The sequence below is a fragment of the Gluconobacter cerevisiae genome (assembly GCF_015244675.1).
GTDB lineage: Bacteria > Pseudomonadota > Alphaproteobacteria > Acetobacterales > Acetobacteraceae > Gluconobacter > Gluconobacter cerevisiae.
Map to the genome: position 1 here is coordinate 1 of NZ_JABCQO010000003.1, position 57,671 is coordinate 57,671.

At 57.8% G+C, this 57,671-nt stretch carries 53 protein-coding genes and 2 tRNA genes (1 of these 55 running past the window's edge); 26 read left to right on the forward strand and 29 right to left on the reverse strand.

The annotated features are described in order from the left end of the window. Window positions 1-89: 89 nt before the first annotated feature. From HKD21_RS04830 to gatC, 5 genes are all read right to left on the reverse strand, one after another. Window positions 90-656, reverse strand: coding sequence for an SDR family NAD(P)-dependent oxidoreductase (locus HKD21_RS04830; protein WP_194254495.1), 567 nt, complete (start codon window positions 654-656; stop codon window positions 90-92). 389 nt (window positions 657-1,045) lie between these two features. Beyond that, a tRNA-Ser gene (locus HKD21_RS04835) sits at window positions 1,046-1,137 on the reverse strand. Between the two features lie 90 nt (window positions 1,138-1,227). After that, a complete protein-coding gene (gene gatB / locus HKD21_RS04840) occupies window positions 1,228-2,685 on the reverse strand; it encodes an Asp-tRNA(Asn)/Glu-tRNA(Gln) amidotransferase subunit GatB (protein ID WP_194254496.1) in 1,458 nt (485 codons plus the stop codon). After that, window positions 2,682-4,169 carry an Asp-tRNA(Asn)/Glu-tRNA(Gln) amidotransferase subunit GatA gene (gene gatA / locus HKD21_RS04845; RefSeq protein ID WP_194254497.1) on the reverse strand — a complete coding sequence of 496 codons (1,488 nt, stop codon included), beginning with the start codon at window positions 4,167-4,169 and terminating at the stop codon, window positions 2,682-2,684. The genes gatB and gatA overlap by 4 nt, the downstream gene beginning before the upstream one ends. Then, entirely contained in the window at window positions 4,169-4,456 is a 288-nt protein-coding gene (gene gatC, locus HKD21_RS04850; protein ID WP_099286596.1) for an Asp-tRNA(Asn)/Glu-tRNA(Gln) amidotransferase subunit GatC, read from the reverse strand. Before gatC ends, gatA begins: the two co-directional genes overlap by 1 nt. Before the next feature lie 69 nt (window positions 4,457-4,525). Between gatC and ruvX the strand changes: the two genes are divergently transcribed. Beyond that, the gene (gene ruvX / locus HKD21_RS04855; protein ID WP_194254498.1) at window positions 4,526-5,008 is read left to right on the forward strand and encodes a Holliday junction resolvase RuvX; all 483 of its coding nucleotides are present in this window, start codon (window positions 4,526-4,528) and stop codon (window positions 5,006-5,008) included. A gap of 368 nt (window positions 5,009-5,376) precedes the next feature. On the opposite strand, the gene HKD21_RS04860 is transcribed toward ruvX, so the two are convergent. Genes HKD21_RS04860 through HKD21_RS04880 form a run of 5 tightly spaced genes read right to left on the reverse strand, consistent with a single transcriptional unit; the run spans window position 5,377 to window position 11,713 of the window. Further along, entirely contained in the window at window positions 5,377-6,213 is an 837-nt protein-coding gene (locus HKD21_RS04860) for a lytic transglycosylase domain-containing protein (RefSeq protein ID WP_194254499.1), read from the reverse strand. Window positions 6,214-6,262: 49 nt separating this feature from the next. After that, window positions 6,263-8,044, reverse strand: coding sequence for an aminopeptidase P family protein (locus HKD21_RS04865; RefSeq protein ID WP_194254500.1), 1,782 nt, complete (start codon window positions 8,042-8,044; stop codon window positions 6,263-6,265). Beyond that, window positions 8,041-8,562, reverse strand: a complete 522-nt coding sequence (locus HKD21_RS04870) for an N-acetyltransferase family protein (protein WP_456305535.1) — start codon at window positions 8,560-8,562, stop codon at window positions 8,041-8,043. Before HKD21_RS04870 ends, HKD21_RS04865 begins: the two co-directional genes overlap by 4 nt. A gap of 23 nt (window positions 8,563-8,585) precedes the next feature. Continuing rightward, a complete protein-coding gene (locus HKD21_RS04875; RefSeq protein WP_194254736.1) occupies window positions 8,586-9,491 on the reverse strand; it encodes a 50S ribosomal protein L11 methyltransferase in 906 nt (301 codons plus the stop codon). Next, a complete protein-coding gene (locus HKD21_RS04880) occupies window positions 9,491-11,713 on the reverse strand; it encodes an ATP-dependent helicase (RefSeq protein ID WP_194254737.1) in 2,223 nt (740 codons plus the stop codon). Before HKD21_RS04880 ends, HKD21_RS04875 begins: the two co-directional genes overlap by 1 nt. A 93-nt stretch (window positions 11,714-11,806) precedes the next feature. Here HKD21_RS04880 and HKD21_RS04885 point away from each other — a divergent pair, with 93 nt between their 5' ends. Both HKD21_RS04885 and radC read left to right on the forward strand, forming a co-directional pair. Beyond that, window positions 11,807-12,430, forward strand: coding sequence for a JAB domain-containing protein (locus HKD21_RS04885; protein ID WP_228121009.1), 624 nt, complete (start codon window positions 11,807-11,809; stop codon window positions 12,428-12,430). After that, window positions 12,431-13,177: a RadC family protein gene (gene radC, locus HKD21_RS04890; protein ID WP_228121011.1), complete on the forward strand. Its 747-nt coding sequence runs from the start codon at window positions 12,431-12,433 to the stop codon at window positions 13,175-13,177. A 6-nt stretch (window positions 13,178-13,183) separates the two neighbouring features. Here the strand turns inward: radC and HKD21_RS04895 are convergent, their stop codons facing one another. From HKD21_RS04895 to rpmE, 6 genes are all read right to left on the reverse strand, one after another. After that, the gene (locus tag HKD21_RS04895) at window positions 13,184-14,308 is read right to left on the reverse strand and encodes a 5-(carboxyamino)imidazole ribonucleotide synthase (RefSeq protein ID WP_194254503.1); all 1,125 of its coding nucleotides are present in this window, start codon (window positions 14,306-14,308) and stop codon (window positions 13,184-13,186) included. Beyond that, on the reverse strand, window positions 14,305-14,829 hold the full coding sequence (gene purE / locus HKD21_RS04900; RefSeq protein WP_194254504.1) for a 5-(carboxyamino)imidazole ribonucleotide mutase: 525 nt from the start codon (window positions 14,827-14,829) through the stop codon (window positions 14,305-14,307). The genes HKD21_RS04895 and purE overlap by 4 nt, the downstream gene beginning before the upstream one ends. Further along, on the reverse strand, window positions 14,830-15,030 hold the full coding sequence (locus tag HKD21_RS04905) for a YdcH family protein (RefSeq protein WP_011253895.1): 201 nt from the start codon (window positions 15,028-15,030) through the stop codon (window positions 14,830-14,832). Between the two features lie 119 nt (window positions 15,031-15,149). Further along, entirely contained in the window at window positions 15,150-15,734 is a 585-nt protein-coding gene (locus tag HKD21_RS04910) for a DUF1013 domain-containing protein (RefSeq protein WP_194254505.1), read from the reverse strand. Window positions 15,735-15,943: 209 nt separating this feature from the next. After that, window positions 15,944-16,402: an Hsp20 family protein gene (locus HKD21_RS04915; RefSeq protein ID WP_194254506.1), complete on the reverse strand. Its 459-nt coding sequence runs from the start codon at window positions 16,400-16,402 to the stop codon at window positions 15,944-15,946. A gap of 156 nt (window positions 16,403-16,558) precedes the next feature. Beyond that, window positions 16,559-16,786, reverse strand: coding sequence for a 50S ribosomal protein L31 (gene rpmE / locus HKD21_RS04920; protein ID WP_194254507.1), 228 nt, complete (start codon window positions 16,784-16,786; stop codon window positions 16,559-16,561). A gap of 188 nt (window positions 16,787-16,974) precedes the next feature. Here rpmE and mscL point away from each other — a divergent pair, with 188 nt between their 5' ends. Together mscL and HKD21_RS04930 are read left to right on the forward strand one after the other, a co-directional pair. Beyond that, window positions 16,975-17,433 carry a large-conductance mechanosensitive channel protein MscL gene (mscL, locus tag HKD21_RS04925; RefSeq protein ID WP_194254508.1) on the forward strand — a complete coding sequence of 153 codons (459 nt, stop codon included), beginning with the start codon at window positions 16,975-16,977 and terminating at the stop codon, window positions 17,431-17,433. Next, window positions 17,433-17,825, forward strand: a complete 393-nt coding sequence (locus HKD21_RS04930; protein WP_194254509.1) for a hypothetical protein — start codon at window positions 17,433-17,435, stop codon at window positions 17,823-17,825. The genes mscL and HKD21_RS04930 overlap by 1 nt, the downstream gene beginning before the upstream one ends. Before the next feature lie 37 nt (window positions 17,826-17,862). Here HKD21_RS04930 and secF read toward each other — a convergent pair whose 3' ends face one another. Further along, window positions 17,863-18,801 (reverse strand): protein translocase subunit SecF, encoded by a 939-nt coding sequence (gene secF / locus HKD21_RS04935; RefSeq protein ID WP_194254510.1) that lies wholly within the window; start codon window positions 18,799-18,801, stop codon window positions 17,863-17,865. Between the two features lie 5 nt (window positions 18,802-18,806). Further along, the gene (secD, locus tag HKD21_RS04940) at window positions 18,807-20,348 is read right to left on the reverse strand and encodes a protein translocase subunit SecD (protein WP_194254739.1); all 1,542 of its coding nucleotides are present in this window, start codon (window positions 20,346-20,348) and stop codon (window positions 18,807-18,809) included. Between the two features lie 159 nt (window positions 20,349-20,507). Between secD and HKD21_RS04945 the strand changes: the two genes are divergently transcribed. After that, window positions 20,508-21,503 (forward strand): Gfo/Idh/MocA family protein, encoded by a 996-nt coding sequence (locus tag HKD21_RS04945; protein ID WP_194254740.1) that lies wholly within the window; start codon window positions 20,508-20,510, stop codon window positions 21,501-21,503. Between the two features lie 15 nt (window positions 21,504-21,518). Here HKD21_RS04945 and HKD21_RS04950 read toward each other — a convergent pair whose 3' ends face one another. Then, window positions 21,519-23,327, reverse strand: a complete 1,809-nt coding sequence (locus tag HKD21_RS04950) for an ABC-F family ATP-binding cassette domain-containing protein (RefSeq protein ID WP_194254511.1) — start codon at window positions 23,325-23,327, stop codon at window positions 21,519-21,521. Between the two features lie 65 nt (window positions 23,328-23,392). Further along, window positions 23,393-24,133, reverse strand: coding sequence for a response regulator (locus HKD21_RS04955; RefSeq protein ID WP_194254512.1), 741 nt, complete (start codon window positions 24,131-24,133; stop codon window positions 23,393-23,395). Window positions 24,134-24,353: 220 nt separating this feature from the next. Between HKD21_RS04955 and HKD21_RS04960 the strand changes: the two genes are divergently transcribed. The 8 genes from HKD21_RS04960 to recQ all read left to right on the forward strand — a co-directional run bounded on the left by HKD21_RS04960 (window position 24,354) and on the right by recQ (window position 33,587). Further along, on the forward strand, window positions 24,354-24,875 hold the full coding sequence (locus HKD21_RS04960; protein ID WP_194254741.1) for a sigma-70 family RNA polymerase sigma factor: 522 nt from the start codon (window positions 24,354-24,356) through the stop codon (window positions 24,873-24,875). 103 nt (window positions 24,876-24,978) lie between these two features. Continuing rightward, window positions 24,979-25,554: a sigma-70 family RNA polymerase sigma factor gene (locus HKD21_RS04965; protein WP_194254513.1), complete on the forward strand. Its 576-nt coding sequence runs from the start codon at window positions 24,979-24,981 to the stop codon at window positions 25,552-25,554. A 167-nt stretch (window positions 25,555-25,721) separates the two neighbouring features. Further along, on the forward strand, window positions 25,722-25,895 hold the full coding sequence (locus HKD21_RS04970) for a NepR family anti-sigma factor (RefSeq protein WP_194254514.1): 174 nt from the start codon (window positions 25,722-25,724) through the stop codon (window positions 25,893-25,895). Then, on the forward strand, window positions 25,892-27,766 hold the full coding sequence (locus tag HKD21_RS04975; RefSeq protein WP_322782906.1) for a sensor histidine kinase: 1,875 nt from the start codon (window positions 25,892-25,894) through the stop codon (window positions 27,764-27,766). The genes HKD21_RS04970 and HKD21_RS04975 overlap by 4 nt, the downstream gene beginning before the upstream one ends. Before the next feature lie 112 nt (window positions 27,767-27,878). Further along, window positions 27,879-29,564, forward strand: a complete 1,686-nt coding sequence (gene cydD / locus HKD21_RS04980) for a thiol reductant ABC exporter subunit CydD (protein ID WP_194254515.1) — start codon at window positions 27,879-27,881, stop codon at window positions 29,562-29,564. After that, the gene (gene cydC / locus HKD21_RS04985; RefSeq protein ID WP_194254516.1) at window positions 29,561-31,243 is read left to right on the forward strand and encodes a thiol reductant ABC exporter subunit CydC; all 1,683 of its coding nucleotides are present in this window, start codon (window positions 29,561-29,563) and stop codon (window positions 31,241-31,243) included. Before cydD ends, cydC begins: the two co-directional genes overlap by 4 nt. Window positions 31,244-31,297: 54 nt before the next feature. Beyond that, complete coding sequence (locus HKD21_RS04990) at window positions 31,298-31,705, forward strand: OmpA family protein (RefSeq protein ID WP_194254517.1); 408 nt, start codon at window positions 31,298-31,300, stop codon at window positions 31,703-31,705. A 13-nt stretch (window positions 31,706-31,718) separates the two neighbouring features. After that, on the forward strand, window positions 31,719-33,587 hold the full coding sequence (gene recQ, locus HKD21_RS04995; protein WP_194254518.1) for a DNA helicase RecQ: 1,869 nt from the start codon (window positions 31,719-31,721) through the stop codon (window positions 33,585-33,587). Window positions 33,588-33,591: 4 nt separating this feature from the next. Here recQ and HKD21_RS05000 read toward each other — a convergent pair whose 3' ends face one another. Continuing rightward, entirely contained in the window at window positions 33,592-34,083 is a 492-nt protein-coding gene (locus tag HKD21_RS05000) for a copper chaperone PCu(A)C (RefSeq protein WP_194254519.1), read from the reverse strand. Window positions 34,084-34,201: 118 nt separating this feature from the next. Here HKD21_RS05000 and nrdR point away from each other — a divergent pair, with 118 nt between their 5' ends. From nrdR to thiL, 3 genes are read left to right on the forward strand one after another with little or no spacing between them, the layout of a single operon-like run. Beyond that, window positions 34,202-34,702, forward strand: coding sequence for a transcriptional regulator NrdR (nrdR, locus tag HKD21_RS05005; protein WP_194254520.1), 501 nt, complete (start codon window positions 34,202-34,204; stop codon window positions 34,700-34,702). Continuing rightward, the gene (nusB, locus tag HKD21_RS05010; protein ID WP_194254521.1) at window positions 34,699-35,184 is read left to right on the forward strand and encodes a transcription antitermination factor NusB; all 486 of its coding nucleotides are present in this window, start codon (window positions 34,699-34,701) and stop codon (window positions 35,182-35,184) included. Before nrdR ends, nusB begins: the two co-directional genes overlap by 4 nt. Window positions 35,185-35,187: 3 nt before the next feature. After that, on the forward strand, window positions 35,188-36,165 hold the full coding sequence (gene thiL / locus HKD21_RS05015) for a thiamine-phosphate kinase (RefSeq protein ID WP_194254522.1): 978 nt from the start codon (window positions 35,188-35,190) through the stop codon (window positions 36,163-36,165). 24 nt (window positions 36,166-36,189) lie between these two features. Here the strand turns inward: thiL and HKD21_RS05020 are convergent, their stop codons facing one another. Further along, window positions 36,190-37,383, reverse strand: a complete 1,194-nt coding sequence (locus tag HKD21_RS05020; RefSeq protein WP_194254523.1) for a hypothetical protein — start codon at window positions 37,381-37,383, stop codon at window positions 36,190-36,192. A gap of 139 nt (window positions 37,384-37,522) precedes the next feature. Between HKD21_RS05020 and HKD21_RS05025 the strand changes: the two genes are divergently transcribed. Both HKD21_RS05025 and glk read left to right on the forward strand, forming a co-directional pair. Further along, window positions 37,523-38,326 (forward strand): SDR family NAD(P)-dependent oxidoreductase, encoded by an 804-nt coding sequence (locus HKD21_RS05025; RefSeq protein ID WP_194254743.1) that lies wholly within the window; start codon window positions 37,523-37,525, stop codon window positions 38,324-38,326. 111 nt (window positions 38,327-38,437) lie between these two features. Next, complete coding sequence (gene glk, locus HKD21_RS05030; RefSeq protein ID WP_194254524.1) at window positions 38,438-39,406, forward strand: glucokinase; 969 nt, start codon at window positions 38,438-38,440, stop codon at window positions 39,404-39,406. Between the two features lie 317 nt (window positions 39,407-39,723). Here glk and HKD21_RS05035 read toward each other — a convergent pair whose 3' ends face one another. From HKD21_RS05035 to HKD21_RS05050, 4 genes are all read right to left on the reverse strand, one after another. Next, complete coding sequence (locus tag HKD21_RS05035) at window positions 39,724-40,359, reverse strand: hypothetical protein (protein ID WP_194254525.1); 636 nt, start codon at window positions 40,357-40,359, stop codon at window positions 39,724-39,726. An 11-nt stretch (window positions 40,360-40,370) separates the two neighbouring features. Continuing rightward, on the reverse strand, window positions 40,371-43,217 hold the full coding sequence (locus HKD21_RS05040) for a hypothetical protein (RefSeq protein ID WP_194254526.1): 2,847 nt from the start codon (window positions 43,215-43,217) through the stop codon (window positions 40,371-40,373). Then, entirely contained in the window at window positions 43,217-43,720 is a 504-nt protein-coding gene (locus HKD21_RS05045; RefSeq protein WP_194254527.1) for a lysozyme, read from the reverse strand. Before HKD21_RS05045 ends, HKD21_RS05040 begins: the two co-directional genes overlap by 1 nt. Before the next feature lie 491 nt (window positions 43,721-44,211). Then, window positions 44,212-44,285, reverse strand: a tRNA-Cys gene (locus tag HKD21_RS05050). Window positions 44,286-44,441: 156 nt separating this feature from the next. Here HKD21_RS05050 and HKD21_RS05055 point away from each other — a divergent pair. Genes HKD21_RS05055 through HKD21_RS05070 form a run of 4 tightly spaced genes read left to right on the forward strand, consistent with a single transcriptional unit; the run spans window position 44,442 to window position 50,053 of the window. After that, window positions 44,442-45,899, forward strand: coding sequence for a TolC family outer membrane protein (locus HKD21_RS05055; protein WP_194254528.1), 1,458 nt, complete (start codon window positions 44,442-44,444; stop codon window positions 45,897-45,899). Window positions 45,900-45,929: 30 nt separating this feature from the next. Continuing rightward, window positions 45,930-46,457, forward strand: a complete 528-nt coding sequence (locus HKD21_RS05060; protein ID WP_194254529.1) for a DUF2497 domain-containing protein — start codon at window positions 45,930-45,932, stop codon at window positions 46,455-46,457. Window positions 46,458-46,512: 55 nt separating this feature from the next. After that, window positions 46,513-49,179, forward strand: coding sequence for a valine--tRNA ligase (locus HKD21_RS05065; RefSeq protein WP_194254530.1), 2,667 nt, complete (start codon window positions 46,513-46,515; stop codon window positions 49,177-49,179). Further along, window positions 49,172-50,053: an alpha/beta fold hydrolase gene (locus HKD21_RS05070; protein ID WP_194254531.1), complete on the forward strand. Its 882-nt coding sequence runs from the start codon at window positions 49,172-49,174 to the stop codon at window positions 50,051-50,053. The genes HKD21_RS05065 and HKD21_RS05070 overlap by 8 nt, the downstream gene beginning before the upstream one ends. On the opposite strand, the gene ilvD is transcribed toward HKD21_RS05070, so the two are convergent. Beyond that, on the reverse strand, window positions 50,031-51,887 hold the full coding sequence (gene ilvD, locus HKD21_RS05075; RefSeq protein WP_194254532.1) for a dihydroxy-acid dehydratase: 1,857 nt from the start codon (window positions 51,885-51,887) through the stop codon (window positions 50,031-50,033). The genes HKD21_RS05070 and ilvD overlap by 23 nt on opposite strands. Window positions 51,888-52,039: 152 nt before the next feature. On the opposite strand from ilvD, the gene HKD21_RS05080 reads away from it, so the two are divergent. The 3 genes from HKD21_RS05080 (at window position 52,040) to HKD21_RS05090 (ending at window position 56,045) form a co-directional block, all read left to right on the forward strand. Continuing rightward, complete coding sequence (locus HKD21_RS05080) at window positions 52,040-53,983, forward strand: CocE/NonD family hydrolase (protein ID WP_194254533.1); 1,944 nt, start codon at window positions 52,040-52,042, stop codon at window positions 53,981-53,983. A 73-nt stretch (window positions 53,984-54,056) separates the two neighbouring features. Further along, window positions 54,057-54,611: a peptide-methionine (S)-S-oxide reductase MsrA gene (msrA, locus tag HKD21_RS05085; RefSeq protein WP_194254534.1), complete on the forward strand. Its 555-nt coding sequence runs from the start codon at window positions 54,057-54,059 to the stop codon at window positions 54,609-54,611. Window positions 54,612-54,662: 51 nt separating this feature from the next. After that, on the forward strand, window positions 54,663-56,045 hold the full coding sequence (locus tag HKD21_RS05090) for a DUF2252 domain-containing protein (RefSeq protein WP_194254535.1): 1,383 nt from the start codon (window positions 54,663-54,665) through the stop codon (window positions 56,043-56,045). Window positions 56,046-56,054: 9 nt separating this feature from the next. Here HKD21_RS05090 and HKD21_RS05095 read toward each other — a convergent pair whose 3' ends face one another. After that, window positions 56,055-57,368: an ABC transporter ATP-binding protein gene (locus tag HKD21_RS05095; RefSeq protein ID WP_194254536.1), complete on the reverse strand. Its 1,314-nt coding sequence runs from the start codon at window positions 57,366-57,368 to the stop codon at window positions 56,055-56,057. 38 nt (window positions 57,369-57,406) lie between these two features. Next, a protein-coding gene (locus tag HKD21_RS05100) for an ABC transporter permease subunit (RefSeq protein ID WP_194254537.1) crosses the window boundary here: on the reverse strand, window positions 57,407-57,671 show its 3' portion. Its footprint extends 1,379 nt past the window's final position; the window shows 265 of its 1,644 coding nt (coding positions 1,380-1,644); its start codon lies beyond the right edge, outside the window; it ends in the stop codon at window positions 57,407-57,409.

Sequence of the window (57,671 nt, forward strand, 5' to 3'; positions counted from 1 at the left end):
CCGATCCGCTCAAAACGCAGATCAAAACCGACCCAAAGAACCGTCAATCAAAGCGCCCAAAAACTAAAATCACGGGCCAAGCACATCAATCAACGGTTCTTCGATCCCTCCACCTGTATAGTTTTTGGTTTAAATTCCAGCGCAAGCGAGCGCGCAAAACCCCTGAGACCAAATTTGGTTGCACTATATACTGAACTTCCCTGCAAGGGCATAACGCCTGCAATGGAATTAACAAATACAATATGCGCTTTGGGAGACAGGGCAGGAAGCAATTGACTGGTCATAAGTATTGGAGACGTCAGATTGATTGTCGTCTGTTCTTCCAGACTAACCCGCGTGATATTTCCAGCCGACTCAGGCTGTATCTTTCCTGCACAATGAATCAGTAAGCCGATAGGTTTTTTTCTTTGAAGAACCGCAGCACTAACAGTTTCCAGATCTACAGGCTGCGCGAGGTCACAGAAAATTGCCTCAAATCGTCCCTTCCTACTAGAAACCTGTTCTTCAGCTTTGCCGGGCCGTCGTGTCAGAAGGAGAACATCCCAGCCTTGCTCCAGAAGAATCTCTGCAACCTCACACCCAATTCCGCCTGTTCCACCGGTCATAACGGCAAATGACGGTATGGATGCTCTCTTTTTGAAGGAAAAAAAATTCACGTATTGTGCAAACCGGTCAGATTTGAGAGGGGCAGGGAATGCATGATGAGCTTCCTGAAAGAAACAACCGGATCTTCATAACGCGATAACCGGGTGCATCCTATGATTTTCTCATGATATGCAACGAAGAGAGTACAACGCTCTAAATTTCAATTTATATACACAGTGATATGAAACAAAATCGCAGGATAAATAAGAAGATTGAACCTCAAGTATAGTAGAAGCCAGCAAGAATTATCCGGTCTGGCAATGAGGCTTGTTATAATTTTATAATGGCAAAACCCGGCATCAGCTCTATCGGACGACCTGGCCCGTAGTCACCATCATTCAGGAACAACTTCTATAATATTGATGCGCTCTTTTAATTTATTTTATTTTTTCAAAAGAACTGGCGGAGGGGATGGGATTCGAACCCACGATACGACTTACATCGTATAACGGATTAGCAATCCGCCGCCTTCAGCCTCTCGGCCACCCCTCCGCACTCTACGCGGTTCACACTGCGTATGTAGGAGTGTTCTTAGGGGGTAACCGCGGCGTGGTCAAACCCCCTAAGAACATTTTTTTCGCCTTACTCTGAAAGAAGTTTTTTCAGAGTTTCGTTGACGAGGGCAGGGTTCCCCTTGCCCTTCATGGCTTTCATAGTCTGACCGACGAAGAAGCCAAAAAGCTTGTCCTTGCCGCTTTTATATTCTTCGACCTTGTCATTATTGGCCGCAAGAATTTCGCGAATGGAGCTTTCGATGGCACCTGTATCCGTAACCTGACGGAGCCCCTTGCGCTCGACGATGGCAGAGGCAGAATCGCCCGTCTCGACCATGTCTTCCAAGACTTCCTTGGCAATCTTGCCATTAATCGTGGAATTGGAAATCAGGCCCAGAAGCTCTCGCAGACCTTCCGCACTTACCGGGCTGTCCTCAATGGAACGGCCGGTGCGATTCAGGGCTGCGAAGAAGTCCCCCAACATCCAGTTGGCGGCGAGACGGGCGTCTGCACCGCGGGCCACAGTCTCGTAGAAGTCAGCGATCGCCTGCTCAACACACAGAACCGAAGACTCGTAGCGACTGACACCATATTCCTGTTCCAGACGTGCGCGCTTGGCTTCAGGCAGCTCAGGCAAAGCCGCCTTGAGTTCGTCAACCCAGCACTGTTCGATAACCAACGGCAGAAGGTCAGGGTCAGGGAAGTAGCGATAGTCGTGCGCATCTTCCTTGCTACGCAGAGAACGTGTTTCGCTCCGGACGTGATCGAACAGACGAGTCTCCTGATCGACGGTTCCACCAGCTTCCCAGACTTCGATCTGACGCTGCGCCTCAACCTCTATGGACATCATCACGAAGCGGATCGAATTGACGTTCTTGATCTCGCAGCGCGTGCGATATTCCGTTTCACCCGGCTTACGGACCGACACGTTCACATCGGCACGCATGGAACCTTCTTCCATATTGCCGTCACAGGTGCCGATATAACGCAGGATCTGACGCAGCTTGCGCAGATAGGCTCCGGCTTCTTCAGGCGAACGGATGTCCGGTTCACTGACGATTTCCATCAGCGCGACGCCAGCACGGTTCAGGTCAATGAAAGAGCGTGTCGGGTCCTGATCGTGGATCGACTTGCCCGCATCCTGCTCAAGGTGCAGACGCGTCACACCGATTTCGCGCGTACTGCCATCTGCCAGATCAACAAGAACCTTGCCCTTGCCAATGATCGGGTGAGCGAACTGGCTGATCTGGTAGCCAGTAGGCAGATCGGCGTAAAAATAGTTCTTGCGATCAAATCGGCTGAACAGGTTGATTTCAGCTTCAAGCCCCAGACCCGTACGGACAGCCTGCGCTACGCATTCCTGATTTAGAACAGGCAGCATGCCGGGAAAGCCCGCATCGACAAGGCTGACATGCGTGTTCGGCTCGCCGCCATATTCCGCCGAAGCGCCGGAAAAGAGCTTGGCCTCACTGACGACCTGGGCGTGGACTTCAAGACCGACAACGATTTCCCATTCGCCGGTGTTGCCGGTGATACGATAGCTCATGCCGACACTCCTGCATGAATGGTGGGTCTGTGATGAAACGCCGCCGCCTGTTCGATCGCATGACCGGCAGCAATCAGAGTTTCTTCATCAAAGAACCTGCCGATAAGCTGCAACCCAAGCGGCACACCGCGCGCGTCCAGACCAGCCGGAACGGACAGGGCAGGGACACCCGCCATGCTCGCCGGAACTGTAAAGACGTCATTGAGATACATCTGCACCGGATCGGTCGGCTTTTCGTCCTGTGCGAAAGCGCCGGAAGGTGCGGTCGGCGTCAGAAGAACGTCGACATTCTCGAAAGCTTTCAGGAAGTCCTGCTGAATCAGCGTCCGAACCTTCTGCGCGCGCAGGTAATAAGCATCGTAATAACCCGAAGACAGCACATGCGTGCCGATCAGGATGCGGCGCTTGACCTCTTCGCCAAAACCAGCGGCACGGCTGGCTTCATAGAGACCATCCAGCGAAGGTGCACTCACACGCTCACCGAAACGAACACCATCATAGCGCGCAAGATTCGAAGACGCTTCAGCAAGAGCCGCGATGTAATAGGTCGGAAGGCCGTATTTCGTGTGAGGCAGGGAAACCTCAACGATTTCCGCCCCAGCATCCCGTAGCCAGGTCATACCCTGCTGCCAGAACGCCTCGATTTCTGCGGGCATGCCGTCCACATGATATTCTTTAGGAATACCAACGCGCAGTCCTTTGACGCCACGCTTCAGAGCAGCTTCGTAGTTCGGAACAGGCGTATCAACACTCGTGGAATCGCGCGGATCGAAACCAGCCATCGATTCGAGCAGAATGGCGCAATCCTGAAGATTACGGGCCATTGGGCCAGCCTGATCGAGCGAGCTTGCAAAAGCAATCGTCCCGAAACGCGAGCAGCGACCATAGGTCGGCTTGATGCCAGCAATACCCGTAAACGCTGCTGGCTGACGGATGGAACCACCCGTATCCGTGCCCGTCGCACCCAGAACAAGTCCGGCCGCAACCGCTGCAGCTGATCCACCCGAAGACCCACCCGGAACCAGCTTGGCGTCAGAATCCTTGCGCTTCCATGGATTTTCGACCGGTCCAAACGCGGAGGTCAGATTGGCCGACCCCATGGCAAATTCATCAAGATTCAGCTTGCCCAGAAAAACTGCGCCATCTTTGAGCAGATTGGCTGTAACCGTGCTTTCATAGGGCGGTACGAAGTTGCCAAGGATCTTGCTGGCCGCGGTGGTGCGGACGCCATTCGTGCAAAACAGGTCCTTGATGCCCAGCGGAATACCACACAGGCTGCCACCTTCGCCTTTGGCCAGAGCCGCGTCCGAAGCCTTGGCGGCTTCCCGGGCCTGATCGGGCGTGCGGGTGATGAAGCTGTTGAGCTGACCGTCCAGACGATCGATCGCGTCAATATGAGCGTTCGTCAGTTCGACTGCGGATATTTTGCGCGCCTTGAGCGCGTCCCGAGCCGAAGCAAGCGTGAAATCGTGAATGCCGGACATTATTCTACCACCTTCGGTACCGTGAAGAACGGACCTTCCCGTTCGGGAGCATTGGCCAGAACCTTGTCACGGCAATCGCCATCCGTGACCCGATCTTCCCGCAGGCGGGGCTTTGCCAGACCTGTGCCAATCATCGGGTCAACGCCCGTGACATCCACTTCCTTGAGCTGTTCCACCCAGTCAATGATGGAGCCCATATCCTGACCGAGAGTTTCAACCTCTTCGGGTCTGAGACCGATCCTCGCCAGTCTGGCGATGCGCGTAACCGTTTTCGCGTCGAGCGACATGAATATTCCTGAACAAGAGGAAATTTTATGGTGGCTTTTCAGCCTTCAGGGGGATCATAACGCCGTGCTATGCCCCTGTTCAATCCACATGATCTCCGTAATCTCGTTCAATCCGGTCAGCGCATCCTCGGGCTAGACCCCGGATCGAAAACCATCGGCGTCGCGCTGACGGATGTTTCGCTCATGCTGGCCTCCCCCTTGATCGGCCTCAAGCGCAGAAAACTGGGAGGAAACGCCCAGGAACTTGCCAAGATCGTACGCACTCAGGATGTCGGTGCTCTTGTTGTCGGATTGCCGCTTTCACTGGATGGATCTTTTGGCCCCGCAGCCCGTGCGGCCTCCGACTGGACGCAGGCTCTGTCCGAACGTCTGGGGATTCCCGCAGGACTATGGGACGAACGCCTGTCCTCAAGTGCCGTGAACCGTTTCCTGATCCAGGATGCCGACATGACACGAGGGCGGCGGGCCGAAGTCGTCGACAAGATGGCCGCCGCCTACATGCTTCAGGGCTGGCTGGATGCCTCACGTCCTGAAGCACCGGAGTTTTTCTGAGCGGGGGAAGTTCTCCGCCTCAACTATTCCTGCTTTTCGCCAACGCGGAACGCCATGATGTATTGGCCAGAACACGGAACCACATTCGGGCCGTGAGTGCGCCGACGAGCAGGCAAAGCAGGAACTTCATGATTTTTCTCCATTCATGAAGCATAAAACGAACCAGATTGGTCCGGGTTCTTTGACGGACAGTTTCAAAGTGTAAGGTGTGCTGAGAAATGATGTTCCGCGCGTCGATCTTGATATTTTTTCTGGGACTTTCCGCCTGTGTCCACAACCCTGATGACGGCGGAACATCCGTCACCCGACATCATTCATCCCATCATGGAGCCTATGCCGGAGCAGGGGGTGGCTGGTCGGGGTTCTGATCAGCGCTGACGCCAGGCAAGCCGGATCGGCATGGCACGATAGGATGCGAGATCCCGTCCGCCATGCACCGGAAAAGCGCTTCCGCCCTGACCGACTGCGTGATGGATAATGCGGGGCGGTGGCGCATAGGACACCATGTGAACAGACGGCATGGCTTCCACCCGCGGCGTCGGCCGTTCAGAAAATCCGGATTGCCTGTTCAGAGCAAAATAAGGGGCAGGCCTGGCGGCTGGAAGCATGGCCTGAAGACCGGACGCTGTCATGACGACCTGTGGAAGGAAATCGGGAGGTCGGTAACTGTCGGGTTGTCCGTTCCAGATGGCCAGCACATGCCGGGCATAGTCGGCACCCAGAGCTGGCGTGAGAGAGTGATAGGCTGCCGTCGCGGCTGGCCAGCCCTGAAGCTGATGATGCAGTCCGGATAGGAAACGGGCACCGTAGCGGGCATTGCTGAACGGATCGAAAGCATCTTCAAGCGAAAAAAAAGCGTCCGGATGATGGTGCAGGTTGATCTGCATGCAGCCTACATCAATCGAAATGATGCCGTGGGCCTGAAAATCCCGCACCGCCGCAATGGCTTCGTCCTTGCTCTCGTAGAAATACCCTTTTCCGGCCGCATTGACGGTCCAGGGCCAGGCAATGGTCGCCGAACCATTCGGGTCCCGCCGCCCGCTCTCCACACGGCTGATGGCATCTAAAAGACGAGGCGGAATCCCTGCCTGCTGTTCGGCAGCCTGCACCGCCGTTTTACAGACAGAAGAAACATCAAAAGCCTTCGCAACCGGCACACCGGAGAGCGTCATGGCAGCAGCAAGAAAACGAACTTTCCCAATCATTTTTCTATTTATGATCGGGAAAGGTAAAAAAACGGTTATGCCTGCAACTTTACCGAACGAGCGGTTTGCAGGCCTCCGCCAGCCACTCTGCGACTTCTGGTTCGACATGCAGTGAGACCCGCGCCTGAACCTCCGCATGATATGCATTCAGCCAGTTCAACTCGGCATCATTTAAAAGCGCCACATCAATCAGCTTACGATCAATCGGCGTGTAGCTGAGGATTTCGAACTCCAGAAACGCGCCCTTGCTGCCCTTGAACGAAGATGGGCGCACCAGCATCAGATTCTCGATCCGGATTCCGTACTGCCCCGGCTCGTAATATCCCGGCTCGTTGGAAACAATCATGCCTGCTTCAAGTGCAACAGGTCGTGGCGCAGGGGAGATATTCTGCGGTCCTTCATGAACGGACAGATAGCTTCCGATGCCATGTCCAGTCCCATGATCGTAGTCCATCCCGACCTGCCACAGGGCTGCGCGTGCCAGAACATCCAGCCTGTGTCCGGTCGTGCCGGGCGGAAAACGGATGCGGGAAAGGGCGATATTGCCCTTCAGGACACGCGTGAACGCTTCCCGCACATTGGCTGGTGGCTCCTGATCCCCGACCCAGAGCGTACGGGTAATATCCGTCGTGCCGAACGGATACTGACCACCGCTGTCGATCAGATAGACGCTGCCGGCTTCCAGAACCCGATCATGACCGACCTGCGCCCGATAATGCGGGAAAGCACCATTCGGCCCGACCGCGGAAATGGCATCGAAGCTCTGCTCCCGATAATCATTGGAGCGGGCACGCAGACCATCCAGCCTCGTGACGAGATCCGTCTCGTGCTGGCCGATTCCTGAGACCGTCAGAGAATACAGGAAGCGGGCCATTGCAACGCCGTCATGGGCATGGGCCTGACGCGCGCCCTCCTGCTCAACACTGTTCTTGATCGCTTTTGGAAGCGTGCAGGGGTCCGTTCCGTCCACAACCGTCGCACCGCCTGCCTGAAGCGTGGTGTGAAACCACACAGCTGTCGAAACGGGGTCCACGCGCACCGTTTTCCCCTTGAGGGTCTCAAGGCGCATTGCCAGCTCCGCAGGGGCATGAACTGTCACACCCGAACCACAGACCTCCATCACATCCGCCGACAGACGCTCCGACGAAACGAACCATTCAGCTGTTCCGTCAGCGTGCAGGATTGCATAACCATGCGCGACAGGCGTGAGGGGAACATCGCTGCCACGAATATTCAGCAGCCAGGCCAGCGAGGTGCAGTCTGCGATGATGGCGGCATCGTGCCCGGCCCGGATCAGGGCCTGTCCCAGACGCAGGCGCTTGTCGGAACTGCTTTCCCCGGAAAATTCCAAAGGCTGCGACATGATCTGACTGGCAGGGTCCTCTGGACGGTCTGCCCAAGCCTGATCGATCGGATTATACGCCAGCGCGACAAGTTCAACACCCGGCGTTTGCCATGACGCCAGCATGGACTGGCTGACCAGACGCGGATCATAGCCGATTCTTAACCCGTTCGCATGCTCCGCCAGCCAGTCGGAAAGCGGTTCCAGCGAAATATGCCGACGCTCCCACAGATCATGCGGAACCTGCTCTTCCAACTGCACCGTATAACGCCCGTCGGAAAATACTGCGGCCACGTTCGGCAGAATAGCCGCAAGGCCAGCGCTTCCCGTAAAGCCTGTCAGCCAGGCCAGACGCTCTGCACAGGGGGCAACATACTCGCCCAGATATTCATCCCCACGCGGAATGATGAAACCGTCAACACACAGTGCTTTGCAGGCTGGGCGAACAAGGGCAGGACGCTCGTTGAGCGGGATTGAGGACAGGGTCATGAAAAGTCCTTTTCCACAGAAGACATATCGTCGAGGCAGAGTGTCATAAACAGCAGATCAAGCCAGCGGGCATGCTTGCGCCCCACCTGTGGGAGCATGCCACAGGTCTGGAAGCCAAAATCGCGATGCATCGCAACGGACGCAACATTATCCGCCGTGATCCCAGCCACCAAGACGTGAAATCCAGCATGTTTTGCATGCTCAATCAGAGCAAGCAGAAGAGCGCGGCCAATGCCCCGACGCTGATACAGAGGTGAAACGTAAACCGAGTGTTCAACTGTACGGGCATAGCCTTCATAAGATCTGAAAGACCCGTAAGAGCCATATCCCGTCACTTCGCCAGCCACATCGACGGCAACAAGAACGGGATATCCGTGCGCCAGCCTGTCCTCGAACCACTGACGCCTCTGCTCCAGCGTAAAGGGGGTCGTGATCCAGAGCGCATCGGTATGCTCGATGGCATCATTGGTAATCCACAGAATCGCTGGAAGATCGCCCTGACTGGCGTTCCGAATCACCGGCAATGCCCGCGGCGCGTTCATCAGCGGCGGCGACGCAGGATCAGCGTGGCCCAGTCGCCCTCACGCAAAATACGCTCCAGAACGAGACCCTGCCGCTGATGCGCCACCAGAACCATCCGCGCCTGACTGTAAAGCAGTCCGGCCAGAATGGCGGTCCCGTTCGGCGCAAGATTCAACGCCAGAGACTGCGCCATCCGACACAGTGGGCGGGCGAGAATATTGGCGAAAACCAGATCATACGGTGCTTTGGCGCGCACGGCCTCGGTTTGCCAGCCATTGCCAAAACGGCAGTCCAGCAGATTGCCCTGACCGTTCAGCCGCGCGTTGAGCTTGGCCGTCCGGACGGACCAAGGCTCGATATCGACCGCCAGAACCGGACGATGCAGCAGCTTCGCCGCCGCCATGGCCAGAATACCGGACCCACATCCCATATCCAGAATACGCTGCGGCTTGCGATACGCCACCATCTCCAGAGCCCGCAGACAGCCGCGTGTGGAGCCATGCTCGCCCGAACCGAAGGCAATTCCCGCATCCAGTGTAATCGTCAGACGGGACTGATCCGGCGCGCCATGCAGATGAGTGCCACGAATGGCGAAGCGCTTGCCCACATTCTGTTGCGGAAAAGACTCATAGGTCCGGGCCAGCCAGCCTTCGGATTCGGTCGGGGTCCGTTCAAGTTCAGCCTCACAGCCGGTCAGCAGCCGCGCGACCGCCAGAGCGTTTTCGAGCTCGTCTTCCTTGAACCCCGTGTCCTTCACGCCTTCCACGCGCCAGTATTTCTGCGCGTCGTCGGCTTCAAAAATGCCTACCGTCTCGCAGGCGCACATGAGCGCCTGCTCGAACAGGGGAACAAAAGGCTCTTCAACCGTGATGGACAGGGTTTCGAGCGCACTGGCATGGCGACGGCCAATGCTGCGGGGTGCCATCACGATCTGATCTCCACAAAGTTTGACATGACGCGCTTGACGCCACCGTTTTCAAAATTGATTTGCAACTGCGGCCCATCGGCACCGATAACCGTGCCTTCACCGAACCTGTGATGAAAAACCGTCGCCCCGATCGCGACGGTCGGCTCCGGCTTCACGTCATGAAGTTTCGGGCGAGGGGCGCTGAACCCTGACGGACGTGTGCTGGTGAGTGGCCCGGACGCGAACATGGAGGGTGCCGCCGCAGCCTGACGACGCGTCTCGAACGCCTGTCCATTCATCTGAACATGTTCGGACGGAATTTCCTCGATGAAGCGGCTTGGCATTGAAGACTGCCAGTTCGCATAAATGCGTCGGCTGGCCGCATGCAGCACGATGGCCCGACGCCGCGCCCGCGTCAGGCCGACATAAGCGAGTCGGCGCTCTTCCTCCAGCGCCCGGTTTCCACCTTCATCCAGCGACCGCTGGGACGGGAACACGCCTTCCTCCCAGCCCGGCAAGAACACCGTGTCAAACTCCAGCCCTTTGGCGCCGTGCAACGTCATGAGGCTGACCTTGTCGTCGGACGTCTCACTCTCCGTGTCCATGACAAGCGCGACGTGCTCCAGAAAGCCCTGAAGCGTTCCGAATTCGCCAATCGCGCGCAGAAGCTCGCGGATATTGTCCAAACGGCCCGGAGCCTCAACGGAACGGTCGTCCCGCCACATCTGAAGATAACCGCTGTCTTCAAGAAGCTGCTCGGCCGCAACGACGTGACCTTCAGTCTCCAGTGTGGCCTTGGCCCGCTGGAACGCGGCCATCAGCCCGCCCAGCGCCTCTTTGGACTTACCTTTGAGCAATCCTTCCTGAAGCTGCCAGTTCACCGCCGCCGTCAGCGGGCCGGGGAGGGCCCGTGCCTGAACATGCAGCTTCTGCACCGCCACTGCACCCACACCCCGTTTCGGAACATTGATGATTCGCTCGAACGCCAGATCATCCGCAGGCTGCGACAGGACGCGCAGATAGGCCAGACAATCCCGGATCTCAGCACGTTCGTAAAATCGCAGCCCGCCCACAACGCGATACGGAATCCCGATGAGCATCAGCCGTTCTTCAAACGGCCGCGTCTGGAACCCGGCTCGCATCAGAATGGCGATTTCCGAAAGCGGATGACCGTCAGCGCGCAGGCGCTCGATAGCACCACTTACGATTCGCGCTTCCTCGTCCGAATCACGAACGCCGATGATCTGAACCTTCTCGCCGTCCGCATCCTCACGGCCCGGCCGCAACGTCTTGCCCAACCGTCCCTCATTATGAGCGATCAGCCCGGCAGCGGCAGCGAGGATCTGTGCTGTCGAGCGGTAATTGCGCTCCAGACGCACCACTTCCGCACCGGGAAAATCCTTTTCGAATCGCAGGATGTTCTCAACTTCCGCCCCGCGCCAGGAATAGATCGACTGGTCGTCATCCCCCACGCAGGCAATGTTGGACGGTCCATGCTCGCGCTTCGCCAGCAGACGCAGCCACAGATACTGAACGGTATTGGTATCCTGATACTCGTCTACGAGGATGTAGCGAAAACTCCGATGATACTGCGCCAGCACATTGGGCTGGTTCCGCAGGATCTCCGTCATGTGCAACATCAGATCGCCGAAATCACACGTGTTGAGCGCAATCAGACGTTCCTGATACGCTCGGTAGATCGCCAGCGCATGACCATTGGCAAAATCGGAATCTTCCGCCGGTGTCACCCGGTCGGACGTTAGACCGCGATCTTTCCAGCGCTGGATGATGCCCATGAGCTGGTTCGGCGGCCAGCGTTTGGTATCGATCTTCCAAGGGTCCATGACCTGCTTGAGCAGGCGGATCTGATCGTCTGTGTCGAGAATATTGAAGCTGCTGGTCAGCCCCACATATTCCGCATGTCGCCGCAGCATCCGCGCGCAAATCGCATGAAACGTCCCCAGCCACAGCCCTTCCGCAGGCTCACCCAGAATCGCGCTGACACGCTCGCGCATTTCACGAGCGGCCTTGTTCGTGAAGGTCACGGCCAGAATCTGGCTCGGATAAGCGCGTCCGGTCAGGAGAATATGTGCAAAGCGCGTCGTCAGAACGCGCGTTTTGCCCGTTCCCGCACCCGCCAGAATGAGGAGCGGGCCTTCGGTCGTCTCGATGGCGCGTCTCTGCTCCGGGTTGAGACGGGAGAGATACTCGGGTGTGGGGGAAGGAAGGTCTTGCGGCACCCTCCCGATATAGAGTGAGATACCGTCATGGCCAACACCTATCCCCGGATCGATCTGACACGCGGCACCGGTCCACAGGGACATCGGGCGAGAATGCGTGCACGCGTGCTGAACACGGGTGCGAGCACGCTGGCAGACTATGAAATTCTGGAAATGCTTCTTTTCGCCGGTGTGCCCCGCAAAGATACGAAGCCACTCGCCAAAGGACTGATCGGACATTTCGGCAGTCTGGTCGAGGTCTTTCGCGCTCCAACGCAGGCCCTACGAGCAGCGGGCCTGAAAGACGACGCCATCCGTGTCCTGCGCCTCCCCGGCGTTGCAGCGGAGCGGCTGGCGTCTTCGGAACAGCGCGAACGTCCGATGCTGAGCAACTGGGATCAACTCGTAACCTATCTCGATCAGGCGCTTGAGGGAGGGATATCAGGACAGTTCCGGCTACTCTATCTCGACAACCGTAATCGCCTTCTGGCGGATGAGGCGGCACCCGACGCCGATACGCCAACCAAACGCAACCGCGCCATCGCCATCAGGGCACTTGCATTGCACGCCACAGCCCTGATTGGGTTTTACGTCCATCCAACAGAGCGTCCCGAAGATCTATCACAGGCGGCCAGACAGCTGGATTTTGCAATGCGCCCCCTGTCCATCACACTTCATGATGTGCTCATCACAGGCGAGGGGCCACCCTCCAGCATGCGTCAGGGAGGGTTACTGTAAATGGAGAGCGAAACGAGCGGCTTTTCGGATGGCATGGTGGGTCTGTCATCGGCCGATCTGAGACAGATCACTACCCTGACCGAGACACCCTCAAAACTTGAACCGCCGCTCGCTCTTCTGACGGGCCGCGGGCGCCATCTCGACGATGAGACCCTGCTGCATCTGATGACCGTCCTGTTCACCGGACGTGAGGAGGGCAGCGCCGAACTTTCACGTACGCTCTTTACCCGTTTTGGATCGCTAGCTGCCGTTCTCTCAGCAAGCAATCGCGAACTTGAAGGCATCACGAATATGGGCACGCATATGGCGCCTATGATTCGCCTCCTTCAGGAAGCGGCACTTCGATATAACCGCGCGCGCCTTCCGCCTGAAGACGTGCTCGATAGCGAACAGAAACTGCTCGATTATCTCACAGCCCGTCTGGCGCGGGAAAATATCGAGCAGTTCCGAATTCTGTTTCTGAACGAAAAGAACAGTCTGATCGCTGACGAGGCTCAGGCCAGAGGCACGGTGAACCATACGCCCGTCTATCCACGCGAAGTTGCGCGACGCGCCGTTGAAGTCGGCGCCAACGCACTTGTTCTGGTCCACAACCATCCAAGCGGCGACCCCACCCCCTCAGAAGCCGACCTTCAGATGACCATGCAGGTTCAGGCCGCGCTGGATGTGGTCGGCGTCACGATCGCGGACCATTTCATCATCGGCAACGGCCGCCACACCAGTTTCCGGCGTAGCAACCTGCTCTAAAACTTCTCAGCCCCGAGGCGGCAGAAGCCCTTCGAGGGCCAGTTCTCCGGGAAGGACGCCTCGCGGGAAAATGGTGTTTACATGGCCCATTTTCCGCCCCTCACGCGCCTCCGACTTTCCATAAAGATGGAGCGACGCCCCATCCGTCGCCAGAATGGCCGGAACACGTGCCATGTCTTCCGGACCGATCAGATTGTGCATAATCGCATCGGAATGGCGACGCGCAGGCGGCAGGGGAAGCCCTGTAACCGCACGAACATGCATCTCGAACTGATCGACCAGACACGCATCCATGGTCCAGTGACCGGAATTGTGCGGGCGAGGGGCAATCTCGTTCACCATGAGGCTTCCATCCGCCGCATGGAACATTTCCACGCCCATGATCCCAACCAGACCCAATGCTTCTGCAATCTGGGCCGCCATATCCTGGGCCTGTCGCGCAATATCGGGCATGACGCGGGCAGGCGCGAGCGTCACATCCAGAATACCGTTCCGGTGACGATTTTCAACCGTATCGAAACAGCGCACGGTCCCGTCCAGAGCCCGCACAACCATCACACTGAGCTCACGCTCGAAATCGATCATCTTCTCCGCAACAAGCGGGTAGGGAAGGTCTTCCAGAGCAGCAAGGGCCTCGACATCCGGCACGCGGAACTGCCCCTTGCCGTCGTAACCAAAGCGCGTGGTCTTGAGGATCAGAGGAAAACCCAGTGTTTCCAGCTCAGGCAGATCCTCCGGGCCATTGACCGCACGCCATGGCGCAAGGCTGACACCAATTCCGGACAGCCGCGTCTTTTCCGCAATCCGGTCCTGACTGATCCGAAGAATGTCACCTCCCGGACGCACCGGACGGCGTTTTTCCAGAAGCGCCAGACCCTCGGCATTGATGTTCTCGAATTCGAACGTCACCACATCGCAACGCGAGGCAAAATCCTCAAGCGTGGCAGGGTCGTCATAGGCCCCAACAGTAACGGAAGCAGCGACTTCTGTGGCCGGGCTCGGGAACTCCGGGCTCAGAACATGCACATGATAGCCGAGTTTTGATGCAGCGACGGCAGACATGCGACCAAGCTGTCCACCACCAATGATCCCGATCGTACTGCCGGGCGCAAAAATGTCCTGTGTGTTCATTCGACAGGAACGTCCGCCACCGCAGCCGTCTGCGTCGCCCGCCAGGCATCCAGACGCGCCATGACCTGCCCATCGGAAACCGAGAGGATCGACGCGGCCAGAAGCCCCGCATTGATCGCACCGGCCTTACCGATCGCCAGCGTACCGACTGGAACGCCACCGGGCATCTGGACGATGGAAAGCAGACTGTCCTGACCGTTCAGCGCCCGGCTCTGGACCGGAACACCGAGCACAGGAACGCTTGTCCAGGCTGCGCACATTCCCGGAAGATGCGCAGCTCCACCAGCACCCGCAATAATGACGTGCAGTCCACGCCGACGTGCCGTCTTGGCGTATTCCACCAGACGATCCGGAGTACGGTGTGCAGAAACGATCCGTCGTTCATGGGCAATGCCCAGATCGTCGAGGATGTCGCAGGCGTGACGCATGGTGTCCCAGTCGGACTGGCTTCCCATGATGACGCCAACGCGGACAGGCACGTCGTCCTGAAGGGTTTCGTCGGCGGAGAGGATCTGGCTCATTCAGGCAATATTATCCGGGATGAGACGGGTCTCGATCCACGAAATCTCATCTTTGAGCTGAAGCTTGCGCTTTTTAAGACGCTGAAGCTGAAGCTGGTTGAGGGGATGATGGACGAGACGCTCGATGACGGTATCCAGATCACGATGCTCGCTGCGCAGTTCGTGCAGACGTTTCAGCATGGCATTGTCGTCAGTCATCATGGCATCCGGTCCCGGAGAACAGTCAGGCATTGTGGAGAGACTGATTCTTTCCACTCTTTCCAATGCAGTATCATGCCTGAAGGGCACCGGACCAGTACCCGTCAGGCATTCATCCCGGATCAGGCGTGACTGTCGCTGTCCGGCACATAGGCTTCCACGACCGGCAGGGCATGACCCTCACGCGCCAGTCGATCATTCGCAGACGTAACGGCGGCATGAAGATCGGTCTGAGTGCACAGACCGAGGATCACGGGGTCGCGCGGCTTGATGTTGGCGCTATTCCAATGCTGGCGATCGCGGACCTTGATGATGGTATCCTTGGTCGTGCCGAGCAGCTTGACAATCTGGGCTTCGGAAAGCTGCGGAAACTGGCGCAGAACGAACGCGATGGCGTCCGGACGGTCATTACGCTTGGCCACAGGGGTGTAGCGCGCGCCCTTGGCACGGCGTTTGACGGGGCTGGCCGTCGGCATGATCTTCAGGCGCGCATTGGTATCTTTTTCGCAGCGCTTGATTTCAGCTTCGGCAAGCTGGTGGTTTTTGACCGGGTCGTAGCCGTTGATTCCGGCCGCAACTTCGCCGTCTGCAATCGCCTGAACTTCAAGCGGGTGCATGCCACAGAATTCTGCGATCTGGGTAAAGGTCAGGCCGGTTTTCTCGATCAGCCAGACGGCCGTCGCCTTGGGCATCAAAGGCAGGGTCATGTCGATGCGTTCCTTGCTGGGACACGGATGGAGCCGGCTTCCGCAGGCACCGATCGGGCGTATCCGGCGAGGAAACAATCCCGCCCGGGATATGATCGCGGCACCTGCTGGATGCTCTGCGATAATGCAGACGGGTATGGGCCACCAAAGCCTCGATGGTCAAGCACCAAAACGGAAAGGCGTGCTTTTAGGGCACACCTTCCCTGCGCTTATGCGGTGTAAACCGTTCCAGACGGGGCGGTCTGCCCCGTTCCGCTCCGAACCGGAATACGACGCGGTCTGGCAGCCTCCGGCACGACCTGCCGGACCATGATGGACAGCAGCCCATTCACCAGATCCGCCTGATCGATTTCCGTATGGTCCGCCAGCACGAAACGGCGCTCGAACGCCCGCGTAGCGATACCGCGATGCAGCCATTCCCGGTCACGACTGTTCTCGGGAACGCTTCCGCGTACGACAAGCGTATTGTCTTCCTGAACGACGTCCACATCTTCAGGCCGGAAGCCCGCAAGAGCCATCGTCAGGACGTAGTTCGTCTCGCCGGTTTTTTCGATATTGTAAGGGGGGTAACTTGGAAGGGCCTGGGCATTGGCAACATTGCCAGCCATCGTGGCCAGTCGGTCAAAGCCGATCGCGCTGCGAAACAGCGGCGTAAAGTCGTAAGTCATTGAAACCTCCTTCTGGCAGGAATCATCTGGCGCATTTCCCTGTATGGCAAAATGCTATGGTCAAACCAGCCACGACCCGAACGGCATCGCGGCTGATTCTCCAGATAGGTTCCGACCTGCCCGCCTTCAAGAGAAAGCGGGAGGAGGGGCACCGAATTACTTCGTGCGCGTACCGATGCCTGCAAAGCGCTTGTTGAACTTTGCAACCTGGCCTCCGGTATCCATCATACGCTGGACGCCCGTCCAGGCCGGATGGGACTTCGGATCAACGTCGAGACGCAGCGTCGCGCCTGCTTCACCGTAGCAGGAATGCGTCTTGTATTCGGTCCCGTCGGTCATGATGACGGTGATCTCGTGGTAGTCAGGATGGATGCCGGATTTCATGAATGTCTCTCCATAAAGAAAGCTCCGATGCCGACCGGAGCGAATCATCAGGCGCGTATAACGGAAACCGCTTCTGGATGAAAGTGGCCTTTACTGGATCATGTGAGTCCGTTTATCCCTTGCAATGAAAGCGGGCTCGAATGTCAGGCCTGCAACCGTGCCTTCACGGATCTCAAGAAAGGTTTGATATGAGCGAGACCAAACACACCCTGCACGCCCCGGGCTGGATGAGCGATTTTCAGAAGTTCATCATGCGTGGCAATGTTCTCGACCTCGCCGTCGGTGTCGTGATCGGTGCATCGTTCAGTGCGATCGTCGGCAGTGCGGTCAAGGATGTCATGACACCGTTCATCGGCCTTCTCACCGGCGGCGTCGACTTCTCGAACCTGTTCATCACCCTTAAGGGGCCGGTCAAGGACACACTTTCCGAAGCCCAGAAGGCCGGAGCAGTGACCGTGAATATCGGTCTGTTCCTGAATTCCGTCATCCAGTTCCTGATCGTTGCATTCTTCATCTTCTGGCTGACCCGCATCCTCAGCAAGCTGAGCCGCAAACAGGCAGAAGCACCTGCCGCTCCGCCAGCACCGACCAAGGAAGAAGTTCTTCTCACGGAAATCCGCGACCTGCTGGCGCAGAAAAACGCCTGATGACAGCCATGAAGGTTTCCCGCCCCGCAGTCTGGCGTTCTGCGACGGCTCTGCTTGTAGCGGGAGGCTTTCTGGCCGGATGCGCGGCACGCCCTGAAATGACGGGACTGCCGCCATCCCCCAATTCCCGACTTTATGCGTATCTGATTGCGCATGGCATGGCCCGGGGGGCAGTCATGACCGGACAGATAGGCCCGGAAGAACTGCCCCGACTGGTTACTCTGGACAAGGCCGCGCAGCAAGCAACCCTGAACGCTTTGAAGCTGCAAAGCTCGTCCGCAAACCGGCAGGCTGATCAGGCGCTCTCCAGTCTTCTGGCAGATCTGCCACAAAAAGCTCTTTCCATGACGGACCATCCGTCAGAGCAGACACAAAAAAACCGGCTCCCCTGAGGGACGCCGGTTTTTTTGTATGACGGATCAGGTCGTATCAGCCTGCATTCGTTTCCTTGCGTAACCGCTTCTCGCCCATCAAAAGTAGAAGCGGCGCCGCGATGAAGATCGACGAGGACGTACCCACAACAATCCCGAACAGCATGACGGTGGCAAAACCGGTCAGGGTGCTTCCCCCGAACAGCGCCAGGGGCAGGGCTGCCAGAAAGACCGTCATGGACGTGCCAAGCGTACGGTTCAGTGTCTCGTTAATGGACAGGTCCAGCAACTCCCGCAGCGGCATCGTCCGATACTTGCGCAGGTTTTCGCGGATACGGTCGTAAACCACAACCTTGTCGTTCGTGGAATAGCCCAGGATCGTCAGAAGAGCCGCAACCATCACAAGATCGAACTCAAAGCGCGTGATGGCCAGAAAACCGATCGTCTTGGTCAGATCAAGGATGAGCGTCACCACGGCACTGATGGCAAACTCACGCTCGAAGCGAACCCAGATATAGACCAGAATCATCGCAAGGCTGAAGCCGAGCGCCAGCAGGCCGTCGCGAAACAGTTCGGACGATACCGAAGCCCCCACGGCATCGGCACGCAGAACCTGTGTGCCCGGTTCGGCAGCCGATATGGCGTTCTTGACACCATCGACCAGCTTCTGGGTCTGCGCCTCACGATCTGCCCCTTCGGGCGCATTGATCGAAATCCGAACATCACGCGGCGACCCGAACGCCTGCACGGCGTCCGGATGAATACCGGCATGGTCCAGCGCGGCCCGCAGCTTGCCGAAATCGGCAGGGCCGGGGGTCTGGGCTTCCACAATGATGCCACCGCGGAAATCCAGCCCAAGCTTCAGACCAGGCTGGAAGAACAGGATGACGGAAGCAATGGACAGGACCGCCGAAACGATCAACCCCATGTGACGGCCGCGCATGAAATTGATGCGCCGATCGTCACGGACAAAACGGAAAAGAGGACGTGACAGCATGACGATCAGACCGGAAGTTCTTTGGGACGGGCGAGGGCGTACCACCGCACGACCAGAAGGCGTGACAGCAGGAGGGTCGTAAAGAGGGTCGTGACGATACCAATAGTGATCGTCAGGGCGAAGTTGCGGACAGGCCCCGTTCCGAACACGAAGAGCATGACATGTGCAAGAAACGCCGTGGCATTACTGTCGATGATCGTGCCGGTCGCGCGGTCAAAACCCGCTTGAAGCGCTTGAAGCGGACCCCGGCCGCGCTTCACTTCCTCGCGGATACGCTCGTTGATCAGGATATTTGCATCAACGGCCATACCCAAAGTTAGCAGCATACCGGCCATACCCGGCAGGGTCAGTGTCGCCTGAAACAGCGACAGGATACCAACCATCAGGATCAGGTTCGCAAAGAGCGCGATATCGGCATACAGACCAAAGCGACCGTAAAACAGCACCATGAACACGATGACCAGCAGCAGGCCAGTCAGCAGGCTGATAATACCGGCACGAATGGACGCAGCACCAAGGCTCGGGCCAATCGTGCGCTGCTCGACCACAGACAGCGGAGCAGGCAGCGCACCAGCGCGCAACAGCAGCGCCAGATCTGACGCACTGCGCGCATTGAATCCCCCCGTGATCTGACCGTTTCCGGCCGTGATCGGGCTGATGATGTTCGGGGCCTCAATAACCTTGTTGTCCAGAACGATCGCAAAGCGCTTGCCGACATTGGCTCGCGTGACATTCGCAAACGCCGTCGCACCCGCACTGTTGAGTTGGAACGTCACAGCCCAGCCACCGCTCTGCTGATCGATCACCGCACCGGCATTCGTCAGATCCGTGCCGTCGACATCGACATGATCCTGCACTGCCACCTGCGTATGCATGCTCTCGTCTTCAAGCATCGTGGAGCCGGGGCTCGCAACGCTCGGGTTCGGAGCCAGCAGACGGAAGGTCAGGCGTGCCGTCGTGCCCAGCAGGCTCTTGATCCGCTCCGGGTCGCTGACACCCGGAAGCTCGACAACAATCCGGTCGTCACCTTCACGCGCAATACTCGGATCAATCGCACCCGTCGCATCGATACGACGGCGAACGATCTCGATGGACTGCGCAACAGCCTCACGCGCCCGGGCCAGCATCGCCTCATGCTGAAGCGTCAGAACGATCCGCCCGTCTTTTTCGGACGTCGTGAATTCGTTCGGCACCACGGGCGGCAGGGACTGCATGGCTTTGAGCGCCGCAGCACGCTCGGCATCCGAACGCGGCGCAAAGCTCAGGCTCGCAGACGCATCATCACGGACGAAATCCCGATACCCGAGGGAGTGATCCAGAAGGGTCTGGCGCACCTGATCCTGAAGGGATTGCAGACGGTCGTGCTCAAGGGATTTCAGATCGAGCTGAAGGAGAAGGTAGGACCCACCCCGCAGATCGAGCCCCAGATGGATCTGCCGCCAGGGCAGGGACGGCGTGGGAGAACGCAGGAAGTTGGGCAGACACAGGAGCACGCCAATCAGGCAGATGCCTGCGACGCCCAGCAGTCTGAGCCGGCTATAATACATCATATCAGATCGAGACGTCCTCGGCGGATTTGGACAGATCGTTTTTCAGATCATTTTCTGGCCGGGACCATGCCGTTTCCGCCATGCCGATGCAACCTTTTGCCTGTTTGGGCGCGCACGACCTTCCCGGAAAACAGCGTGCCTGATAAGCGTACCTGCATGAATACAACGCAGCAGCTTCGTGTCGGCATCGTCGGTGCCGGTCATTTCGGACGGTTTCACGCTCTCAAATCCGCAGCAAACCCGGCGGAGCAGCTAGTCGCCCTTTACGATCCAGATCCGGCCCGTGCAGCAGTTGTGGCATCGGAAGCTCGTTGCGGAATTGCCACAAGCTACGAAAATCTTCTTGAACAGGTTGATGCTGTCATTATCGCAGCGCCGGCGGAATATCATTTCCGCCTGACCAGTCAGGCTCTCAGGGCAGGACGACATGTTCTGGTCGAAAAACCGATCGCCGCCAAACTGGACGAGGCATATGCCCTCGCCAAACTGGCAGAACAGACCGGAAAAATCCTTCAGGTCGGCCACCTTCTGCGTTATTCCGCCGAACATCACGCCATCACTGAACGGATCAAGGCCCCCCTCTACATCGAAGCAACCCGCATTGCCCCATACAAGTCCCGCGGGACGGACGTTTCGGTCATTCTTGACCTCATGATCCATGACCTGGATCTCGTTCTGGCGATCGTGGACAGCCCCATCGCGGAAATCGATGCACTGGGAGCGGCTGTTTCGAGCGCACATGAAGACATTGCCAACGCCCGCGTCAGATTTGAAAACGGGTGCGTGGCCACCATCACCGCGAGCCGGATTTCCTTGAAAACAGAACGCCGTATGCGGCTATTCTCACAGAACGGATATCTTTCTGCCGACTTCATGGGGCGAAAACTGAGCTTCATTGGTCGTGACCGAGGAATGCCGCTTCCGGGCACAGGAGGCTTTCGCCGCGAAGCCATAAGCTGGAAAGATCATGACAATCTGGCTGCAGAACATGAAGCCTTCGCTGCTTCATGCCTTTACGGCTCCCCCGTTCTGGTCGATGCACAAGCGGGGATCAGGGCTTTGGACGCTGCCATTAGAGTCACGGATAGCATCAAGCGTTCGAGACAGATGATGGAGCTTTCCGGCCTGATTCCCGCCACATCAAAAGTCTAAAAGACTTCTTTCAAATCACTGATTTTCAAGAAGTTCTTTTTTCATTTCCAGTTCGAGCCACTCCTCCTCCGATTGGGTCAATTCCTTCTCGGCAGCTTCCAGATGCTGTGTGGTTTTCTCGAATTTTGCAAAATCCCGGCTATAAAGCGCCGGATCTGCGAGAACATCGCGATAGGTCTGAATCTTCTTTTCCAGATCAGCCACTTTCTTTGGAAGCAGATCCAGCGCACGTTTGTCGTTATAGCTAAGCTTCTTCGCCTTTTTATCTGTTTTTAAAGCAGATTTTGGCGCGATCTCCTCTGCGCCCGAAGAGGAGATTTCACGCCCTGCCGGAGCTTCTCCACGCTGGATCAGCATATCCGAATAGCCGCCCGCATATTCGATCCACTCACCGCCACCATCTGACACCAGAACCGAACTCGCAACTCGATCCAGAAAATCACGATCATGGCTTACCAGCAGGACCGTACCCGCATAATCGGCCAGCATATCCTGAAGAAGATCCAGCGTTTCCAGATCGAGATCGTTCGTCGGCTCATCAAGTACCATGAGGCTCGACGGCTTGGCCAGCGCGCAGGCCAGCGCCAGCCGACCGCGCTCTCCCCCTGAGAGTTTTCCTACCGGGGTGCGAGCCTGTTCAGGACGGAACAGGAAGTCTTTCATATACCCGATGACATGGCGCTTTTCGTCGCCGACCTGCACCATATCTCCACTGCCACCAGCGAGGGTCTCGGCCAGCGTCTTCGTTGGATCGAGGCTTTCCCGCTGCTGATCCAGCGTCACCATAGCCACGGAAGGCCCCATCTTGATGGTGCCGGATTGCGGCTCCATCTTCCCAGTCAAAAGACGCAAAAGCGTTGTTTTTCCTGCGCCGTTCGCTCCCACCAGACCCAGCCGATCACCACGCAGAATTCTCAGATCGAGATCCCTGACGATGGCCCGATCATCATAGGCCCAGTTGACGCCTTCTGCTGCAATCGTGATCTTGCCTGCGCTTTCGGCATCAGTCGCCGCCATCCGTAGCGTGCCCTTGTTGCGGGAGGCAAGCTCACGACGCTGCGCCCGAAGCGCTGCCAATTCTCCGACACGGCGGACATTGCGCTTGCGGCGCGCCGTGACGCCGTAAATCATCCAGTCTTCTTCCCGCGCGATCTGTCGGTCCAGTTTATGTGCATCGCGCTCCTGCTGCTCCAGAACCTCGTCGCGCCAGGTTTCATAGCGCGCAAACCCCTGATCAAGCCGCCGCGTCACACCATTTTCCAACCAGACGACGCTGCGAGACAAAGTCTCCAGCAGACGACGGTCATGACTGATGACGATCATCGCGCAACGGGAAGCAGAAAGCTCTTTTTCCAGCCACGTAATGGACGGAAGGTCCAGATGGTTGGTTGGCTCGTCAAGCAGTAGCAGATCAGGTTCGGCAGCAAGAGCACGGGCGAGGGCGCAACGTCGCACTTCACCACCAGAAAGACTCTGACAACCTTCCTCTCCCGTCATCCCGAGTTCCGCCAGCATGGAGCGCGCTCGATAGGCCTCGGTCTCGTCCAGACCTTCGGACGCATAATCGAATGTTGTGGCGTAGCGCGAAAGATCCGGCTCCTGCGCCAGATAATGGACCTTTGTGCCGGGCTGCACGAAACGCTTTCCGGAATCCGCGACGATATCGCCTGAAGCGATCTTCAGCAGCGTGGATTTTCCGGAACCATTCCGACCGACAAGGCAAATGCGCTCACCGGGCAGGACAGCAAACTCCGCACCATCAAGGAGCGGACGTCCACCAAGAGTAAACGTAATGTTCTGAAGAGAGAGGATGGGTGCCGACATGGCTCCCTATGTGTCGCAGCGGAGCACCCGCCGCAAGCCACCCCGCTCCAAATTAAATTATGCCCTCAGACGGGCGTAACCCCACCCGTGACAGCCTGGTAGGTCGCAACAGCCAGTGTCATGGGCTCGAACGGCTTCGTGATGACGAAGGACGGCTCCTGCGTTTCACCTGTGAGCAAGCGCTCTGGATAGGCCGTAACGAAAATAACCGGCGCTTCATGGGTCCGCAGGATACGCCCTACAGCCTGCATGCCGTCACCGCCGCCGCCGAGATTAATGTCTGCAAGAATGAGGCCGGGTTTCGTTTTTGCTGCCAATGCGACGGCATCGGCCTCGGTATGCGCGACACCTGCAATTTTGTGGCCACAGCGTTCGACCAAATCCTGAATATCCATGGCGATGATTGGTTCGTCTTCGATAATCAGAACGCTGGTCTGCGCAATTTCCTGAAGTCCTTCACGGGCTTTATTGAGTTCAGCCGCCGCCTGTTCGTCGGTCATCCCCAAAGCATGTGCACTGGAAGCCAGTGATTGTTCTTCAAGGGATGTCAGCAGAAGAAGAGCGCGCTGACGCAGTGGCATACCGATGTTGGCATCCGCACCATGCCGTTTCATGAATGCACTTACCAGCAGACCGTAGAGAGCCTGTCGCGCAGAAAGATCACTCCTGCGTGAACTGTCCACCAATTCTTTTAAAGCAATAGCTACGAGTTGATCGCCCGTTTTCTGATCACCAATCAAGGCGCGGGCAAAGCGACGGGCGTAGGGAAGCGCCTTGACGAGTTCCTGACGTGCCGGATCGGTCATGTGTCGCTGGCCCCCTGAAAAGATATCTGTTGATCCATCCCGATCGGATGCATCCTGTTATGAAGGTTGAATAACCATGACACGATGACCAATCTGCGTATAGTCTCCGTGACTGCGCGGCCATCTGGAATGTCGCGTGAAGGATTTTCTTCTGAGCACATCCGCATCCGACGGGCATTCGCCAGGCCTGCCGCCTCAAAAAACGAACTTTCATCGTGACCTGCTTCAGGCTCTCCCGGATCTGAGAGGTTTCGCACGTTTTCTGACGCGGGATATAAGCGCAGCCGATGATCTGGTTCAGGACACGATTGTCCGCGCACTGGCTTCTCAGGATCAATTCCAGCAAGGGACTGTCCTGAAAGCGTGGCTGTTCACAATTCAGAGAAACGCTTTTTACGAGCAGACACGTCGACGCAGCCGCGAACAGGAAATCATGCTCGATATCGAACTCGACATGCAGCCATCAACCGCCGCCCCGTCTCGCCAGAGCGCCCGCGATGCTGTTCAGGACCTGGGAGAGCTTTTGTGGAAACTTCCGGATTTACTGCGTGAGGCATTGATCCTCGTTGGGGGGCAGGAACTCTCTTATGAAGATGCAGCCCGGGTCTGCGATGTGCCCGCCGGGACAATGAAGGCGCGCGTTTCCCGCGCCCGCGCCCAACTCGCAGAACTGGCCGTCATATCGTCCTCCATCTCAGGAGAAAGTGCCGAAAAAATATCGCCGGAATCCCGGGCTTTTTAGAGTAATTTCTTTGTCTTCAAATTTTTTTTCGTCCGGATGCAACATTTTCGATCAACCATTCATTGATCTCCTGAAAACAGAGTGAAATTCAGGAGTCAGTTCCATGACGTTCCACGATCAGGTCATTGCCATTCTTCCGAAGCTGCGTGTTCAGGCTCTTTCTCTGACCCGCAACCGGGCTGCCGCCGAAGATCTCGTACAGGACGCCGTGTGCAACGCTCTGGCCGCACAGAACAGCTTCATTCCCGGCACGAATTTTTCGGCCTGGATGCACCGCATTCTGCGCAACCGCTTTATTTCCGATCTTCGCAAGCGCCGCGAGACAACTGATATTGACGATGTACCCGCTTCGTCCTTCGCCAGCCCGGCAACCCATGAAGACAATCTCGCCCTGAAGGATCTGTCGATGGCGCTGTCCCGCCTTCCGTCCGACCAGCGTGAAGCGCTTGTCATGGTCGTGATTCAGGGCATGAGCTACGAAGAACTGGCTGAAGCAACGGATTGCGCCGTTGGTACGGCAAAAAGCCGTGTCTTCCGTGCACGTCGTCAGCTGGAAGCCTGGATGAGTGGAGACCTTCCGGCGAATGACAAGCTTCGCGTAAAGGTCAAGGCGCTGCGCGATGCCATGGATGCCCGTAGCCGTGCCGGGCGGCCGTGCGACGATCTCATGCTGTCCTGACCCTGATATCCGCAATAAAACATCCCAATCCATTGCGGATTGGAAGCAATTGCAGAAAACGCTCTGTTTTCGTAAGACTGTTTCTGGCAGTTCATCCCGCAACGGTTTCTTAAAAGAAAACCGTAGTTCGCGCCATAATCAGTATCAGGAAGGTTCGGGACCAGCCAATGACCGCAGGAGACAAGCGGAAGTCTTCAGTCGAGGATACCAGGGCAGAAAATCAAGAATCGCCCTTTGGTATCTGGCTGAGCCGAGGCCTACATCAGCTTTTTGATGATGTAGCAAACGAGCCGATTCCCGATGAGCTTCTCCGACTGATCGAGGAAGATCGAAACAAGTGACTGTTATCCGGTCTGGTTCTCCAGACCTGAAGCCGCGACGCTGGCACCGTCTGTTTCACAGGCGCAGTGCTCTGCGTCATATCCGGATGCTCGACACAGTCGGCGCCCGGGTCATGGCGTTGATCGTCGCCACCACTCTTCCTCTCGCAATCATCGCATCCATGCTTGCCTGGCACAGCTACCAGCAGAATGTTGGTAACAGTGCCCTGCGTACCGAACGCGATACACAGCTCGCGATTTCGGAAATCACAACAGATCTGGATCAAACCCATACGCTTCTGGATATGTTGGCTGACGGCGATATCTCATCAGGGAATGCGCTACGGGAATTCGCACTCGTCCAGACCGTTTCCCAGCACCATTACTGTCTGTTGATGCTGACAGATGTAGAAGGGCGACCATCGGTTGTACTACCTTCTCCTTCGACGCAGGATCCGGCAATCTGTCACTCTCAGGAACACACATCATCGTCGATGATGTCTGCTTCGGCCAAGCTTCCCGTTGTCGGGATTGACGTCCTGAAGGGAGACAGGGGCCCCCTCCTGAAATTTGTTGTTCCCATTCTCAATAACAACTCTGTTTCTGGTTACATCATTGCCGTTCGAACTCTGGGTTGGCAGCGAAGTCGTTTGCCAAAAGGCGACAGTCGCCTTCTTCTCGGGACAGACAATCATTCCCAGCATTTTCTGGCGATGCCGGATGGTTCTCTCTTTTCGCTTTTTCCGGACCGTCCCGTCGCAGCAAAACTGCCCTCAAAAGCAATGGCCCGTCTCGAACGGGATATCGCCTCCCTGAGCCAGCATGATGTCTTTACGAGTCAGGGCATCACATATGCCTTCCAGAACGCTTACGGACCGGTCAGCCTGATTGTCGTCACCGAACGGACTGCCGAGGAAAGTCACGCCCTCAATATCTTTCTGATCCGGGTCAGCCTGATTGTTGGTCTGCTCGTGCTGGAACTGCTGGGCGTTGCATTGGGTGCAAGCATCTTTCTGGTCGCCCCTCTCGAAAAACTTGCGCTTGCCGTTGCGGACTGGAGGAGGGGTGCACTATTCGCCCCCAGAAACAATCATTCGATTCCTCTTGAAATCCGACATCTGGAAAAAGCTTTCCTGCGCGCCACACGTCGATTGACCCAGCATGAAAAGGATCTGGAACAATCCGCCCGGAATCAGGACATGCTGATCCGGGAGATCCATCACCGCGTGAAAAACAACCTGCAGGTCGTAGCATCCCTACTCAACCTTCAGGCAAGCCGCATCCGGTCGCATGAAGCCCGCGAAGAATTCCGTCTCGTGCGTGACAGAGTAAGGGCGCTCGCGACCCTGCACCGCTACCTTTATTCAGAAAGCGGTCTTTCGGCGCTGGACGTCCAGAGCTTCCTTGAAGAGCTCTGCAGCATTCTACTGTCGGCCAACAGCATGAATGCCCAGACCCGTATCCGACTTCGACTCGATATCGAACACGTCCTGATCTCGCCCGATCAAGCCGTACCGATTGCGCTCATCGTAACCGAAGTCCTCAGCAACGCCCTGCGATATGCGTTCCCTGGCGAACGGGCAGGGCATATCATGATTGCCCTTCACAAGGTCGTCCCGGCAGATCCTGAAAAAGAAGGACTTGTGGAGCTAAAACTGGGTGATGACGGTATTGGCATTGATGCCGGTCAGGCCAGCGAGTCCCGGACTCGCAGGGAAGGGATCGGAATGCAGCTCATTCGCGGTTTTGCCCGGCAAATCAATGCGGACATGACGGTTAGCAATGAAAACGGAACCTGGTATACTCTGCGCTTTATTCCAGAACGTCCGTCTCTTACGGCACTCGCCATGGCGCGCAAGGCCATTAGTCATGAAGAAGACTCGGCACGGTAACTACGTAACAGCCGCAGGTTTCGCTTACAAAATCACAAAAAACTCTAAATAAGCAGCAAGAATTGCCTGAGGCACTGTCTTGTCGAGCCTTTGCGACCTATATGCAGGGGTCATGAAGGCCGACAAGACAATCGCAAAAGCGTGGGTAAAGGCACAGGGACGCGCAAGTCGCTCCCGAACCTCTGTCGTAGTATGTTTAGGTTTGCTCTCAACCCTGTTGGGACTCTTGCAGGCCTGGGCGCTGGCACGAACACTCGCCTCCGTGCTGACGCACGACACAGACAGCATCGGACCGGCGATTGCCGTCTTCCTTCTCGCGTGCCTCCTCAGAGTCATTCTCTCAACGGTGCAGGAGATGACGGCCGTATCCGCCGGAATTCAGGGTCGTCGCCGTTTGCGCAAAGAAGTGCTGGACCGTATCCTCAATGAAGGACCGGCTCTTCTGCGCCGTCATCATAGCGCAGCCATCGCCGCCACGCTGGTTGACCGGATCGAAGCACTCGACGGTTATTTCGCGCGCTGGCTGCCTGCCTCATCGCTCTGGTTGATCTCTCAATGGCTGGTCGTGATCGCAGTTTACGTCGAGAACCATCAGGCAGGTCTGATTCTTGCCGCATGTTGCGCTGTACTTCCCATTTTTCAGGCCGTCTTCGGAATCGCCACAGCTGTGGCATCCCGCAAACAGTTTCTGGCCATGACACGCCTTCAGACACGTTTTCTGGACCGTGTGAAAGGGATTGCGACCATCGTTCTCTCAGGCGGAACCGAACGGGAGGCACAGGCCCTGGCGAAAAGCGCCGATGATCTTCGTCAACGCACCATGAAAGTCCTGCGGATCGCCTTTCTCGCCTCTGCCACCACGGATGTGGCCATGGTCGTAGCACTCGTGCTGATCGTCGTGACGCAGGCCCACACCCTCATGGGACATCCGTCCAACGCCGTCCTGACCAGAGCGCTCTACGCCGTTCTTCTGGTTCCTGAAGCATTTGCCTCGTTCCGTGCACTTTCAGCGGCCTATCAGGACCGCGCGCACGCTACCGCCGCCGCAGAAGCCATGCATGAACTTGCTCCGCTAACCGAACGGACGGTCGCCACCTCTGATATCCTCCATGCCGACGGCGGCATTTCGGTCACGGCAGAGAACGTCTCTTTTGCATGGGATGAACAGCGCGGCACGGTCATTCACGATATCAGCTTCGCTCTTGCCGCAGGCGAAACGCTCATTCTGGAAGGCGCATCCGGAGCAGGGAAATCCACACTTCTGGAACTGCTGCTCGGCTTTGTCGCACCCTCACAGGGACGCATCCTGTTTGATGGGCAGGACATGCAGGATTTTTCTCCACGACAGGTTTCCTCCCTGATCAGCTGGATCGGTCAAAAGCCTGTTCTGTTTGCCGGGACCATCCGCGAGAACATCCTGTTCGCCAAGCCTGACGCGACGACAGACGAACTGGATCACGCCATTTCCGCCGCTGCGGTCGATCACTATCTGTCATCGCTGCCAGACGGTCTGGAAACACGCATCGGCGAGGGCGGGTTCGGCCTTTCTGGCGGTCAGGCGCAACGCATTGCCATTGCCCGCGCCTATCTCAAGAACTCGCCGCTTTTGCTGCTGGATGAGCCAACATCCCATCTTGACCCGAAAACCGAGGCCGGCATTCTCGCAAGCCTGAAAGAACTGGCAAAGGGCCGGACTGTCATTCTTTGCAGCCATTCTGCACAGGCCAGACAGTTTCAGGGACGTCGCCTTGTCCTTGATGGTGGCCGTGCCATCGCCTTTACGGGAGAAGCCGCATGAGCGCCCCGCTGCCCTCGAACCCGATCCGGGAAACACACAGCGAAATGGCGCTTTCCCGAATCCTTCAGGTCTGGCGTCCGCAATATACGCGCCTCATCACAGGCATCGTCATTGCCGAACTCGCGGTATGTGCGGGACTGGCTCTGATGGGGCAGGCGGGTGGTCGGCTGGCGGGGGCCGCGATTGGCGTTGGGGCTGCCTATCTCCTTTTGCGCCTGTCCGGCGCCGCCCAGATCGTCCTGCGCTATGTGGAGCGTCTGTATACCCATGACGCCATGTTTCGCGCTCTGGCGGATCTGCGGGTCTGGTTCTATCGCAAACTCGCTGGTGGCGCGGCGGCAGGACTAGGCTTCCAGCGTTCAGGAGACCTGTTGTCCCGCCTGGTGTCCGACGTCCAGACGCTCGACAACCTGTATCTGCGAATTTTTGTGCCGCTGGTTTCAGCGCTGCTGACGCTTCCGATCGCTACGATCGTCTGGATGAAGGCAGGAACACAGGCCGGGCTGCTGACAGGCGCACTGTTTGCCGTCCTTGCCTTCGTTCTGCCGCTGATGGGCGCGCACCTGTCCAAGCGCTTCGGACCGGACATCCTGCATGCGGAATCCGAACTTCGAATTGCGGCACTGGACCTCACCTCGGGCCTCCGCGAAGCACGGGCGTTCGGTGCGGAAGACGTCCTCGCCGCCGTCGTTACGGAGCGGCAGGAAACCCTTTTCAAGACCCAACGCCGTCAGCAGACCCGCATGGCACTCATGCAGGGTTTTGCAGGCCTCATCGCCAAAGGCGGTATCGCCATCATCCTGTGCGCAGTAGCCGGAATCTTATTCCCGCAGGCGCCGGCAGTCGCTGGCCTTACTGCGCTTTTTGTTGCGATCACCGCCCTCGAAGGCGTGACAGGTCTGGCGCGAGCCGGTCTGCTGAGCGGACAGGTCAAGCACGCGGCACAGCGGATTGTCGAGATTGCCGATAAGGCTCCTCCGGCTCCAGAAGGCAATGCGCCACTCCCGGCTGGACGGGATCTGCGTCTCGAAAACGTGACGTTCAGCTGGACACCGGATCGGGCGCCGATCTTCCACAATCTGAGCCTGACCCTGCGTCAGGGTGAGCGCGTGGCACTGATCGGGTCTTCCGGAGCTGGAAAATCCAGTCTGGCCGCGCTGATCCTCAAGGCCACATCTCCCGCTCAGGGCCAGATCCTGCTGGGCGGGACTGACATCAACACCCTGCGCGACAGCGATCTCCGCGCCCAGATCGCATGGCTGTCACAGGCCAGTCATCTGTTTGATGATACGGTCCGCGGCAATCTCCTTCTGGGCCGGGAAGATATTTCCGAAGAAGCCCTCTGGACGGCTCTGGAACAGGCCCGGATCGCGGATGTCGTTCGCAGCCTACCTGACGGACTTGAGACATGGATCGGCGAAGGCGGCTCGAAACTTTCAGGCGGACAGGGGCGCCGTATTGCTCTGGCGCGCGTCCTGTTGTCCGATGCGCCCATTCTCGTTCTTGACGAACCGGCAACGGGGCTGGACGCCGATACCGAGCGCGCGTTTCTCGAAACGCTCAATAACGCGACCGAAGGGCGAAGCGTCCTGCTGATCGCACATCGTCTGACAGGCGTGGAAAAACTTGACCGCATCTGGCGCCTGGAAGACGGACAGGTTATTTCCAGTGCATGCTGAACGGCGCACGCCGACCCAGCTTCACACCTTTCCATCCTGACAGGACGCTACGCCATGGCACGTTTCCTCTCCCTCATCCGCATCGCGGCCCCGGTTTTCGTTCTGTCAGCTACGCTGGCAGGGTGTGCCGAACAACCTACCCGCGACAGCTACGTCGTTTTCTTTGACCGTGAATCCGTCACACTCAGTCCCGTCGCACAGGCTGTCGTCACCAAGGCCGCCACAGCAGCCCGTGCCGAACATGCCACGGTCGTTCGCGTTTCCGGCTCAGCGGGAGTGAATGGTGATGCCGCAGTCCTGAAGGAACTGGCCACGAGCCGTGCACAGGTTGTTGCCACACAGCTCAGCAATGACGGCATCAACGGCGCCAAGATCGAAATGACGCCGTACACGCCGAGCCAGCTTGAAGACTCACACGTGGCGCTGCGCCGCGTTTCCATCACCATCGTTCCGGGTCTCTGATCCGGAAGCAGAAATGACGCAATCGCAGACCACGTCTTCCGACGAAACAGGTGTCGGCACAGCCCTGACGCCTGAAGAGGTTCTGGCGGAAATCTTCGGATTTTCGGGTTTTCGTGGCCTCCAGAAAGACGCCGTCGAAACGGTCATGCGAGGCGAAGACGTTCTCGTCCTGATGCCGACCGGCGGCGGCAAGAGCTTGTGCTATCAGGTTCCTGCGCTCTGCCGGGAAGGCATGGGTCTCGTCATTTCACCCCTGATCGCCCTGATGGACGATCAGGTTGCCGGGCTGCGACAGCTTGGAGTTCGGGCCGCCGCCCTGCATTCCGGGCTTGAACCGGATGAACGCGAACAGCTCCAGAGCGATCTGCGCAACAACCGGATCGACATTCTCTATATTTCTCCCGAACGGCTGCTTCAGCCTTCCACAGCGAATTTCCTTTCAAAACGTCAGATCTCGCTGATCGCCATTGACGAAGCACACTGCATTTCGGCCTGGGGGCATGAGTTCCGTCCGGAATACCGCGCACTTGCCAGCCTGCCTGAAATGTTTCCAGATGTTCCCCGTATTGCCCTGACGGCCACAGCCGATCCGCGAACACGCGACGATATTCTGAACGCATTGGGCATGCCTGAAGCACAGGTTCTGATGGCGAGTTTCCATCGCCCCAACCTGATTGTGGAGGCGCGCGCCAAAGCCAGCGAAAGCCGCCAGCTCCTCGAAACGTTGCAAAGCCACCGTGAAGGGGCCTCCATTGTCTATTGCGGCAGTCGCAACAAGACAGAGCGCGTCGCCACAATGCTGCGCGACAAGGGACTGACAGCGCTGCCGTTTCACGCAGGCCTGTCCGCCATGGAAAAACGCGCCACCCTGATGCGTTTCCGCTCCGGCGAGGAAATGGTGATTGTCGCGACCATCGCCTTCGGCATGGGCATCGACCGGCCCGACGTGCGCTGCGTCGTTCATCTGGACATGCCCTCATCGCCGGAAGCGTATTACCAGCAGATCGGACGGGCAGGGCGCGACGGCGAACCTTCCGACACGCTCCTGCTTTATGGCGGTGAGGACATGGCGCGGGCACGATACTGGCTTGAACAGTCCAGCGCTCCCGACAACGAAAAGCGCGTGATGCAGGCCCGGCTGGAAAGCATGATCGCGCTTACGGAAACCACGGGCTGCCGTACCCAGGCGCTGCTTGCCTGCTTTGGGGAAAATCTTCCCCAGCCCTGTGGCCATTGCGACAACTGTATCAATCCGGTCTCGACTTTCGACGGAACACAGGCCGCCCAGAAAGTCCTCTCCGCGATCTACCGCACCGATCAGCGTCTTGGCGCGATCCAGCTCTCCAACATTCTGCGCGGTAAGACCAACGAAACCATTGAACGCAATGCCTACCAGCATCTCTCGGTGTTCGGAATCGGCAAGGACCATAGCGAACAGTGGTGGCGTGCCGTCATTCGACAACTGATCGCACGCGGCGCCATACGGATGCACGGCGAATATGGCAGCCTGGCCCTCCAGAGCGAGATTGCCCGCCCGATCCTGCGCGGTGAGGAACGTGTCGCGCTCAGGCTTGAAGCCAAAGCCGCCCTGACTGCCAGCGCGGGCTCTGACGGCAATACGGAAAACGATCGCCTCTTAGCGGATGAAAAACCGTATTTCGATGCCCTGCGACAGTGGCGTCTGTCCGAAGCGCGGGAGCAGGAAATCCCGCCTTATGTCATTTTCCACGATTCCGTCCTGCGAGATATCGCCCGCGAGCAGCCGGATAGCCGGGACGGTCTGGGCTGCATCAAGGGGGTCGGCGCCTCAAAACTGGACCGTTACGGAACTGCCGTGCTGACCGTTCTGCGGGAAATCCGCGAGCCTGCCTCAGCCCACTGAAAACTCAGTCGTGAGTCAGTTCGTCAGGCCCCGTCACGGTGAAACTGACGGTGATGCTGCCTGCATTCAGAATATCGAACGTAAAGGGCACCTTGCTCCCCACAGCAGGCATCTGCCGAATGCCCATACACATCATGTGATAGCCCGAGCGCGGGAAAATCATCGTGGAGTCGTGAGGCAGAGCCAGATGGGTAAAGAGGTCATTTGCCCCTTCGGTCTGCTGCTGGTTCGTATGATGCGCAACCACGTTCTCACAGAGCGGAGACGAAATCCCCTTCAGGAGATGGTCGACGCCGTCATCGTTGCGAATCGTGAAATAACCCGCTCCACGGTTTGGAAAATATGCTGAGGGGCGGAATGTCCCGTCCAGAACCACGACCCGCTGTGCATCATGAGCAACATCCGGCGGCGGCACAGCCCCCGAAGGAGACTGCTGAGCCAATGCCTGGGACGCAGAGAAAACAAAGAGGGCGGTCAGGACAGATACCCGTTTCAACGACAGTCTCCCGGTAGTTTAAGTCTCATGCAAGGCCCCGTTTGGGCCAGAACGCATCATCCGGTAAAGTGCGCCCACTTACCCGGCCCCGACAAGGCCCGAACTCTCAGGATCGCGAATGCGTTGCCCTTTTTGTGGACATGACGACACCCAGGTCAAGGACAGCCGGTCCACGGAAGACGGCATTGCCATCCGTCGCCGGCGCGTCTGTTCGGCATGCACGCAGCGCTTTACGACCGTCGAGCGCGTTCAGCTCCGCGAACTCTCCGTCACCAAAGCAGACGGTCGGCGCGTTCCTTTCGACCGGGACAAGCTGGCACGTTCCATTCGGGTCGCCCTGCGTAAACGCCCGGTTCCCGAAGAACGTCAGGAACAACTGGTCAACGGACTGGTCCGACAGCTTGAAGCTTCGGGAGAGCATGAAGTTTCTTCCCATCGCATCGGTCAGCTTGCGATGGACGCATTGCGCGAAGTGGACGGAGTGGCCTATGTCCGCTTCACCAGCGTCTACCGCGACTTCCGCGAGGTCGAAGCGTTCTCGAAAATCCTCGCCGACATGAAACCCATTCCCGGGGAAACGGACGCACCGTCCCCCGACGACTCCCAGGAGACACCATGACCGTTACCGACGCCCCCGCCACCAACCCGACGCGCCGGAGCCGGACCATTGCCCGCGTCGCAGCCGTTCAGGCGCTGTTCCAGTGCGAACAGTCCGGCGACACGGCGGAAACCGTCATCAGCCAGTTCATCCGCCATCGCCGCGTCAGCTCCACGGCTTTATTCGAAGACGGTCATATTCCCGATGCCGACCTAAAACTGTTTCAGGAAATCGTCCTTGGCGTCACCCGCCGACAGGACGACATCGACGCGAAGTTGAGCGGCGTCCTGCCCGAACAGTGGCCACTCCCGCGTCTGGACCCCGTCCTGCGCGCGCTGCTGCGTGGTGCCGTTTTCGAACTGATCGGTACGGACACTCCGGACCGGATCATCATCAACGAATATCTTGACGTCGCTCACGGCTTCTTCTCCGGCGACGAACCCAAGATGGTCAACGGCATCCTCGATACAATCAGCCGCAGCGGTAATGACGGCAACGCCTGATCCATGACGGGCAGATCGGACTCCGAAAACGCCGGATCAGGCGAGTTCAGCTTCATCGCCCGTCATTTCCGGCCTCTCGCCGGAGCAGAAGCCCTCGACCTGCGGGATGACTGCGCATTGATGCGCTGTCCCGACGGCGAGGAATTTGCCATCTCGACCGACACCATGGTCGAAAATGTCCATTTCCTTCCGGACGACCCGCCAGAAACCCTCGGTCGCAAGCTGCTTCGCTGCAACCTGTCCGATCTGGCGGCCATGGGGGCACGACCTCATGCCTATACGTTGAACGTAACTGTCCCACGCGGAGGCCGACACGACGACAACTGGTTTGCTGCGTTTTCGCGCGGCCTCGCGGAAGACCAGAAGCGCTACGACGTACATCTGATCGGCGGCGATACGACTTCGATTTCCGGGCCATTGGTCCTGTCCGCCACCGTATTCGGACTTCTCAGACAGAACCGTGCCCTTCGCCGCAACGGGGCCAGAGCAGGCGACGATATCTGGGTCACAGGTACGATCGGAGATGCCGTTCTAGGGCTGATGGTTCTTCAGGGTAAACTGGAAGACACTTCGGGTTTTCTGGCCGAGCGATACCATCTGCCTCAGCCCAGAACAGGTTTAAAACTTCACCGCATCGTCAGCGCGGCCATGGATATCTCAGACGGTCTCATTCAGGACTGCGGTCATATCGCAGCAGAATCCGGTGTCCAGCTTGTTCTCAATGCTAAAGACGTTCCGGTCTCGGAGGCGGCTGCCTCGCTCGGACAGACCTTGCTCATGCAACGCCTGAGTGGCGGCGACGATTACGAGCTGCTTCTCACATGCCCGCCCGAACGGTCACACGCGCTTCAGTCTGCATGCCAGGATGCCGGCATCCCGGTTCATCGTATTGGTCAGGTGCAAACAGGACGCGGTGTCAGGCTTCTGGACGCGACAGGACGGGATATTGTTCTCGAACAGGGCGGCTGGCAGCATTTCTAACCCCGCCCTGTAAAAATCCGGCTTTCAGGCCGGATCGTCGATCTGCCGTTCATAGAGCCGATAGCGCTTGTATGGCTCGGGTACGATGCTTTCCGCCAGATTGCGCATGTTGGAATCAGACGCCTGAATCCAGCCCAGCTCCACCCAGGAATAGGGCAGGGACTTACGGCGACGCATCAGCTCGGCAATCGCCAGTGAAGGCACAAGTGCCCCCAGAACGGTGCCGCGCAGACGCTGCGTCACGCCGAGCAGAATGACACGGGCCGAATGAAAGCGATGCGTCGTCAGTCGGGCCGCAAGCTTTACCCAGCCCAAAGGTGAGGGGGAGCCACCAAGATCACCGGCAATATCATAAAGATTAGGAACCACCAGCGCCATTGCAACGGGCTCGCCGTCCTGATCGATCTGGACGTAATGTTCGGGGCGAAGAACAGGAGCAAGCTGCTTGATCATGGCCTTCATTTCGTAATCCTGAAGCGGCACGAAATTGAACTTGTCGCTCCAGGCATCATTGTAAAGCTGGCGCAGGATCTCGCCCTGTTCGGCAATCTGCTTCTTAGACAGGCGCCTGATAGCGATGGAACCGAGTCGGCCTTCACCAATCTGAAGATCTCCCGGAACCTTGAAACGCGCCTCTGTCTTGTCATCAAGATCAAGCTTGTAGCTGACCAGATCCTCAACCGGCTTGTAACCTGCATCTTCAACAAGTTTGCCCATAAGGCGAGGATGCCAGGGCATCGCGACCATCAGAGGCTGATCCTGCCCCTCGACCATCAGGCCGGATTCGCCGTTGCCGCTCAGTGTCACCGGCCCGCGCATTGTCTGCATGCCTTGAAGACGCAGCCAGTTCCGGGCCGTCTCCAGCAGTGCGCTGACAACGCTCCCTTCAGGAACAGCATCAAGCGCGCCGAAACAACCGATTTTCATACCCCAGTGCTCAATGGCACGATGGTCCACGATTGCCGCAATGCGCCCCACAGCCGTGTTTCCACGCCACGCCAGAAAATAGCGGATGCTCGCATGGCGGAAAATCGGCGCTTTTTTCGGATTCAGTAGATCATCCTGTTCCATGTCGAAAGCCGGAACAAAACCGGCCATTCCGGCATAAATACGACGTGGCAGCGTCGTGAACAGTTTGAGATCAGCCCGTGTCGTCACTGGCCGGACCACAAGATCATCATGTGGCGCAGGGATGTCAGTCCTGTCGGGCAGTGTCATAATGGCAGGTGAACCTCTGATCGAAAAAAACATCCCGTCCAGCGGGGTGATGTGCCAGTACGGCACGGGGTCGCATCTTGTTGCATGGGAGGGCTATACCCTTCCAGCCCCGATCCGACCACGAATAAAGCGGTTTTCCATGCCAGAGACTTCTGTTTCCTCTTACAACACCCCGTTTCACGTTCTCATTACCGGCGGATCGAGCGGTATAGGCGCCGCTCTTGCGCTCCACTACGCCCGTCCAGGAACGCATCTGACGCTCTGGGGCCGTAATCCCGAACGGCTTGAAGACGTCGCCACACAGGTGGTCCGCAGAGGAGCTTCGGCAGGCATCCTGTCCCTCGATCTGTGCCGCACTGACGACGCCTTGGCTGCTTTGCGCAAAGCGGACGATGAGCGGAAAATCGACATCCTGATTCTGGGAGCCGGGCTGGGCGATATCCGCCCCGAAGGCGCCCTGACGGAAACAGCCGAACAGGTCCATGACATCTCTCTCGTCAACTTCACGACCCCTGCAACCCTCGCCACCGAGATGGCCTCACGCATGGCTGTCCGCAAAGAAGGCCGGATCGCGCTGGTAGGGTCTGTCGCCGCTTTCCATGATCTTCCGATTGCTACGGCCTATAGTGGCTCAAAAGCTGGTCTGGCCCGCTTCAGCACAGCCCTGCACGCTGCCATGACCCCGCATCATGTCTCAGTGACGCTGATCTCCCCGGGCTATGTCGACACACCAATGAGCCAGCGTCTCGAAGGAGCGCGGCCTTTCCTCGTATCTTCTCAACGCGCAGCACGCATGATCGCCCGCGCGATTGGGCAGGGAAGGGCGCATCTTCTTTTTCCGTGGCCTTTCGCCATCGCCCGGTTCCTTGAAATGCTCGTGCCACGCGCCATCGTTCACAGACTTCTGCGGACCGCAGAAGTCCGACAGCGCCCAACTCACTGAATTACGACTTCCATCACATCCGGAACTTGACGCGGCAGAACCGGTAGGCAACTGCTGCACATGGAAAAAGCGCGGGCCGCCGGCCAGCATCGCCAGAGGATTTGAGGTGCCATGAGGGAAATCGTCGCCGTCGATATTGGTGGAACGCACGCACGTTTTGCAATCGCGACCATCGAGGATGGCAAGGTCATCACATTAGGTGAGGCCACGACATTGAAATGTGCGGAACATGGTAGTCTGGCGCTGGCCTGGGAAACATTCGGCCGATCCCTGAACCGCGAACTGCCGCGCGAAGCCGGTATCGCAGTCGCCTGTCCGGTCAGCGGAGAAATTCTCAAACTAACCAACAATCCTTGGGTCATTCAGCCCAGCCAGCTCTCGGCGCGCCTGCATCTCGACAATTTCGTACTGGTCAATGATTTCGGCGCTGTGGCCCATGCCGTGGCACAGGTCGATTCATCCTACATGAAACATCTGTGTGGACCGGACGTCGACCTTCCGACCGAAGGTGCCATCACTATTGTAGGGCCGGGAACCGGGCTTGGAGCGGCGTGCCTCCTGCGCCGCAATGACCGGTATTTCGTGATGGAAACCGAGGGTGGTCATCTGGACTATCCTCCTCTCGACGAGTTGGAAGACAAGATTCTTAAAGCCCTGCGTCTGCGCTTTCGTCGCGTTTCCGCAGAACGGATCGTATCAGGTCCGGGACTGACCAATCTGTATGAAGTGATTGCGGAAATGCAGGGCTGGCCTATCACCCTGCGTGATAACCGGACCCTGTGGCAAAACGCGCTCGACGGGTCAGATACCGTGGCCGTTGCCGCGCTGGAGCGATTCTGCCTGAGTCTGGGCGCCGTCTCCGGCGATCTGGCTCTGGCTCACGGAGCACGCGGCGTTGTCATTGGGGGCGGATTGGGCCTGCGTCTTGCGGACAGCCTCGGCCATTCCGGATTCGCAGAACGCTTCGTCGCGAAAGGTCGCTTTGAAACCATGATGACCGAAATGCCGGTCAAGATCATTACTCACCCTCAGCCCGGCCTGTTCGGAGCGGCTGCCGCATACGCAGAAGCCCATCCGTAATACGCCGATATTTTGGATTTCCGGAGATTATCTCTGGAAATCCAATAAATTGCGATTTTTTTAAGAAATCACTTAAATCTATATAGGATTTCGTACGCAGATTTGAAATAAAAGGTTCAAAAAACCTTCTGGTGTTGAGGTACTCCCTGTAATTCCATCTCCCCTATACTGACTAGCATAATGCCTGACCCATCGTGGCAGGACCTCAGCTTACGATAACAGACGCAAAGGCAGGCAGGACCGTCTGGAACAGGGTTGTCCAGTCCATTTCAGTTTTCCATTTCAATATGAGATGTTCAGTGTGTTGGCAGACTGTTTTACCAGCCGGTCTGCCAGGGCAGACGGCCTATTTTGCCGCTCGCGATGCAGTAATACATGTAATCTGCGTCAAAATAGAACCGGCCTGCGGTGCAGGCTGCTGACGAACTGGCAGGTGTTTCCTGTCGGCGAACCGTCAAAGCTCCGTCCATGCTCAGGCCAGCATTTTTCAGATTGAACACCGGGTTTGCGCCGTTCCCGTCATCCAGATAGCCGAACCCGATATTCGTTCCATTGCCGTTGCTCATGGTGAGCATTCCGCCCAGGGCGAGCGCGTTATAACCCTGATAATTCCAGGGCGTGATCGTTACAGCCCCTCCATTCGCTTCAAACGTGCACCCGGTCGTTGAGCAGAACGTCCCCGAGGATCCGCTGCCTGATCCGCCGCCTGATCCGTTGGCGGCAATAGCCGCATTGACCCATGCCGTTGTCGCCACCTGCCGGGAATTATTCCCGGCCCCCAGATCCGGAAACAGCACCATGCCGCTGAAGGTGACATTGCCGTTGACGGTCCCGTACAGGGTGGGATCGTAAATGTCCCACTGGGCGATGGCGTGTGCGCTGGTGTCAGCGAAACAGTCGCCAGTCCCCATGAAAGCCACCAGAGCAGCAAGAGAAAAAAGAACCCGTCTCATCTTTGGCGTCCTCAATACAGATTGGCGGTTACAGCGCCGATATAGAAGGTGCATTTCGGAAGGGATTCCGTGTCCAGGATCAGCGCGATATGCGTGGCGAATGCGGGCGCACCGGCTCCTGTCGCATCCGGAGAAAGCGGATCGGGGCTTACGGGGATGCCCAGATATCCTGGTGACGTCCCATGAGAGAGCCATTTGGTATAACCGGCTTTCGGAACGTGGATATCGTCCTCTCCGCAGAACAGATTGGCCCCGCCAAAAGTGGCCCTCCCGAACTGGTCCGACCCGATCACCTGCACAAAGAACGTGCGGAAATACAGAACCGCCAGATCCGCATCGTCTGTGGGCATGACGTCATTGGCTGAAACGGCTCCCGTCGACAGGTCGTAAGGGAACAGGACGTTGAGCGTGATGTTCCCGGACTGGTATTTCTCAATCGGGACGCAGATGACGATCCTGTCGTTCCGGCTCTGCCCCTGCGTCTGAACCTTGAGGGACGCCGGATAGCCGTTGAACATGTAGTCCGTCGACAGTGCGGCGCTGGCCCCCTGGGACGTCCATTGGTCAATGCCCGCAACCTCCTCGGAATACAGACCGCCCGTCAGCCCGACGCCTCCATTCAGCGCCAGGACGCTTTTTGATTGCGGAATGAAGAACCCGGCCAGACCCAGCGGATCAGAGGTCCAGTTGTTGTAAGTTCCGACATTGGCGTTGCCCGTGTTGTCAGACGTCCGGATCTTAAGCTGCCCCGGCCCACGCAAAGCCCTGCCGTCCGTACAGGTCAGATTGTAAAGCTGCGTCTCATGGAAAATCATCTGGGACATGTTGGTTTCGAGAAAGACCGGTGGACCGGGGAAGTCCGCGTGATTGCCTGCCCCGAGGAACATGCCGCCGTGGCATATGATCGCACCGCTGCCTTTGCAGTGATAAAGCGGCTTGTCGTAGGCAGATGGCCCCATCATTTCCATGTGGCAGCCATGGGTCTCGATGCGTCCGGTATTATTGATGATGCACTGGTCCGAATAATCCAGCGACGTGCCGTAGAAGGTAAATTCACCGCCGCCCGGATTATTGATGATGCAGGCAGAGTTCCCCAGACTTCCGCCGTACCATCTGTAGTTTTCACCGGCGTTGATACTGCCCAACAGGAACTGCACACAGATCCCGCAGTCCCCGACTGAAAAATCCCAGTATTCTGACAGATACGCGCCGCTGCCGTAGTTGATGCCAATGCCGAATGAATTGACGCTGCCTGTCTGAAAACTCTGGACGGTCCCGTCTATGTTTTCATACGAATTGTACCAGATACCGGTGATGCCTGAATTTCTTCCCGGACCGTTGATGGCGAACCCCTTGGTCAGCAGCCCCAGAGGATAGTGTGAGGTCGACCCGTCCCGCGTGGAGAGAACAGCCGTATTCCGGTTCAGCTTCGTCACCGAGAACCGGGTGAATGTGGCGTTTACATACCCCGACACGGACACGACCACGAACTGCGTACTGTCTTCGGGGACATACAGCGGCACGGAAATCGAGCCTGTCACCGGGACGTCAGACAGATTGGCTATGATGACGCTCGGACCCTGCATGACCCAGCTGGACTGTCCCGATCCGGGGCTGCCGCTGTTGATGCCCAGACCGATGCTGCCCGGCTGACTGTTCAGCATGGCATACGACCCGCCGAGCGTGCAGGAATACTCGATCTCGAACGTATATGCCCCCTTGGGGAGCGTCAGCTTCTGCCCGAACTGGTTCCAGTGCCCGGTTGCCGTGGACATGTTGTTGTTGTCAGAAGCGGCAATCGTCGCGGTGGTGTTGGACAGGGTGTAGGTGCCGGTGCGACCCGTCCCGGTGCCGAAGCCCGTGATCGTGGTCTGCGTGCCGAGTTTCCACTGCGAATCATACAGAGGATCCCCGACCTTGATGTCAGGGTTGCCCGTCATAGCCGTCACGGTCAGGACGCCGCCCGAGACGGACCCCGTGATCTGGGTTGCGTTCGGTGGATCGGTATAGACCGCCATACCCTTCTCGAAGACGACATCCGTGATCTGGGCAGGGGAATAGATCGACGCATTGACGAACGCGCCGCTGGCATTGCCGGTCGCAAACGTGGGATCGTCAACATACTCCACAACCGTGTTCACGGCCTTCAGCGCCGTAAAATCCAGGATGGAGTTCGTGAAATCCCCGAAGGACGTCCCCGAAATCCAGATCAGGGGATTGTCGTCCAGCGCAACCGCGTCATTGCACATGATGTAATGAAGCGCAGGCGAGCTGATGCCCTGGCCGGAATTGCAGACGGTCTGGATGGCGACGAAATCGAACTCCTGATCCAGACTGTAGGCAATCGGAAAGACTGCCTGCGCCTCGGCCAGCGTTGAAAAATAGCCGGACAGTCTGTGACTGTTCCCGTCACCAACGGCACCGAACCATTGCGGATTGAGCCCGCCCTGATAGACGCGGCGATACGTGGTCCCGCCAGCCGTCACGATAACGGTCCCGAAATCCGACGCACCCGCCCCCGGAGACCGGATGAAGAGGCCTGCCGCGCCGCGTCTCAGATCCGTGCCGTCCCAGGACGTCAGCATGACCGCAGCCGGCGATGTTCTGAGCGCCAGAAACTCCGCGATCGAGGCCACGCTGGACCGAATGCTGGAAGCCAGCACGTCCGCAACACTTACCCCATCAAGCGTGCTGGCCGCATCGATCGCGCCGGACTGGATCGACTGGTGGATCGACTGCCCACCATCTGCATCCACCTTGTTGCCAAGGGCTGCGGCAACCTGTGTCGACTTGACCAGATCGGCCAGAATCCCTGTGTCGATCACGGACTTCCAGGGCGGCGTGAAATTCTGAACCATCAGACGATCCTGTTTTTCAGTGTCAGGGGAGAAGGGAGTCCAAGAAAGAGCGCGCGCTCATGCGTGCGGCGGATCTTCAGGCCGGGCAGTTCGACCAGCTGGCCACGCACGGTGGCCTTGTCCCAGCGCAGCAGCTCGTCGGCCGCGCCGGCATAGTCTGAGGCATTCAGTTTGCGCAGCAGGGTCGAGCTTTCGACGGCGGCGGTCCCGACATTGTATTGCCAGGACAGCAGGGCCGCGCGCTGGACGTCCGACAGCGCCACCCGGACCAGACGGGACAGCGCCGCATCGAGCGCCGTTACGGTCTGGAGCAGGAGGCTGTCAGCGGTTGCCTGATCGATGGGAGCAGTCCGGGCTGTGATGGGCTGTCCGTTAGTCAGCCAGCGGCTGCCATACCCGATCGTCCAGTACCCGGCCGGACAGACATAGGGCGTTGCGCAAAAGCCCTCGAACCCCGGCCGCCGCAGCAGCGCCGTGGCCAGAACGATGGCAGTGTCATGCATGGGGATTTTCCATAAAAAAAGCCGCCCGGTTGGGGCGGCTTTGGCAAAGAAAGTTTTGGAAAAGGGCGGGTCTAATGCCTCACCAAAGTAAATTTTTCTAATTATTAGATAGAGATTTAATTTAAAATTTACTCAAATCCTATTTTACAGTAGCCATATTATTGGATGAATGCAATAGATTTTTAAACGAATAATATTCGTCTTGCGTAAATCTTGACCAATTTTTAGATAGCGTTCGACGCAATTGGCTTCCTAGCAAAGGGAAGCCGCGTTAGTTTTTTAATTCCGTGCTTTGACAGAGCGATGGAAAAACCATCCAAGCAACCCCCAGCTACAATGTCCGATTTCGAAAGAAAATGACAGAAGGGGAAAGGACTTGGTTTGAGGTAATTATCATCATTCACCAGACAATCTGATGGCGGACTGGCGGAACAGGATGTGGCCATATTTCAGGCCGCAAAACCAAATCCGTAATTTTGTAAAATTGTCTCTGGAGGTCCGGGCGGGAATCGAACCCACATACGCGGATTTGCAGTCCGCTACATCACCATTCTGCCACCGGACCTCGACGGAGACAAGCGCTATATCTCTCTTAGCGCCCGAAGGGTCAAGACCGATAATTGATCTTCAGAAGGATTTTTCTTCTGCTCCCGAACAGGCTATTAAGAACTGATTCACATAACACTGTGATATAGTGCAGACTTCAAAAGCAGGAATTCTCATGACTTCAGGGTGCAATAGCGCGACGAAACTGACGACTCCTCTTGGGTTGGGTCTGCTGTCGCTTCTCCTGAGTGGAACTGCTCTTGCCCAAAAATATGATGGCAGCGGTTCACCGAATTTTATTCCGCACACGCTGCAAGAAGCCCTCTCAACAGCGTATCTGACCAATCCGACGCTTCGGGAAGAACGGGCCCATCTGCGAGCAACAGATGAACAGGTTCCCACCGCACTTTCAGGCTGGCGTCCGACCGTTCAGACGGGCATGAATCTGACTTATTATGATGGAAGTACAAATTACGCTTCAAGCGGCGGCTATCTCGGCAGTTCCCGGCGCTATCAAACGCCCGGATATACGGGAAGCGTCACCATTACCCAGCCGCTCTATCAGGGTGGAAAAACAGTTGCTGGCGTACACGCCGCAACCAACCAAATCATGGCAGAACGCGCCCATCTGATCCAGACGGAGCAGGACGTCTTTACTAACGTTGTCAACGCCTATGTCGGCATTATTGAAGACGAACAGCTATTACAGATCGCAATTAACAACGAACACGTCCTGCAGCAACAGGTTGAGGCAACCCAGGAGCGTTTTCACGTTGGTGAAATTACCCGGACCGACGTCGCACAGGCACAAGCAGCTCTCGCCAGCGCTACTGCCGAACGGCAACAGGCCGAAGGAACCCTCCAAAGCGCTCAGGCAACCTATTTGCAAGTCGTCGGAATCGCAGCGTATCCAAACCTGGAGCCGCCTCAGCCGCTGAATCTTCCTGTTCACAGTGAGCAGGAAGCCGTTGCCATCGCCGTGCAGAACAACCCTCAAGTCGTGAACGCGCTTTTTGCTGAAGCTCAACGCAAAGACAACGTGTCCGTCCAGATTTCGCAGATCATGCCAAAGGTCTCTGCAAGCCTGAACTACCAGCACGCTGTCAATCAAGGATACGGCAACTCCCTTCAGGATAATAAATTCGGCGAAATCGAATTTTCCATTCCTCTGTATCAAGGAGGTTCGGAATACGCCGCAATCCGAGGAGCACGTCAGGATGCACAGGCTGCCCATCGGGAAGTCGACGTACAGCGCAGAACAGCCCTTCAGAAAGCAGCGTCAAGCTGGCAGCAGATGGTGGCTTACAAACAGTCCATTTCCAGTGATCGCATGGCCATTTCCGCAAACGTGATTGCACTCGATGGTGTGGAACGACAGGCACTTGTCGGAACAAGCACTACGCTCGCGGTTCTCCAGCAACAGCAAACTCTGCTGCAATCCCAGAGAACACTTGTTCAGCACCTTTCGAACCTTGTCACGTCTTCCTACGCGGTTGCAGCCTCGATTGGCCGATTGACAGCGGTAGACCTCAAACTGGGTGTCCCGCTTTATGATGAAAAAGCTTATTATAACGCGGTCAAGAATAAGCTGTGGGGTATGAACGACTACGCCATCAATCAGCCTGGCCGATAATTTTCAAACAAAATGGAATATCCGAAATCTATGACTTCTTCTGATTTGAACCAGCATGAACAACACGACGGCGAAGCCATGACGGACGTTCTGAGTTCCATTAGGCGCATTCTTCATGACGATCCCACTCCGGCGGCGGCATCTGAGGGCACACAGGACAGCACACACCAAGGAGAAGAACTGACACTCGACAGTTCCATGATGGTGGCGTCTCCATCACCTTCTGTAACGACCGTTCCCATTTCAACAGCCACTCCTTCAACGGCAGAAGCGACGACTGCAGTTCATACAGAAAGCGAGCAGAACCGGAATGACCTTATGAATGCCCAGACGGTCGCAGCGGCGGAACGCTCTCTTGATGAGCTTCATGCCGCATTCAGCGGCACGATTCCTCTGGCATCAGATACAGTCATCAGTCGCGGAAGCGGCCTGACGATCGAAGATATGGTTCGTAGCGAAGTTCGTAGCATGGTCCGGACATGGCTGGACGCCCACTTGCCGTCGCTGGTTGAAATTCTTGTCCGTGCAGAAATTGCCCGTCTGCGTCCGCGGGAGTAAGAAGGACGGTGGAAGAGCATTCTTCCACCTGCTGTACTGACTGTCCTGGATAACCATGCTCGAAAAAAGCTTCGTCCCCGCCGACCATGAAAATGCCCTCTATGACGCGTGGGAGAAAAGCGGCGCTTTCCGGGCTCACCCTGACAGACCCGGTGAGCCTTTTTCGATCATGTTTCCCCCGCCAAACGTCACCGGAACACTTCACCTCGGGCATTCACTGAACTTCGTCCTTCAGGACATGCTGATCCGCTGGAAACGTCAGGAAGGCTTCAATGTCCTCTGGCAACCCGGAACAGACCATGCCGGCATTGCGACGCAGATGGTTGTCGAGCGTGCTCTCGACAAAGAAGGCACCAGCAGAACCGCTCTGGGACGCGAAGGTTTTCTTGAACGTGTCTGGGACTGGAAACAGGAATATGGCGGGACCATCGTCCAGCAGCTTCGCAAACTTGGCGCTTCGGCGGATTGGGAGCGTGAGCGTTTCACAATGGACGAGGGACTATCCCGCGCGGTCCGTAAGGTTTTCGTCACCCTTTACAAGGAAGGGCTGATTTACCGGGATCGACGACTGGTCAACTGGGACCCGAAATTCCGCTCTGCCATATCGGATCTGGAAGTGGAGAACCACGAGACTAAAGGGTCCATGTGGTACATCCGCTACCCGCTGGAAGACGGCCGGGCCATCACTGTCGCCACGACGCGCCCGGAAACAATGCTCGGTGACGTCGCAGTCGCGGTTCATCCTGAGGACGAACGCTACGCCGACATGATCGGGAAAACGGTGATTCTGCCGCTGACAGGACGCTGCATTCCCGTTGTTGCCGATCTGCATTCCGATCCGGAAAAAGGCACAGGTGCCGTCAAGATCACGCCAGCCCATGATTTCAACGATTTTGAAGTCGGCAAACGTCACAATCTGCCAACCCCGACAGTTCTCGATGAAACCGCCTGTCTGTGGATTGAAGAAATCCGCCCTGAACTCCGGGATATCGAAGGTCTCTCTTCGCTCGCATTTGTCGAAACCCTGCACGGTCTGAGCCGTGAAGAGGGCCGCAAACAGGTCGTTGCCGAGCTTGAACGGCTGGAATGGCTGGAAAAGGTCGAACCCCACAAACTACAGGTTCCCCATGCAGAACGTGGCGGCGCCATTGTTGAGCCGCGCTTGACGCTTCAGTGGTACTGCGATGCGAAGACGCTCTCTGGCCCTGCAGTAGAAGCGGTCGAAAGCGGGAAAATCACTTTCGAACCCCGCCAGTGGGAAAACACATTCCATGCCTGGATGCGCGACATCCAACCCTGGTGCATCAGCCGCCAGCTTTGGTGGGGACATCGCATCCCGGCATGGTATGGCACGGACGGTAAGGTTTACGTTGCTGAAAATGAGCAGGAAGCTCAGGCTCAGGCCGGTGAGGGCGTGGCGCTCTCACAGGATGAAGACGTTCTGGACACCTGGTTCAGTTCCGCGCTCTGGCCGTTCACCACGCTCGGCTGGCCTGACAAGACGGAAGAACTGGCGCGCTATTATCCGACCAGTGTGCTCGTCACAGGCTTTGACATCATTTTCTTCTGGGTCGCCCGGATGATGATGATGGGGCTGCATTTCATGGACGATGTTCCGTTTCGGACTGTCCTGATTCATGGGCTGGTCCGGGACGAAAAAGGACAGAAAATGTCCAAGTCCAAAGGTAATGGTCTAGACCCGCTGGATCTCGTTGCCGAATTCGGGGCGGATGCGACGCGCCTTGCGATCTGTGCGGGGACAGGGCCGGGACGGGACATCAAGCTTGGGCGCAAGCGGGTTGAGGAACATCGCGCATTCATTACAAAACTCTGGAATGCTGCGCGCTTCCTTGAAATGAATGGGGCGACACCAACGGAAGGCTTCGATCCGGCCAGCGTCAAGAGTGCGCTTGGGCGCTGGATCCTGACGGAAGCCAACGATGCGGTGGCTGAAGCAGGGCGCGCGCTTTCGGCCTATCGTTTCGATGAATATGCCAATTGCTGCTACCGTTTCGTCTGGAGCCGGTTCTGTGACTGGTTCGTGGAATTCTCGAAGCCTGTCTTTGCTGCGGAGAACGCGGAAACCATCGAACTCCGGGCTGTCAGCGCACATGTTCTCGGGCTGATCCTGCGCCTGATGCAGCCGGTTATTCCGTTCGTGACGGCTACGCTGTGGAAGGAACTGGGCTATGCCGGGGCTTTCGAAGAGAGCCGCTGGCCGGAACCCATGCAGGTTGATCGGGCAGATAAAGCCCGTTCGGAGTTGGACTGGGTTATTCGCCTGATCAGTGATGTGCGGACCGTACGCTCGGAAATGAACATCCCGCCATCACAAAAAGCACCGTTGCTTCTGCGGGATGCGACTGCGGAAAATCTGGGCCGTGCGCAGACATGGGCGGAAGCCATTGGCCGAATGGCACGGGTTTCGGAAGTTGGAGTTGTGGGAGAGGATGCGCACCGTAATGCGGCGCAGATCGTTCTCGACGAAGCCACTGTTTTCATTCCGCTCGAGGGGCTGATTGATCTGGATGCGGAGCGGGCGCGTCTCGCCAAGGAAGCGACCCGGATCGAAGGCGAAATTCTCAAAGTGACACGCAAGCTGGACAATGCGGACTTCATCGCTCGCGCCAAACCGGAGGTGGTGGAAGAAAACAGAGACCGTCTGACGTCATTCCAGAGCGATCTGGCTCGCCTCAAAGCGGCTCTGGGGCGCCTTGCCTGACTTCAGAACATCCGTCAGCCTTGGTGCCGTCATTCTTGCCGTTATGGCGGGAATGGCCGCAGCGAGACCGCTGCCGGAAGGGCGAAGCCTTGAGCATGCCGCCATAGCGGGCGAGCATCTTGATGTTTCGGTCTTCAAACCCGCATCTTGCACGATCAGGGCGATCCTGATCGTGCTGGCAGGCAAAGAGCGCGATAGCGCGACGTATCGCGACAACACTATTCCGCTGGCCAGACATGAATGCAGTCTGGTGTTCGCGCCCAATTTTCCCTTATCGCGATTTCCCGTCCAGCAATATCAGCGGGGAGGATTTCCGGTTTTGTCACAGAGGGCGGCTCCAGCTTCCCTGTACATGAAACCGCTGGAGCAGTGGGCTCGCAGCGTTGCCGAGGAACCGCATCTTCCGATTATTCTGATAGGACATTCCGCAGGGGCACAATATCTGGAGCGGGTCGAAGCGTATGTTCCTGGCGAGGAGGTCATGACGGTCATCATGAATCCTGCCACCTATGTCGAACCGGAGACGGAGACACCTGTTCCGTACGGATTTCATAACTGGCCTGAACCAGCCAGTCTTCCGGACCTTAAGCGCTATCTCTCACGGAATATCGCAATTATTCTGGGTGCAGAGGATACCACACCTTCGCTACCGGGAGAGCGCGTTCCCGACGCTGCGGGGCAGGGCCGAAACCATCTTGAACGCGGACAATGGGCTTATGCCCAGGGCCGCGAACAGGCTGAGAGGCTCAATGTTCCCTTTGGCTGGACGATTACGCTCGTTCCGGCGACGGGTCATGTTGCATCCAAGATGCTGGCGTCCGCGGAGTTGCAGGACGCCGTTGAGACCGCAATCAGGTCCGCGTCTTCACGATGATCTGAGACAGATCACGGACGGCGCCATGCGCTGCACTCGTGGTCATGGCAGCATAGGCCTGAAGGGCTTTTGAAACGACGCGCTCGCGATCGGGCTTCCACGCATTTGCGCCACGCGCGTTCATCCGCTCCCGCCGATCAGCGAGATCGGCATCTGCAACAGCGAGATACAGGCCGCGGTTGGGAATGTCGATCTCGATGCGGTCGCCGTCTTCGACCAGTCCGATCAGGCCACCTTCGGCAGCTTCCGGGGACATGTGTCCGATGGACAGGCCCGAGCTTCCGCCTGAGAAGCGGCCATCCGTAATCAGAGCGCAGACTTTGCCGAGGCCCTTCGATTTCAGATAGCTCGTCGGGTACAGCATTTCCTGCATCCCTGGTCCGCCCTTGGGGCCTTCGTAGCGGATAACCACGACATCTCCGGCCACGATGCGGTTGCCGAGAATGGCCGCCACGGCATCGTCCTGACTTTCGAACACGCGCGCTGTTCCCGTGAAAGTCAGGATGCTGGCTTCAACGCCTGCCGTTTTGACGATGGCGCCATCTTCGGCGAGGTTACCGTAGAGCACGGCCAGGCCGCCATCCTGCGAGAAGGCGTGGGCCTTATCACGCAGGACACCGGCTTCACGATCCTGATCCAGTTCGTGATAGCGGCTGGATTGCGAGAAGGCGTGGACGGTGCGGACATTGCCGGGAGCAGCCTTGAACAGATGGGCGGCTTCCGCATTTCCGTTCAGAATATCCCATTTTTTCAGCGCATCGCCGAGCGTGGGCGCGTGGACGGTCGGGACGCTTGTGTCGATCAGACCCGCACGATTCAGCTCCCCCAGAATGGCAGGGATACCACCAGCACGATGCACGTCTTCCATGTGCACGTCGTTCTTGGCGGGAGCGACCTTGCACAGATTGGGCACACCGCGCGACAGGCGGTCGATGTCGTGCATGTGGAAGTCAACGCCCCCTTCGCTGGCAGCAGCCAGAAGATGCAGGACCGTGTTGGTCGAACCGCCCATGGCGATATCGAGCGTCATGGCGTTCTCGAAAGCCGCGCGGGTTGCGATACTGCGGGGCAGGGCGGAGGCGTCGTCCTGTTCGTACCAGCGACGTGCCAGTTCCACGACCAGACGGCCAGCGCTCAGGAACAGCTCGCGACGGTCGCTGTGTGTGGCGAGAAGCGAGCCATTTCCGGGAAGGGACAGGCCCAGCGCTTCGGTCAGACAGTTCATGGAATTGGCAGTGAACATGCCCGAACAGGAGCCGCAGGTCGGGCAGGCGGAGCGTTCGATCTGTTCTGACTCGCTGTCAGAAACGGCTGGATCGGCAGCCGCGACCATCGAGTCAACAAGATCCAGCTTGCGTGTCACACCTGGACCGTTGATCTTTCCCGCTTCCATCGGGCCACCGGAGACGAACACGACGGGGATGTTCAGGCGCATGGACGCCATCAGCATGCCCGGCGTGATCTTGTCGCAGTTGCTGATGCAGACAATGGCATCTGCGCAATGGGCGTTGACCATGTATTCCACGGAATCCGCGATCAATTCGCGCGAAGGCAGGGAATACAGCATTCCGCCATGACCCATCGCGATGCCGTCGTCGACTGCGATCGTGTTGAATTCCTTGGCAATTCCGCCCACTTCCTCGATCGCGGATGCCACCAGACTGCCCATGTCTTTCAGATGGACATGGCCGGGGACGAACTGCGTAAAGGAATTGGCTATGGCGATAATGGGCTTGCCGAAATCGCCATCCTTCATGCCCGTCGCCCGCCAAAGCGCACGGGCGCCAGCCATGTTGCGACCGTGAGTGGTGGTGCGGGAGCGATAGGCGGGCATGGAGCAGACTTTCATGACGGAAGAAGGCCCTGATCCATAGCGAATCAGACGCACAGAAGCCAGTGCAGGAAAGATATGAAAACCGAGGGGTGCTCCTCTTGCCCGAAAGTCTCCGTCCGGTCCAAACTCGCAACAAAGATCAGGAGCCTTTTGTGAGACGTCATTTTCTGAGCCTCGGTACAGCTCTGGCTGCAACCTGCCTGTGTGCAGCACAAGCCGCCGAACCCACTTCCAGCCTGCCAGTCACGCCCGACATGATCCAGACCGGCAGCGATATTCCTGCCCATTTGAACATGCCTGCAATCGAGCGTGACTACATCAAACGCGACGTCATGATTCCGATGCGCGACGGTATCAAGCTCCATACCGTCATCGTCATTCCCAAAGACGCCAAAAACGCTCCGATACTGCTGACTCGTACGCCTTATAATGCCAGCAGGCGTACTGGGCGGGATTCCGATATACGCACCATGCGCGAACTCCTGCCCCAGGGAGACGACGTGTTTGTGGATGGTGGATATATCCGCGTGTTTCAGGATATCCGGGGCAAATACGGCTCACAGGGTGATTACATCATGACCCGCCCGCCCATCGGTCCGCTGAACCCGACGAAAACGGATGATACGACCGACGCGTGGGATACGGTCGACTGGCTGGTCAAGAACGTGCCGCAGGGGAATGGCCGCGTCGGCATGACCGGATCGTCCTATGAGGGCTGGACGGTCGTCATGGCGCTGTTGGACCCGCATCCGGCCCTGAAGGTTGCCTCTCCGGAAAGCCCGATGGCTGATGGCTGGATGGGCGATGACTGGTTCCATTACGGCGCATTCCGCCAGCCCAGTCTGGATTATTTTGCAGGGCAGATGGCGGCCGCGGGCTCTGGCGTTTCGATCGACCGCCCTGATGAGGACGACTACACGACGCTCCTTGCGGATGTTTCCACAGGCAATTTCGCGACGAAAGCCGGGCTGGACCAGTTTCCCTGGTGGCGCCGCATGAAAGCGCATCCGGCTTATGATGCTTTCTGGCAGGATCAGGCGCTGGATCAGCTGATCGTGAAAAAGCCGCTCAAGGTTCCGACCATCTGGGAACAGGGGCTGTGGGATCAGGAAGACATGTGGGGGGCGATCCATTCCTGGATGAACCTCAAGGCGCACCACACGCAGGTTCCGAACATTCTCGTCATGGGGCCGTGGCGCCATAGCGGCGTGAACTATGACGGCTCCACGCTTGGTCCGCTGCGTTTCAATGGCGATACGGCGCTGTGGTATCGTGCCAATGTCATGCGTCCGTTCTTTGATCATTACCTGAAGAACGCGCCCGATCCGCATCTGGACGAAGCCATCATTTACAATACCGGCGAGAACCACTGGGATCACTTCCGCAACTGGCTGAACGACTGCGGCACGTCCTGCATGCAGAAGGGTGAGCGTCTGTATCTCCAGCCTGATCATGGTCTTGCGTTCAAGCGGACGCTGCCCGGAACGGACAGCTATGTGGCCGATCCGGCGCATCCGGTGCCGTTTGTCGAGCGTCCCTACATGATGGACGGAGATCCGCGCTGGAAGCCCTGGCTTGTGTCCGATCAGCGCTTTGCCGAAAGCCGCCCGGATGTCCTGACCTACGAGACCCCCGTTCTCGATGCGCCGGTGCGGGTTTCGGGCGTGCCGACGGCGGATCTGTTCGCTTCGACCACCGGAACGGATGCGGACTGGGTCGTGAAGATTATCGACGTCCAGCCCGGTCATACGCCGGACAATCCCAAAATGGGCGGGTATGAGCTGTCGATGTCCATGGATATTTTCCGGGGCCGCTACCGGCAGAACTTTGCTCATCCTTCCGCCATTCCGGCGGGACAGGTGCAGGAATACCACTTCACGCTTCCGGCCATGAACCATGTGTTCCTCAAGGGGCACCGGATCATGATCCAGATCCAGTCGAGCTGGTTCCCGCTCTACGATCGCAATCCCCAGACCTTCGTGCCGAACATTTTCGACGCCAAGGCGCCGGATTACCGTGCGGCCACACAGACCATCCACCGGGGCGGCGATCATGCCAGCGCCGTTTGGCTCCCGGTCGTCACGGCAGCACCGTAATTCATTCAGCAAACTCGTCAGACAGGTTCGGCCTCCCCATATGGGGAGGCTGTCCTTTTAACGGAGCATCATCATGACGACCCCGTCTTCCAACCTGTCCTCCACTCTCCTTGGCGCAGGCTGCTTCTGGTGCGTCGAGGCTGTCTTTACGGGCCTGCGCGGCATTATCTCGGCTGAGCCGGGCTACGCTGGTGGCAGTGTTGAAAACCCGAGCTATAAAGACGTCTGCACGGGGCGGACAGGCCATGCCGAAGTTGTGAAAGTCGTGTTCGATCCGGCTGAAATCGGTTTGGAGGACGTACTACGCGTGTTTTTCACGACCCATGATCCCACACAGCTCAACCGTCAGGGCAACGATATCGGTACGCAGTATCGGTCCGTTATTTTTGGCGATGCCGCCCAGCAGGACACTGCCAGCAAAGTTCTGGATGAAATTACTGCGGAAGGTCTGTGGCCAGAGCCGATCGTCACCTCCATTGAAGGTCCGGCCCATTTCTGGCCCGCTGAGGAAGAGCATCACGATTATTTCGCCCGCAACCCGCAGACAGCCTATTGCGCGGCCGTCGTAGCGCCCAAGGTTGCCAAGGCACGCAAGCTCTATCGGGATCGTCTCAAACAACCGGACTGACAGGCGCGGGGTGCTTTGTCATGGAGAGTTTTTCGGATAACGTGACAAACCATGACAGAAACTCCCGTCTTTCCCACGCTCCGCACCCGTCAGGCCCGTTACGCAGCGGGCGTGGCACTCCGCAAAACCGTCAAGCGCAGCAGCCACGCGCTCTGGGTGCCTCCAGCCAAACGGCCTGATCCGATCGGGATTCTGCTGGAGCAGGGGAAGAGCCGGATTGCGGACCTGCTTCCCATCCGCCATCAGCGCATGAAAGCCTCGCCGTTCGCCTTCCTGCGCGGGGCAGCGGCGATTATGGCTTCGGACCTGTCCTTTACGCCCGCAACCGGCATACGCGTTCAGTCCTGTGGGGACTGCCATCTCGATAATTTCGGTTGCTATCCGTCTCCGGAAGGGCTGCCGGTTTTCGATATCAATGATTTCGACGAGACGGCACCTGCGACATTTGAGTGGGATCTCAAACGTCTGGCAACCAGTCTTGTGCTGGCTGGACGCGAGGCGTCCCTATCTGAGAAAAACTGTCGTCGTCTGGCCGTTTCTGCCGTCCGGCAGTATGTCGAAGAAATTGCGCGTCTGTCGGAATTGACGCCACTTCAGGCCTGGAATGTGCGGATTGATCTGCGTGCGGTCATAGACGGTATCAAGGACGATACGACGCGCACGGGTATGATGGAGAAAATCCAGTCACAACTTAGGGCCATTTCCGGTCATTTCGGGATGATTGACCCCAAATCCTCGGTGCGTCTGAAGGAGCACCCGCCCTTCGTCACGCGCCTGCCGCAGCATAACGATATCGTCCGTGGGGCCTTTGCCCGCTATGTCAGCGACCTGCCGCCCGAGCGCAGGATTGTTCTGGAACGCTATGCGTTGCAGGATGTGCTGTTCAAGGTCGTTGGGGTTGGCAGCGTTGGGACGTTCTGTGCGCTCGGGCTGTTCACCACGGCAGATCATGAGCCGTTGATCCTTCAGATAAAGGAAGCCCAGACATCCGTACTCGAACCCTTCCAGGGCACTGTGGATCTTCCCAATCACGGGGAGCGCGTCGTGACGGGGCAGCGTATCATGCAGGCCAGTTCGGATACGTTTCTGGGCTGGACCCAGACCACTGGCAAGCACACGACGGCCCAGACGGGCCGCAAGGCTGGCGGCGGCCGGGACTTTTATGTCCGTCAGACAAAGGATGTGCGTCTGGCCATGATCGGCGAGAAAATCGAGAACGCTCTTCTGCCCGAATATGCGGCGTTATGCGGGCGGACACTGGGGCGCTCACATGGTCGGTCCGCCGATCTTTCCCTGTTGGCGGGTTATCTGGGGAAGGGCCAGTCCTTTGCCCGTGCTATCGCTGATTTTGCGGTTCTTTACGCCGATCAGAGCGAAAAGGACTGGAAAGCCTTTACGCAGGCGATTGCGGACAAACGCGTCTGCTGTGCCTGAGGTTGAGGCTTACTCCTCGTTTTCCAGATGGAAGCGGTCGGACTCCTCGTCGTAATCGAAGAGTTCGGCATAACGGGCCCAGCCGATCGCTGTGGTGAGGGTCTGTCGCGCGTAATCGGGCGACATGCTCTCTTCCATCGCTTTGCGGAAACGCGCGGCGTCCACGACATGGCTTGAACGCTCATCCAGCGTGCCGCGGATGGAGCGGAGCAGGGGCAGGTGATGGAGCAGTGCGGTCCGCATCAGGTCCTTGCGGGTGTCAGAATCGCCTTCGACGAACGCCTGACCATCGGGCGTAAGCAGGATGTCGCCATCTTCCAGTTCTGCCAGTTCCAGAAGCTGGAGCGATTCCCCGAGCGGCAGCAGGTCATCGAGCGTCATCTGAAGCCGCTGCGCCAGTTCGGGGAGATCCGCACGGCCGGACAGAGGCTCGCCTTGCAGAACTTCCATCAGCCCCACCAAAACCTCCACTGCCAGATCGGGCAGGACGATGGAGAAGGGCGGCAGACTCTCACCGGAGCCTGAATGCGACTGAACCAGCTCCGCTTCAGACACGATCGGGGCACGACGGGTCATGAGGGTGTAGATCTGGTCCACAAAGCGGCGGAAATCTTCGTCCTCGCGATTGCGCGGATGGGGAAAGGGCACAGCAATTTCATGCGTGACGCGGCCGGGGCTGGAGGAGAAAATGAGAATGCGGTCGCACATCAGGACGGCTTCCTCAATCCCGTGCGTCGCCAGAAGCATGGCCTTGAGGGGCAGGCGCTTTTCGTCCCATAGTTCGATCAGATCGGTACGGAGGTTTTCCGCACTCAGCATGTCCAGCGCCGAAAACGGCTCGTCCAGCAGCAACAGCGACGGCTGAAGGGCCAGTGCGCGGGCAAAGGAGACGCGCTGGCTGAGGGCGTCTGACAGTTCTTTAGGGTAGGCGTTTTCGTAGCCTTCAAGCCCCATGACCGCGATAGCAGCGTCCGTCATGGCTTCGCGTTCTGCCTTGGGCAGACGGCGCATTTCCAGACCCAGAGCCACGTTCTGCCGCAGCGTCAGCCAGGGAAAGAGCGCACCGGACTGAAAGACAGTCGCCACGCCATCCAGCGGGCCGGTCACGGGCGCGTCCTGCCAGAGCACCTCTCCCGACATTGGCGGCGTGAGTCCGGCCATGATCCGCAGCAAAGAGGATTTCCCGGATCCTGAACGTCCGAGAAGGCCGAGGATTTCTCCGGCTCTCACATCGAAGCTGATGTGATCCAGCACGACCAGATCCGTACTGCTTTCCTTGAGATAGGTCTGGCGACATTCGCGAAGGGACAGGAGGGATTTCATGGATCTGGAATTTCAGCCTGAGGTTCAAAGGGTATATTTCAGAGAGTATATTTTTGGGCCGCATTCACGGCGAGAGGTTGCAGGATCAGACGGTCGAGCAGCATGGACAGCAGCGTCAGCAGCATCAGGGCAAGGATCTGTGCGCCCAAGGCACCGCCGAGCACTTCGGACAGCAGGGTGGCGCCCAGACCGCTATCGGATGGGACGAAAGCCTCCGCCACCATCACAGCGTTCCAGACCGGCACCACGGCCGTCAACAGACCGCCGCAGAGTTCGGGAGCGATGGCGGGCAGGAGCAGTCTG

Bases quoted from the DNA above. Each gene is read 5' to 3' on its own strand.
- gatC (WP_099286596.1), bottom strand. From the start codon at position 4,456: ATGTCGCTCGACGCGAAAACGGTTACGCGCATCGCCAGACTGGCGAGG.
- HKD21_RS05025 (WP_194254743.1), top strand. From the start codon at position 37,523: ATGCCAGAGACTTCTGTTTCCTCTTACAACACCCCGTTTCACGTTCTC.
- nusB (WP_194254521.1), top strand. From the start codon at position 34,699: ATGACCGTTACCGACGCCCCCGCCACCAACCCGACGCGCCGGAGCCGG.
- purE (WP_194254504.1), bottom strand. From the start codon at position 14,829: ATGAGCCAGATCCTCTCCGCCGACGAAACCCTTCAGGACGACGTGCCT.
- HKD21_RS05045 (WP_194254527.1), bottom strand. From the start codon at position 43,720: ATGCATGACACTGCCATCGTTCTGGCCACGGCGCTGCTGCGGCGGCCG.
- rpmE (WP_194254507.1), bottom strand. From the start codon at position 16,786: ATGAAATCCGGCATCCATCCTGACTACCACGAGATCACCGTCATCATG.
- HKD21_RS04915 (WP_194254506.1), bottom strand. From the start codon at position 16,402: ATGACTTACGACTTTACGCCGCTGTTTCGCAGCGCGATCGGCTTTGAC.
- HKD21_RS05055 (WP_194254528.1), top strand. From the start codon at position 44,442: ATGACTTCAGGGTGCAATAGCGCGACGAAACTGACGACTCCTCTTGGG.
- HKD21_RS04895 (WP_194254503.1), bottom strand. From the start codon at position 14,308: ATGAACACACAGGACATTTTTGCGCCCGGCAGTACGATCGGGATCATT.
- gatB (WP_194254496.1), bottom strand. From the start codon at position 2,685: ATGAGCTATCGTATCACCGGCAACACCGGCGAATGGGAAATCGTTGTC.
- HKD21_RS05035 (WP_194254525.1), bottom strand. From the start codon at position 40,359: ATGAGACGGGTTCTTTTTTCTCTTGCTGCTCTGGTGGCTTTCATGGGG.
- thiL (WP_194254522.1), top strand. From the start codon at position 35,188: ATGACGGGCAGATCGGACTCCGAAAACGCCGGATCAGGCGAGTTCAGC.
- HKD21_RS04990 (WP_194254517.1), top strand. From the start codon at position 31,298: ATGGCACGTTTCCTCTCCCTCATCCGCATCGCGGCCCCGGTTTTCGTT.
- HKD21_RS04965 (WP_194254513.1), top strand. From the start codon at position 24,979: ATGACGTTCCACGATCAGGTCATTGCCATTCTTCCGAAGCTGCGTGTT.
- HKD21_RS04875 (WP_194254736.1), bottom strand. From the start codon at position 9,491: ATGGCACCCCGCAGCATTGGCCGTCGCCATGCCAGTGCGCTCGAAACC.
- HKD21_RS04860 (WP_194254499.1), bottom strand. From the start codon at position 6,213: ATGATTGGGAAAGTTCGTTTTCTTGCTGCTGCCATGACGCTCTCCGGT.
- HKD21_RS05095 (WP_194254536.1), bottom strand. From the start codon at position 57,368: ATGAAATCCCTCCTGTCCCTTCGCGAATGTCGCCAGACCTATCTCAAG.
- HKD21_RS04885 (WP_228121009.1), top strand. From the start codon at position 11,807: ATGCGTGCACGCGTGCTGAACACGGGTGCGAGCACGCTGGCAGACTAT.
- glk (WP_194254524.1), top strand. From the start codon at position 38,438: ATGAGGGAAATCGTCGCCGTCGATATTGGTGGAACGCACGCACGTTTT.
- HKD21_RS04950 (WP_194254511.1), bottom strand. From the start codon at position 23,327: ATGTCGGCACCCATCCTCTCTCTTCAGAACATTACGTTTACTCTTGGT.
- HKD21_RS04910 (WP_194254505.1), bottom strand. From the start codon at position 15,734: ATGACCCTGCCTTTGATGCCCAAGGCGACGGCCGTCTGGCTGATCGAG.
- HKD21_RS05065 (WP_194254530.1), top strand. From the start codon at position 46,513: ATGCTCGAAAAAAGCTTCGTCCCCGCCGACCATGAAAATGCCCTCTAT.
- HKD21_RS05060 (WP_194254529.1), top strand. From the start codon at position 45,930: ATGACTTCTTCTGATTTGAACCAGCATGAACAACACGACGGCGAAGCC.
- radC (WP_228121011.1), top strand. From the start codon at position 12,431: ATGGAGAGCGAAACGAGCGGCTTTTCGGATGGCATGGTGGGTCTGTCA.
- HKD21_RS04865 (WP_194254500.1), bottom strand. From the start codon at position 8,044: ATGACCCTGTCCTCAATCCCGCTCAACGAGCGTCCTGCCCTTGTTCGC.
- msrA (WP_194254534.1), top strand. From the start codon at position 54,057: ATGACGACCCCGTCTTCCAACCTGTCCTCCACTCTCCTTGGCGCAGGC.
- secF (WP_194254510.1), bottom strand. From the start codon at position 18,801: ATGCTGTCACGTCCTCTTTTCCGTTTTGTCCGTGACGATCGGCGCATC.
- HKD21_RS05020 (WP_194254523.1), bottom strand. From the start codon at position 37,383: ATGACACTGCCCGACAGGACTGACATCCCTGCGCCACATGATGATCTT.
- ruvX (WP_194254498.1), top strand. From the start codon at position 4,526: ATGCCCCTGTTCAATCCACATGATCTCCGTAATCTCGTTCAATCCGGT.
- mscL (WP_194254508.1), top strand. From the start codon at position 16,975: ATGAGCGAGACCAAACACACCCTGCACGCCCCGGGCTGGATGAGCGAT.
- HKD21_RS04945 (WP_194254740.1), top strand. From the start codon at position 20,508: ATGAATACAACGCAGCAGCTTCGTGTCGGCATCGTCGGTGCCGGTCAT.
- HKD21_RS05040 (WP_194254526.1), bottom strand. From the start codon at position 43,217: ATGGTTCAGAATTTCACGCCGCCCTGGAAGTCCGTGATCGACACAGGG.
- HKD21_RS04905 (WP_011253895.1), bottom strand. From the start codon at position 15,030: ATGATGACTGACGACAATGCCATGCTGAAACGTCTGCACGAACTGCGC.
- HKD21_RS05090 (WP_194254535.1), top strand. From the start codon at position 54,663: ATGACAGAAACTCCCGTCTTTCCCACGCTCCGCACCCGTCAGGCCCGT.
- cydD (WP_194254515.1), top strand. From the start codon at position 27,879: ATGAAGGCCGACAAGACAATCGCAAAAGCGTGGGTAAAGGCACAGGGA.
- ilvD (WP_194254532.1), bottom strand. From the start codon at position 51,887: ATGCCCGCCTATCGCTCCCGCACCACCACTCACGGTCGCAACATGGCT.
- HKD21_RS04955 (WP_194254512.1), bottom strand. From the start codon at position 24,133: ATGACCGATCCGGCACGTCAGGAACTCGTCAAGGCGCTTCCCTACGCC.
- cydC (WP_194254516.1), top strand. From the start codon at position 29,561: ATGAGCGCCCCGCTGCCCTCGAACCCGATCCGGGAAACACACAGCGAA.
- secD (WP_194254739.1), bottom strand. From the start codon at position 20,348: ATGTATTATAGCCGGCTCAGACTGCTGGGCGTCGCAGGCATCTGCCTG.
- recQ (WP_194254518.1), top strand. From the start codon at position 31,719: ATGACGCAATCGCAGACCACGTCTTCCGACGAAACAGGTGTCGGCACA.
- gatA (WP_194254497.1), bottom strand. From the start codon at position 4,169: ATGTCCGGCATTCACGATTTCACGCTTGCTTCGGCTCGGGACGCGCTC.
- nrdR (WP_194254520.1), top strand. From the start codon at position 34,202: ATGCGTTGCCCTTTTTGTGGACATGACGACACCCAGGTCAAGGACAGC.
- HKD21_RS04930 (WP_194254509.1), top strand. From the start codon at position 17,433: ATGACAGCCATGAAGGTTTCCCGCCCCGCAGTCTGGCGTTCTGCGACG.
- HKD21_RS04970 (WP_194254514.1), top strand. From the start codon at position 25,722: ATGACCGCAGGAGACAAGCGGAAGTCTTCAGTCGAGGATACCAGGGCA.